The organism is Acetobacter oeni, assembly GCF_011516825.1.
Classification (GTDB): domain Bacteria; phylum Pseudomonadota; class Alphaproteobacteria; order Acetobacterales; family Acetobacteraceae; genus Acetobacter; species Acetobacter oeni.
This window is the reverse complement of record NZ_WOTA01000025.1, coordinates 1-51,609: the sequence shown is the minus strand read 5'-3', so window position 1 is coordinate 51,609 and position 51,609 is coordinate 1. Positions and strand designations below refer to the sequence as shown.

General features: G+C 58.2%; 44 protein-coding genes and 1 pseudogene. 21 read left to right on the top strand and 24 right to left on the bottom strand.

Annotation, left to right across the window (positions count from 1 at the left end; translation table 11 throughout):
* Positions 1 to 96, top strand: a pseudogene (locus GOB90_RS14545) (IS5/IS1182 family transposase); the annotation flags it as partial.
* A 284-nt stretch (positions 97 to 380) separates the two neighbouring features.
* On the opposite strand, the gene GOB90_RS14540 reads toward GOB90_RS14545, so the two are convergent.
* On the bottom strand, positions 381 to 596 hold the full coding sequence (locus tag GOB90_RS14540; protein WP_146890201.1) for a hypothetical protein: 216 nt from the start codon (positions 594 to 596) through the stop codon (positions 381 to 383).
* A 689-nt stretch (positions 597 to 1,285) separates the two neighbouring features.
* Between GOB90_RS14540 and GOB90_RS14535 the strand changes: the two genes are divergently transcribed.
* The gene (locus GOB90_RS14535; protein ID WP_146890204.1) at positions 1,286 to 2,362 is read left to right on the top strand and encodes an MIP/aquaporin family protein; all 1,077 of its coding nucleotides are present in this window, start codon (positions 1,286 to 1,288) and stop codon (positions 2,360 to 2,362) included.
* 88 nt (positions 2,363 to 2,450) lie between these two features.
* Here the strand turns inward: GOB90_RS14535 and GOB90_RS14530 are convergent, their stop codons facing one another.
* Complete coding sequence (locus GOB90_RS14530; RefSeq protein ID WP_146890207.1) at positions 2,451 to 3,932, bottom strand: sugar porter family MFS transporter; 1,482 nt, start codon at positions 3,930 to 3,932, stop codon at positions 2,451 to 2,453.
* Between the two features lie 527 nt (positions 3,933 to 4,459).
* Between GOB90_RS14530 and GOB90_RS14525 the strand changes: the two genes are divergently transcribed.
* A complete protein-coding gene (locus tag GOB90_RS14525; protein ID WP_222594626.1) occupies positions 4,460 to 5,038 on the top strand; it encodes a DUF4357 domain-containing protein in 579 nt (192 codons plus the stop codon).
* A 32-nt stretch (positions 5,039 to 5,070) separates the two neighbouring features.
* Here the strand turns inward: GOB90_RS14525 and GOB90_RS14520 are convergent, their stop codons facing one another.
* Both GOB90_RS14520 and GOB90_RS14515 read right to left on the bottom strand, forming a co-directional pair.
* Positions 5,071 to 6,933, bottom strand: a complete 1,863-nt coding sequence (locus tag GOB90_RS14520; protein ID WP_146890320.1) for an FUSC family protein — start codon at positions 6,931 to 6,933, stop codon at positions 5,071 to 5,073.
* A gap of 134 nt (positions 6,934 to 7,067) precedes the next feature.
* Positions 7,068 to 8,513 carry a xanthine dehydrogenase family protein molybdopterin-binding subunit gene (locus GOB90_RS14515; protein ID WP_146890213.1) on the bottom strand — a complete coding sequence of 482 codons (1,446 nt, stop codon included), beginning with the start codon at positions 8,511 to 8,513 and terminating at the stop codon, positions 7,068 to 7,070.
* A gap of 371 nt (positions 8,514 to 8,884) precedes the next feature.
* Between GOB90_RS14515 and GOB90_RS14510 the strand changes: the two genes are divergently transcribed.
* Together GOB90_RS14510 and GOB90_RS14505 are read left to right on the top strand one after the other, a co-directional pair.
* Positions 8,885 to 10,162 carry an anthranilate synthase component I family protein gene (locus GOB90_RS14510; RefSeq protein WP_261765987.1) on the top strand — a complete coding sequence of 426 codons (1,278 nt, stop codon included), beginning with the start codon at positions 8,885 to 8,887 and terminating at the stop codon, positions 10,160 to 10,162.
* A 34-nt stretch (positions 10,163 to 10,196) separates the two neighbouring features.
* On the top strand, positions 10,197 to 11,003 hold the full coding sequence (locus tag GOB90_RS14505; RefSeq protein WP_261765988.1) for an aminotransferase class IV: 807 nt from the start codon (positions 10,197 to 10,199) through the stop codon (positions 11,001 to 11,003).
* 43 nt (positions 11,004 to 11,046) lie between these two features.
* Here the strand turns inward: GOB90_RS14505 and GOB90_RS14500 are convergent, their stop codons facing one another.
* The 3 genes from GOB90_RS14500 to GOB90_RS14490 all read right to left on the bottom strand — a co-directional run bounded on the left by GOB90_RS14500 (position 11,047) and on the right by GOB90_RS14490 (position 13,523).
* Positions 11,047 to 11,916 (bottom strand): TonB-dependent siderophore receptor, encoded by an 870-nt coding sequence (locus GOB90_RS14500; protein WP_146890221.1) that lies wholly within the window; start codon positions 11,914 to 11,916, stop codon positions 11,047 to 11,049.
* A 119-nt stretch (positions 11,917 to 12,035) separates the two neighbouring features.
* Positions 12,036 to 12,542, bottom strand: coding sequence for an RNA polymerase sigma factor (locus GOB90_RS14495; RefSeq protein ID WP_146890226.1), 507 nt, complete (start codon positions 12,540 to 12,542; stop codon positions 12,036 to 12,038).
* A gap of 75 nt (positions 12,543 to 12,617) precedes the next feature.
* Positions 12,618 to 13,523: a LysR family transcriptional regulator gene (locus GOB90_RS14490; protein WP_146890229.1), complete on the bottom strand. Its 906-nt coding sequence runs from the start codon at positions 13,521 to 13,523 to the stop codon at positions 12,618 to 12,620.
* 267 nt (positions 13,524 to 13,790) lie between these two features.
* On the opposite strand from GOB90_RS14490, the gene GOB90_RS14485 reads away from it, so the two are divergent.
* Positions 13,791 to 14,393 (top strand): NAD(P)H-dependent oxidoreductase, encoded by a 603-nt coding sequence (locus GOB90_RS14485; protein ID WP_146890232.1) that lies wholly within the window; start codon positions 13,791 to 13,793, stop codon positions 14,391 to 14,393.
* Positions 14,394 to 14,587: 194 nt separating this feature from the next.
* Here GOB90_RS14485 and GOB90_RS19275 read toward each other — a convergent pair whose 3' ends face one another.
* The 3 genes from GOB90_RS19275 to GOB90_RS14470 all read right to left on the bottom strand — a co-directional run bounded on the left by GOB90_RS19275 (position 14,588) and on the right by GOB90_RS14470 (position 17,267).
* A complete protein-coding gene (locus GOB90_RS19275) occupies positions 14,588 to 15,031 on the bottom strand; it encodes an MGMT family protein (RefSeq protein WP_242012056.1) in 444 nt (147 codons plus the stop codon).
* Between the two features lie 103 nt (positions 15,032 to 15,134).
* Positions 15,135 to 16,190 carry an NAD(P)-dependent alcohol dehydrogenase gene (locus tag GOB90_RS14475; protein ID WP_146890235.1) on the bottom strand — a complete coding sequence of 352 codons (1,056 nt, stop codon included), beginning with the start codon at positions 16,188 to 16,190 and terminating at the stop codon, positions 15,135 to 15,137.
* Positions 16,191 to 16,211: 21 nt separating this feature from the next.
* Positions 16,212 to 17,267, bottom strand: a complete 1,056-nt coding sequence (locus GOB90_RS14470; RefSeq protein WP_146890239.1) for an aldo/keto reductase — start codon at positions 17,265 to 17,267, stop codon at positions 16,212 to 16,214.
* Positions 17,268 to 17,583: 316 nt separating this feature from the next.
* Between GOB90_RS14470 and GOB90_RS14465 the strand changes: the two genes are divergently transcribed.
* Complete coding sequence (locus GOB90_RS14465; RefSeq protein WP_146890242.1) at positions 17,584 to 18,492, top strand: AraC family transcriptional regulator; 909 nt, start codon at positions 17,584 to 17,586, stop codon at positions 18,490 to 18,492.
* A gap of 87 nt (positions 18,493 to 18,579) precedes the next feature.
* Here GOB90_RS14465 and GOB90_RS14460 read toward each other — a convergent pair whose 3' ends face one another.
* The gene (locus tag GOB90_RS14460; protein ID WP_146890245.1) at positions 18,580 to 20,094 is read right to left on the bottom strand and encodes a diguanylate cyclase domain-containing protein; all 1,515 of its coding nucleotides are present in this window, start codon (positions 20,092 to 20,094) and stop codon (positions 18,580 to 18,582) included.
* Positions 20,095 to 20,270: 176 nt separating this feature from the next.
* Between GOB90_RS14460 and dinB the strand changes: the two genes are divergently transcribed.
* From dinB to GOB90_RS14445, 3 genes are read left to right on the top strand one after another with little or no spacing between them, the layout of a single operon-like run.
* Positions 20,271 to 21,371 (top strand): DNA polymerase IV, encoded by a 1,101-nt coding sequence (dinB, locus tag GOB90_RS14455; protein WP_146890248.1) that lies wholly within the window; start codon positions 20,271 to 20,273, stop codon positions 21,369 to 21,371.
* A gap of 57 nt (positions 21,372 to 21,428) precedes the next feature.
* A complete protein-coding gene (locus tag GOB90_RS14450; protein WP_146890251.1) occupies positions 21,429 to 21,953 on the top strand; it encodes a GNAT family N-acetyltransferase in 525 nt (174 codons plus the stop codon).
* Positions 21,954 to 21,994: 41 nt separating this feature from the next.
* Positions 21,995 to 22,660 carry a hypothetical protein gene (locus GOB90_RS14445; RefSeq protein ID WP_146890254.1) on the top strand — a complete coding sequence of 222 codons (666 nt, stop codon included), beginning with the start codon at positions 21,995 to 21,997 and terminating at the stop codon, positions 22,658 to 22,660.
* Positions 22,661 to 22,667: 7 nt separating this feature from the next.
* Here GOB90_RS14445 and GOB90_RS14440 read toward each other — a convergent pair whose 3' ends face one another.
* From GOB90_RS14440 to GOB90_RS14405, 8 genes are all read right to left on the bottom strand, one after another.
* Positions 22,668 to 24,623: a helix-hairpin-helix domain-containing protein gene (locus tag GOB90_RS14440; RefSeq protein WP_146890258.1), complete on the bottom strand. Its 1,956-nt coding sequence runs from the start codon at positions 24,621 to 24,623 to the stop codon at positions 22,668 to 22,670.
* A gap of 1 nt (position 24,624) precedes the next feature.
* Entirely contained in the window at positions 24,625 to 25,398 is a 774-nt protein-coding gene (locus GOB90_RS14435; RefSeq protein WP_146890261.1) for a PP2C family serine/threonine-protein phosphatase, read from the bottom strand.
* 5 nt (positions 25,399 to 25,403) lie between these two features.
* Positions 25,404 to 26,075 (bottom strand): vWA domain-containing protein, encoded by a 672-nt coding sequence (locus GOB90_RS14430; protein ID WP_146890264.1) that lies wholly within the window; start codon positions 26,073 to 26,075, stop codon positions 25,404 to 25,406.
* Between the two features lie 176 nt (positions 26,076 to 26,251).
* The gene (locus GOB90_RS14425) at positions 26,252 to 27,928 is read right to left on the bottom strand and encodes a M20/M25/M40 family metallo-hydrolase (protein ID WP_146890267.1); all 1,677 of its coding nucleotides are present in this window, start codon (positions 27,926 to 27,928) and stop codon (positions 26,252 to 26,254) included.
* 392 nt (positions 27,929 to 28,320) lie between these two features.
* Positions 28,321 to 30,633, bottom strand: coding sequence for a hypothetical protein (locus GOB90_RS14420; RefSeq protein WP_146890270.1), 2,313 nt, complete (start codon positions 30,631 to 30,633; stop codon positions 28,321 to 28,323).
* A gap of 143 nt (positions 30,634 to 30,776) precedes the next feature.
* Positions 30,777 to 32,744 (bottom strand): hypothetical protein, encoded by a 1,968-nt coding sequence (locus GOB90_RS14415; protein ID WP_146890273.1) that lies wholly within the window; start codon positions 32,742 to 32,744, stop codon positions 30,777 to 30,779.
* Between the two features lie 160 nt (positions 32,745 to 32,904).
* Positions 32,905 to 33,543: a glutathione S-transferase gene (locus tag GOB90_RS14410; protein WP_222594627.1), complete on the bottom strand. Its 639-nt coding sequence runs from the start codon at positions 33,541 to 33,543 to the stop codon at positions 32,905 to 32,907.
* Positions 33,544 to 33,563: 20 nt separating this feature from the next.
* Positions 33,564 to 34,487 carry a LysR family transcriptional regulator gene (locus GOB90_RS14405; RefSeq protein ID WP_146890333.1) on the bottom strand — a complete coding sequence of 308 codons (924 nt, stop codon included), beginning with the start codon at positions 34,485 to 34,487 and terminating at the stop codon, positions 33,564 to 33,566.
* Positions 34,488 to 34,663: 176 nt separating this feature from the next.
* Here GOB90_RS14405 and GOB90_RS14400 point away from each other — a divergent pair, with 176 nt between their 5' ends.
* The 4 genes from GOB90_RS14400 (at position 34,664) to GOB90_RS14385 (ending at position 41,355) form a co-directional block, all read left to right on the top strand.
* Positions 34,664 to 36,163, top strand: a complete 1,500-nt coding sequence (locus GOB90_RS14400) for an FAD-linked oxidase C-terminal domain-containing protein (protein WP_456304220.1) — start codon at positions 34,664 to 34,666, stop codon at positions 36,161 to 36,163.
* Positions 36,164 to 36,176: 13 nt separating this feature from the next.
* Positions 36,177 to 37,397: an FAD-binding protein gene (locus GOB90_RS14395; RefSeq protein WP_146890277.1), complete on the top strand. Its 1,221-nt coding sequence runs from the start codon at positions 36,177 to 36,179 to the stop codon at positions 37,395 to 37,397.
* A 173-nt stretch (positions 37,398 to 37,570) separates the two neighbouring features.
* Positions 37,571 to 38,875, top strand: coding sequence for a glycolate oxidase subunit GlcF (gene glcF / locus GOB90_RS14390; protein ID WP_146890280.1), 1,305 nt, complete (start codon positions 37,571 to 37,573; stop codon positions 38,873 to 38,875).
* Between the two features lie 776 nt (positions 38,876 to 39,651).
* Complete coding sequence (locus tag GOB90_RS14385; RefSeq protein WP_173572114.1) at positions 39,652 to 41,355, top strand: retron Ec67 family RNA-directed DNA polymerase/endonuclease; 1,704 nt, start codon at positions 39,652 to 39,654, stop codon at positions 41,353 to 41,355.
* Positions 41,356 to 41,764: 409 nt separating this feature from the next.
* Here GOB90_RS14385 and GOB90_RS14380 read toward each other — a convergent pair whose 3' ends face one another.
* Positions 41,765 to 41,983: a hypothetical protein gene (locus GOB90_RS14380; RefSeq protein WP_146890286.1), complete on the bottom strand. Its 219-nt coding sequence runs from the start codon at positions 41,981 to 41,983 to the stop codon at positions 41,765 to 41,767.
* A gap of 101 nt (positions 41,984 to 42,084) precedes the next feature.
* The gene (locus tag GOB90_RS14375) at positions 42,085 to 42,384 is read right to left on the bottom strand and encodes a hypothetical protein (RefSeq protein ID WP_173572113.1); all 300 of its coding nucleotides are present in this window, start codon (positions 42,382 to 42,384) and stop codon (positions 42,085 to 42,087) included.
* Between the two features lie 1,202 nt (positions 42,385 to 43,586).
* Between GOB90_RS14375 and GOB90_RS14370 the strand changes: the two genes are divergently transcribed.
* Both GOB90_RS14370 and GOB90_RS14365 read left to right on the top strand, forming a co-directional pair.
* Positions 43,587 to 44,381, top strand: coding sequence for a hypothetical protein (locus GOB90_RS14370; RefSeq protein ID WP_146890292.1), 795 nt, complete (start codon positions 43,587 to 43,589; stop codon positions 44,379 to 44,381).
* 60 nt (positions 44,382 to 44,441) lie between these two features.
* Complete coding sequence (locus GOB90_RS14365; RefSeq protein WP_146890295.1) at positions 44,442 to 44,771, top strand: SMR family transporter; 330 nt, start codon at positions 44,442 to 44,444, stop codon at positions 44,769 to 44,771.
* 476 nt (positions 44,772 to 45,247) lie between these two features.
* On the opposite strand, the gene GOB90_RS14360 is transcribed toward GOB90_RS14365, so the two are convergent.
* The 3 genes from GOB90_RS14360 to GOB90_RS14350 form a co-directional block, all read right to left on the bottom strand.
* Positions 45,248 to 45,598 (bottom strand): RidA family protein, encoded by a 351-nt coding sequence (locus GOB90_RS14360; RefSeq protein ID WP_146890298.1) that lies wholly within the window; start codon positions 45,596 to 45,598, stop codon positions 45,248 to 45,250.
* A 95-nt stretch (positions 45,599 to 45,693) separates the two neighbouring features.
* A complete protein-coding gene (locus GOB90_RS14355) occupies positions 45,694 to 46,299 on the bottom strand; it encodes a nucleotidyltransferase family protein (RefSeq protein ID WP_173572112.1) in 606 nt (201 codons plus the stop codon).
* Between the two features lie 26 nt (positions 46,300 to 46,325).
* Positions 46,326 to 47,474 (bottom strand): XdhC family protein, encoded by a 1,149-nt coding sequence (locus GOB90_RS14350; RefSeq protein ID WP_146890304.1) that lies wholly within the window; start codon positions 47,472 to 47,474, stop codon positions 46,326 to 46,328.
* Between the two features lie 152 nt (positions 47,475 to 47,626).
* Between GOB90_RS14350 and GOB90_RS14345 the strand changes: the two genes are divergently transcribed.
* From GOB90_RS14345 to GOB90_RS14325, 5 genes are all read left to right on the top strand, one after another.
* On the top strand, positions 47,627 to 48,037 hold the full coding sequence (locus GOB90_RS14345) for a host attachment protein (RefSeq protein ID WP_146890307.1): 411 nt from the start codon (positions 47,627 to 47,629) through the stop codon (positions 48,035 to 48,037).
* Positions 48,038 to 48,091: 54 nt separating this feature from the next.
* On the top strand, positions 48,092 to 48,760 hold the full coding sequence (locus GOB90_RS14340) for an MBL fold metallo-hydrolase (protein WP_146890310.1): 669 nt from the start codon (positions 48,092 to 48,094) through the stop codon (positions 48,758 to 48,760).
* 139 nt (positions 48,761 to 48,899) lie between these two features.
* On the top strand, positions 48,900 to 49,370 hold the full coding sequence (locus GOB90_RS14335) for a DUF192 domain-containing protein (RefSeq protein ID WP_242012058.1): 471 nt from the start codon (positions 48,900 to 48,902) through the stop codon (positions 49,368 to 49,370).
* 127 nt (positions 49,371 to 49,497) lie between these two features.
* Positions 49,498 to 50,469, top strand: a complete 972-nt coding sequence (locus GOB90_RS14330; protein WP_146890314.1) for an NAD-dependent epimerase/dehydratase family protein — start codon at positions 49,498 to 49,500, stop codon at positions 50,467 to 50,469.
* Between the two features lie 284 nt (positions 50,470 to 50,753).
* Positions 50,754 to 51,449 (top strand): CHAP domain-containing protein, encoded by a 696-nt coding sequence (locus tag GOB90_RS14325; RefSeq protein ID WP_146890317.1) that lies wholly within the window; start codon positions 50,754 to 50,756, stop codon positions 51,447 to 51,449.
* The last annotated feature ends 160 nt before the right edge of the window (positions 51,450 to 51,609 follow it).

Genomic DNA, 51,609 nt, shown 5'->3' with positions numbered 1-51,609 from the left:
AAGGATGTCGAGACAACAATCTCGTCATCCTGCGCATGGTTGATGATTGCCCATATCCGCAGAGTTCTGCGAAAAATCAATCAAACCGCTTTCTGATTCAGGCTCTCAGGCATAGTTTACTGCGCGGAGCAGCCCGGCAAAATGGCCCGCCGACTTTAATCCGTCAGCCGCAGAGCGACACGCCGGGAAAGTGACCTGCAAGCGCATCTTTAATAAAAAGCGGCGGATATCCGTGATGGCGCGTCAGATAATGACAGAACCACGGAAGGACAGCACTGAATGCCGCTGATCGCTACAAACCGTGTCGTGTTCAGCCGACCAGAAGCGCCCCGAACAGCCGAACATTCTGAAACGCAAACATGACCGGCACGCCTCCGCTTTCAGCGGTCAGCACTCTTCCCGCCCGTCGTCGCCAGCGCCCGTCGAAACTGCGCCACAGCCTGGCGCCGAAGCTCGTCCGCTTCAGCAAGAACCCGGTTATGAAGCGACCGGACACTGTCATGAGCCGCATAAAAACGATGCCCCTTCTGACCGCGATCAACGATCAGAGTACCAAGAAAAACACCGTCAATATCAAGAGTCTGAGATGCAAACATCGTATCTTGCCTTACCTGCTCCGCAATCACGGAGACTGGCCGGCAGAATAAATGCCGACCGGATTAGGAGTGAAAAACAGGCGTCGTACAGTCCGCGAAAGCGAACCTACATCGCGCAAAGCTCCACATTCGTTCTGCCCTGAAAATCATTGAACCCTGTTCAGAAAAAGGCGCCGCACCCGTGTCGGAACGACGCGGATAGAGCCACATCCCGTCGCCCCCGTCAATCATTCAACGGTTACAAATGTATGACAAAAATATGTACGAGACTTGACAGTTAGTTATTGCTGATCCGAACTGAAAACCAACCTGAAAATTTAAAAGAATACTGATTATATATGAAACCGAAACGACAACGGCTCATATAAAACACCATACGAAAAAACGGCTTTCACTTCCCGGACCGCCCCCGACTGTCGCTCAAAGAGAACATATAATCCCCCTAAGACGCAATTATTGCACAGACAGACATCGTGAATACTCCGGCACGGAGCCCGGCAGGCATAAGCAGCCCGCCCGCTCAGACCACGTCCGGAAATCCCGCCCACGTCATACCAGCCCATACTCGCGGGTTCGTGATGAGTATCCCCGCGCATCGTCCCTACATTTATAAAATAATCCGCGATCCCGTCCGAATGGACACCATATATTCCTGATCGCAGATGCACAGTGAATACATGAGCAGGACAATGTCAGAGCAGAAAAATACGCCGCAACCCGGGGTAAAGCAGGGACATGTTCATGTCCCGCACCTCCATCTCCCACATTTTCACCTTCCACACGTCAAGATCCCGCATATCCACTGGCCGCATTTCCACGTCCACTTTCACGACCGACCCCTCTCCGGCGAGCCGCACCCCGACCGCCCCCTGCACTGGCGCCTCTACTGGTGCGAGGCCCTCGCCACCGCCGTCCTGATGATCGCCGGCCTCACCTGCGTCATTCTCCTCACCGCCCCCGGAACATATTTCGCTGGTCTTCTGGCGCCGCACCCGGTCATCCAGACCGCCCTCTGCGGCCTCTGCTTCGGCCTCGCCGGAACAGTCGCGGCCATGACCCCGTTCGGAAAAGTCAGCGGCGCCCACCTCAATCCATCCGTCACCCTGGCCTTCATGCTGTCGAAAAAAATCGTCTGGATCGACGCACTCGGCTACATCATCGCCCAGATCATCGGTGCCACACTCGGAACCGCTGCCGTCTATGCCGTCGGAGCCATCTTCGCCCCCTGGCACCTGTTCTCAACAGAGGTGAACTACGGTGCCACCATTCCCTATACCCACATCTCCATCTGGTACGCGCTGGCTTCCGAAACCCTCGTGACCGGTCTCCTCATCGTCACACTCTACTGGCTCGCCGCTCACCCGCGCTATAAATGGATCACGCCCTGGATCGGCGGCGTCTTCTTCCTCATCATGAACCCCATCACCGCCTGGCTCTCCGGAAACAGCGCCAATTTTGCAAGAACATTCGGACCGGATCTCTTCGCCGGAAACTGGAGTGGCCTCTGGATCTACCTCATCGGCCCCTTCATTGGCTCATCCCTTGCGGTCTGGGCACTCCAGGCTGATGTCTTCGGCAAACTCCATCTGCTTGAAGCCCGCCTCGTCAATTTCGGCCACCACGGGCGCGTGCCCCATCTCGAAGACCCGGACTTCAAACACGCCGCCCCCGAACATTACGACGCCTACCGCACTCACCTGGAAGACCTGCACAAAAAACAGCGTACCGCGCCGGGCGATATTGCTGCGCCCGAGTCAGCCAGTTGATGCCTGCCCGCTAAAGCAATATCCCGAAAAGCGAGCAATACCGGAGACAGGGCCTTTCCCCGCAAAACGACCCGTCTCCGCTCCGCTGTCAGGCGCGTCCGGCTCCGCCGGCGTCCTGTGTGAGGTGCCGACCGGAGGAGCCCGAAGCCGGCTGTCCAAGATCCCGCAACCGGGCGCCCTCATTCAGCCGTTCCTCAATCTCCTCCAGTGAACAGCCCTTTGTTTCCGGAACAAAGAATAGCGCGATCAGGAAAAATATGGCGTTAAACACGGCCAGCATCCAGAAAATACCGTAATCGCCAAGAGCAGCCATCAGCGACAGAAAGATATTGCTGATCAGCCAGTTCGTCGACCAGTTGGCAAAGGTCGAACAGGCAATCGCCAGCCCGCGCCCCTTCAGCGGCTGAATCTCCGTGCACATCGTCCACGGAACCGGCCCCTCGCCAATGGCAAAGCCGAGAATAAACGTCACCAGCAGGGCGATCGTCGCAATACTTCCCGCCACGCCACCAATTTTCAGAAACAGAACCAGCCCGAAAAGACACAGACTGACCGTCGCAATCGACGTGCTGAGCAGCAGAAGCGGTCTGCGCCCCCAGCGGTCAATCAGCAAAATCGCCACACCGGTCGCCAGCATGTTGGCAAACCCGAGCAGCGTCGTGCACCACACCGCCGCCTCAGACGAAAAATGCAGATGCTCCAGCACATGCGGCGCGTAATACAGCAGGATATTGATCCCGGCGAGCTGCTGAAATGCCTGCAAACCGATACCAAGCAAGAAGGTTTTCCGAAAACCCGGACTCGTTTTCAGCAAGGTGAACCCGTTGCCGTCCTCGCGTTGCAGATTCTTCTCGATCCGCGCCAGCTCTTCCTGCGCCGCCGCCTGCGAGCCTCTGAGCAGCTGAAGCACATGCGAGGCCTCTTTGCGTCGCCCGCGTGACACCAGCCAGCGTGGCGAATACGGGACATTCATTGTCGCCAGAATGAAGATCAGGGTCGGAACAGCCAGAATACCAAGCATCCAGCGCCAGTGACCGCCATAAGCCAGCAGACTGTCGGAAAACATCGCCAGCAGCATCCCGCCCGTAATGACGAGCTGATACAGGGAAATCATCTTTCCCCGCTGCCGTTTTTCCGTAATCTCCGCAATATAGAGCGGGGCGGAGAACGAGGCGAACCCCACCGCCACGCCCAGAATGACACGCCCGGCGATCATCATCCCGACCGAATGCGCCACGGAACACAGCGCCGTTCCAATCAGAAACAGAAGGCCCGCATACAGCATCGCCCCACGCCGGCCGCTATGCCGCGCCACCGGAATCGCCAGAAGAGAACCGCCGGCCGCGCCCATCATGAGAGAGGACACAATCCATTCCTGCGTCCGGTCATCCGCTCCAAGATCCTGCGCAATAAATTTCAGCGCCCCGGAAATAACGCCCGTATCGAGACCAAACATCAGCCCCGCTAATCCCGCCGCCCCGGCGAACAGATAGGCCTTATGCCGGGCATGTTCGATTTTTTCCTGTTTAATACCCGCCTGTTGAGCAGACGAGTCTTCTCCGCGTGCCATTCTTCTGCTCCTGTTGCCCATATCTAACGGTTACAGGTTTTTCAGGTTTCCTCGCCGGACTTCCCCCACCCCACGACATCGCCACCCGGGCAGAAAACCTTTCCGCCCGTGCCACTCAGAATAATCACTCGTGCGCCATCAGCTTTTTCGAGAACAGCACAGGCCGCTGCCGGCACGCCGATGTAAAAGCAGCCGGCTCCTCTCACATACAACGCGAATATGACCTCGCGAAAATGTTGTCATGAGACGTTTTTTCACGGATATGGTGGCAGTATTGTTATATTTTATATATTTACCCATCCGGTTGGTTTTAATATTGGACAGACAGACCCACAACCGTCATCCCGCACGATTTATTCCTGTATTGCAGACTGCGAATTCAGAACACACACCGAAAATCTCCCGCAAAGTTCCTTCTCAGGAGCGCCTCAGATACGTAAGGCCACAATACCGAAAGTTTTTGTTCATCCCGGCGCACTATTATTATGGGAAATACCCGCTTCCCGCCCGATCCCGGAGACCGGACCGTGCCGAATTATCCCCGGACAATCCAGATCTATCTGCCGTCAGGCGATCCTCAGGGTATTCGTGTCGCGGCCATCACAACGCGTATCCTCCAGCTTATCGAAATCCCGCGCGCAAACCTCACCACTCTCGGATACCCGATATTCGAGCCGCTGATTAAAGACCGCCGGGGGGCTGAATGCGTCAATCCCGGAACGCAGCATCTTTCTGCAACTCCGGACCCGACCTCCGCTCTGTTTTTTTGTTGCGCGGACGGCGTGGATGCCCACGCCCGTTATACGGAGGAGAGGCTGGTCGTTCTCGCCGGCTCATATGGTCGATCGGAAGCCTCCGCTTCCTCCCCCGAGAACAGTCCCGGCTATTACGCCAAAAGACAGGCTCTCACCGAGCAGGGCGCCATCCGCATCGAAGATGGCCGGGCCATCTTCCCACAGGACACACTTTTCAAAAACCCGAGTCCGGCCGCCGTGTTTCTCATGGGCCGTTCTTCAAATGGCTGGACAGAGTGGAAAGATGCGCAAAACCGTACCCTCGCCGACGTCCCTGGCCGCAATCACAACAGCAGCGAAAACCCAACGTAACACGACACAGGCAGGGCCGTGCAGGGGAGGGGTCAGCCCGGCCCGCTGCCCGCAATCCCCGCCAGCGCGCCCACCAGCGCCGTGTCCCCGACACCGCGTCGCTCCAGTCCCCACAGCAGCGCCCGCGCCACCGGACGGGCCCCGGTATCGCCCGACCGTTCCCACACCCGTAAAAACACCCGAACCCGCGTCTCAAACCCCCCCGGCACCCGACCGGCCTGCACTTCCTGCCGAACCGTAATCACCAGCATCCCCAGCGTCATCGCCTCCAGATGCCGCTCCATCGCCGTCACCAGCGTCGCACGCGGTACCGCATGCGATGTCCGGACCGTGCGCACCATGCTGTCCGCATTGTCCGACAACCACCGATAGGCCGTCACCCGGCTCCGTAAATCCGCAATCGCCCGCAGCCGCTTTTCCGTCCAGGCCCGCGTCCGCCGCAAATGCGCATCCGCCCTAAACGGCAGCACCGTCCCGAAAGTGAGCCGCGTAAACAGCACCGCCGCCAGAAAAGCCGAAGCCCCGTTCAGAAACGACACCTCGTCAAACCGACCCATATTGGAAGGCCCGATCAGAACCGGCAGAAACATGTTGAACGAAAACGCATACCCCGTCGTCGCCGCATTCCGCGCCGCCAGACCGCCAATGGTCATCGGAACCAGCAGCGCCAGAACAAGACACTCCGGCGCCGTTACAGCCGGAATCACCAGAAATGCAAAAATCCCCGCAACGACCGCACACCACACCGCCCCGCGAAAAAACGCCCCCGACGCCATGATCGGCACCTCACGGGTCGCCAGCAACCCGTAAACCAGCGACACCATCGAAACAAACGTCACCCCCGCGGGCCACGCCGTCACCTCCCAGACCAGCCAGGCCCCGATAATACCCGCACAGGCCCGCAATCCGTTCTGAACCGACTCCACGGCATGACGCTGCGACCGCACCCGAAACCGGAACCGATCCCCCCGAACCGGCACAATACAGGCCCGCACATGCGCCCGTGCCGCCTGATAATCCCGCTCCGGATCAGACCCCGGAACCCGCCCGGACGCCGCCACGCCCCGCGCCCGCGCCAGCATCATCAGCAGATCCGCAATCGCCGCCCGCGCATGATCCGCAATCCGGGGCGTCTGCGGCGCCATCTCCAGCACATCAAATTCAATGCGTCCGTTCGCCGCCATCAGCTCCGCCAGTAAACGCTGGTCCGCCTCCGGATCGGCCCGCCCTTCAACCAGTCGCGTCACCCCCACCGAAACCGCCGCGCACACCGCCTCCAGGCGCCCCAGCAACCGCGCCCGCGCCTTCTCCTGCAACCCCGGCATAAACAGCATCGCCAGCGTCGCTTCGCACACAATACCCAGAATGATGTAGGTGCCCCGCGACATCGCCACGTCAAACACTTCATCCGGCTGAATGATCGCGCCCGTGGCCACAATCGTCGACGTGAAACTCGTCACCAGCAACCCGTAAGACCGGTAGCCGTCAAAGAACGTCGCAAATCCGCAGCACAGCCCGATCCACAACGCCAGCGAAACAAAAAACAGCCCGGACGCCTGCGGAAACGCCGCCACCAGCGCAATCGCCGCGCAACAGCCCGCAACCGTCCCGGCAACCCGCCACCGCGCCTTGGATAAAGACTCCCCGCGTGAGGACTGCGCCACAACCCACACCGTCAGCGGCGCCCATTGCGGACTGTCCAGTTCCATCCACATTGCAATCAGCAGGGACAGCGCCGCCGCCAGCGAAGACCGCACAGCAAAGGCCAGATCCCCGAAAGACGGCGTCAGCAACCACCGCAGGCGATCACCGCGCAGCCACGGACCCCGCGCCAGCCAGGACGCAGCCCCGGCAGAGAAAGCAGAACGCCCCGCCGAACCTTGTCCCGCGCCCATCATCCCTCCGGCTGAAAAGAAGGCGAACACTGAGCCAGACCATGAACCGCGTCCAGGCGTTTGTTGTCATGACATCATAAAAGGAAGTTATGATGGCCCCTCCGCCGGAAAAGGGGAGGGGAGCCGCCCGTCATTCAGCTCAGAGTAATGGCGGCATGCTGCAACTGCTCCAGCGAAATCCCGCTGAACATGACCGTCGTCTGACTGCCCAGATGAAGCTTCACGCCGGAGGCCGATGTCGTCGCCTGGTCGATCACAGTCCGCAGCCCCGCATCCGTCAGCCCAAATCCGGATAACTCCAGCCGGTTGCCGCTGCTCGCCATGAAATCGGTAATCACATCCTGCGCCGGAACAGCCGACACAATGTCGAACAGATTGCCTTTCCCGGCCCCGCCCGTCATCGTCATGCTGCTGACCGCACGAAACGTGTCGATGTCACCATTGCCAACCGCCGTGAAATGACCGCCCGTATTGCTGTCCGCGCTGATGAACGTCATCCCGGCCGCGCCATCATTCAGTGCCGTCTGAACACCGGAGCCACCCTGAATGACCGATCCCCGGCTGGCCGCACTCAGCGACACCGAGGCATCGGCGTCCGTATCGCCAAAGCTCAGATCAATGATTTTCGCCGCGACGATGTCGCCATACGGGCTGCCACCCGTCTGACCGGAGACAGACCCGTCCACCGTCACCAGCCCCGCGCCATAAACTGAGGAACTGTCCAGATGATCCACGACAAGATCATTCGCCGTCGTCACTTCCGACCCGTCGCCCAGCGTGCCGATCCGGCAATCCCGCTCAATCGTCAGAACCGAACTGTCGGTGACGGTCACAAAAGAACATTTAAACCGCGTCGTCACATCGCAGCCACTGACGGTATCAAAGTGGCTTTCCCCGCCCGCCGTGATCGTGTCACCGGAAAACGTGCCGGAAAACGTCGATTTGTCGCCCGCCGTGACAGTGCTGCTGCCTATGCCGGAAAGCTGCGCATACGCACCGCAAACAATACTGCTGGTGTAATCGGAAACATACGAACCGGAACTTTCCGTGACAGTATTGAATGAACCGGGCAGCGTAATATCCACAGACGCCGATGGATCCACCAGCACCGTATTGCCGCTCCCGCCAATCGCTACGGTAGCACCGACATTTCCGGTGTCCACGGTCTGGAAACCATAAGCGCCCGTCACGGTTCCACCATAACCGTCGAACACAACGGAAGACGCACCACGCCCCAATGTAATGTCGCCGGCCGAGGCCTGGCGCACCGACACCTGCCACGATCCGCCAGCTTCGGAGAGATCGAGCGAACAGACATCACGTGTATCCGGCACGCCTATATCAATGCTGCCCCCCAGGCCTCCGACAACATGCACGATCCCCAGAAAAGTCGCGGAAATCGTAGCCGCCTGCGTTGCATTCCGCAGATTGATGGTGGCATCCAGCGGAACAAACGGCCCGTCAGGATTGTCAGGATCGATTGGCGCAAACAGGTCAATATCCGGCACTGTCCCGTAAGGCAGCGTATAACTGCCGTCGATCTCAACAGGAGAGGAAACTGCATTATCTTGTTCAGTCATGTCATGCTCCGATCAGAGAGACAGGCTTCAGATCAGCGGTATCTGGCGAGCATCTGTAAAGTAGTATGTCGAAAAACAACATTAAATTGCATCCAGCAAAGCCGATTCCCGGCGGCAGTGCGGGAGGATGCCGTGACAGCACGACCACCGTCCCCGAATGTCAGGAATGCCTTCCCGTACAGGGAGACGTGGATAAACGGCCCCGGTTCCCCAGGCGGTCTCCGAAAGGAGCCGGAAAATCCGCTGGTTTTGAAAGTTCCTTCAGAATGGCGCAGACAGACCGTGCCGCCGCGTAGCGTCCGCTCCGACATCCCGCAACAGGAGACACCTCCCTGACCACCACCGAACTCCCGTGGCGCTCACCCGAAGCCGTGCTGCCTCTCATGGAAGCCCACCCCTGGGCCGCATATCTCGACAGCGGCGGCGAAATCGTCAGCACCCGCTCGCGCTGGTCTTTCCTCTGCCTGTCCCCGGCCGAAACACTCACTCTCAGCGGCCATACTCTCCTGCGTAACGATCATCCCGTCATCGGCGATCCCTGGCAGCACCTCCGGCAGATCGCGCAGACCGCCGTCGCCTCCGACAGCGAACCGGACCTGCCTTTCTCCGGCGGCGTGATCGGGCTCGCCTCTTATGAAAGCGGTCTGAAACAGAACGATCTTTCATCCCGGCATCCTTCCGGAACGCCATCCTTCCTGGCCGCCTCTTTCACAGATGTCCTTGCCTTCGACCGACGGGAAAAACGATGCCGCTGGATCAGCAAGGCCGGGAATCCCCCTCCGGATTTCACACCGCGATCCGGATTTCCAGTGAATCCACCGCTCTGTTTCATCCCGGACCAGGATCGGGAAGACTGGATGAAATCCGTTCGCAAAATCATTGAATTCATCGAAGCAGGCGATATCTTTCAGGCCAATCTGACCATGCGCTGGTTCGCGAAACGGCCAGCCGGATTTAATGAACGCGCCGCATACCATGCCCTGCGCGCCACCTCGCCCGCTCCATTCGGCGCCTGGCTGAAAACACCGGACGTGTCCCTGCTCAGCGCCTCGGTCGAACGCTTTATCTCGCTGTCGGCAGAAGGCCGCATCGAAACCCGCCCGATCAAGGGAACGGCTCCGGCCGGAAAAACAGAAGCGGATAAAAGGAGAAATACCGAAATTCTCTCCGTCGATGAAAAAGAACTGGCGGAAAACCTGATGATCACCGATTTGATGCGACATGACATAGGCCGCGTCTCCCGTCTCGGCTCCGTCGCCGTGCCGCAGCTTTCAAAAGTGGAACAGTTCACACATCTTCTTCACCTGGTCTCGGAAGTCGAAGGCCGCCTTCGCCCCGGACTGGATGCCATCGATCTGCTCAAAGCCACGCTGCCGCCCGGCTCCGTGACCGGCGCTCCCAAGAAACGCGCCATGGAAGTCATCGACCAGCTCGAAACCTCTGCCCGGGGCGCCTACTGCGGCAGCCTTTTTCGCATCAGTCATGACGGCGCCATGGACAGTTCCGTCATCATCCGCAGCCTCGTCAGGGAGAATCAGGACCGTCTCTCGATCGGCGCGGGCGGCGGCATCACCTGGCTCTCAGATCCCGCGCGGGAATACGATGAAATGGTGCTGAAAGCCACGCCACTCCTGAAGGCGTTCTCCTGAAATGCCTCTCTGCAGACCCGGAAAGATCAGCCCAGTGACAGATCCCGTCTGGCTCGACGGCACAATCCTCCCGCTCGAAAAAGCCCGTATCGCCCCCGATGATCGCGGTCTCCTGCTCGGTGACGGTTTGTTTGAAACCATGCGTGTGGCGTCAGGAAAAGTCTGCCATCCGGATCGTCATCTGGCACGACTGGCGGAAGGGTGCCGGACCCTCATGCTTCCGCCTCCCGACCTCTCCCTTCTGCAACAGGCAATGACCGATCTGCTTGAGGCCTCAGCCCTGACAAATGGCTCACTCCGCCTCACCATCACACGCGGCTGCGGCCCGCGCGGTGTCCTTCCCACATCGCCTGTCCGACCGACAATCCTCATCCGGACAGCGCCCGCCGCCCAAAAGCCGTCCACTCCCGTCAGGCTCGGCACAAGCCGCTATCGAAAGGACGAAAAATCCCCTCTGAGCAGCGTCAAATCCCTGGCCTGTCTCCCATTCATCATGGCCCGCATGGAAGCCGCCGCCTCCGGGCTGGACGACGCCCTTCTGCTCGCCACCACAGGCGCCGTCGCCGAGAGCACAACGGCCAATATCCTGTTTCTGATGCACGACACTTTCTTAACTCCGCCATTGCAGGACGGCCCGCTCCCCGGGATCGCGCGGTCGCGTCTCTGCGAAAGCGGCCTGCTTCGGGAAACCTCGGTCAGACCGGAAGATATCTCTTCAATGACAGCCGCCTGGCTGGTCAACGCTCTGTCCCTGACCCCGGTCATCAGCATCGACAGCCATTCACTGTCCTTTTCTCCACACGCAGACACCCGCCTGCGTCAGTTCCTTTTCCCGGTCTGATACCTGCCGGCATAAGGTTTTCTCGAATGATCATAACCAGGTATTACCAGCGATAACTCAGATTACCGTAAACACGCCGCCCCTGTCCGATATAACACTGTGTCGTTGCGCAGGACGTAATGTAATATTTGTTGGTCAGATTGGAAATCGTAACCTGACCGACCAGACCCTTCAGAAAGGCTGTGGCTTCTCCGAAGTCATAACGCATGCCTGTATCGAACAGGATGAAAGCCGGGACCTTGAAGGAGTTTGCCGTATTCGCATACGTCCAGCCCACGTAACGAACGCCAAAATTGAACTCAAGCCCCCTGACCATCCCTCTCGGCAACGCATAATTGACGAACAGCGACGTCATGTTCCGGGGAACGGCATTGACATATTTTCCCTGCAACGAAGTCGCGGTGCCTGCTCTCATGTGATAACCGACGGAATCTGATGTCGGATCGTAATAATACGGGATCGCCGTGTCGTTGCTGCTGCTGTAACGCGCATCGTCATATGTATAAGACGCGATAAAACGAAGATCCTTTGTCACGTTGGCCTGCGCCGAGACCTCAAACCCTTTCGAGGTCACTTTGCCGCTTTGTATAGAGAAATCCGGATTATCGGGGTCCTGGGTCAGAACATTCGTCTGGTCGATATGAAACGCCGAAGCCGTAAACAGCGCGTCAAAACCACGCGGTTTATATTTCAGACCCGCTTCGTACTGCGTGCCTTTTGTCGGCTTGAAAGTATTCCCGTGAGCATCGGTTCCGGTCTGGGGCTGAAATGATGTCGCATAGCTGAAATTCGCCTTCGATTCCTCATAACGGAATGTCTGCTGAAACGTCAGGTGAGAATTGAACCAGTGTGAAAACAGATACTCGAAAAGGCCGCCTGTCTCCTTATGATTGTTCCAGCCGGGTTCACCCACGAAAAGATGACGGGTCTGTGTTCACGCTTGTTTCTGTTCCGCGCCTGCTCTCCGGAAAATGACGCCGGCGGAAGAAGCTTTTCCACACCAGCAGGCAACCGGACACTCTTTTTTCCGCGTCAGCGTCTGTCCCTCACATGGGAAAGAATTTCCAGAGCGCGCTGAATATGACGATTCACAATCGTGGGCGACCGGCCATAACGTCGCGCAATCTCCGTCTGGGAAAGCCCGTAAAACCGGTTCAGACAGAATATCGTCCGCGTCGGTTCGGGAAGATCGGCAATCATGTCCTTAACCCGTTTCAGCTCTTCCCGATCGCTGAGCTGCTGATCGGGTGACAGCCCGGCATCCTCTGTCCACAAAATATCACGAATCCCGGCATGGAGCATTTCACGTCTCTTCGCCTGCCTTGCATGATCGATCGCAAGATTGGATGCCAGACGAAAAAGACAGGCGCGCGGATTGGCGATCTCCGACGCCTCATCAATCTTCTGAACTTTCTCGAACAGAAGCTGCGCAATATCCTCAGCTGTCTCCCGGGTGCCGACAATACGCTGAACCAGCCGCATGATCGACAGGCGTTCCTGCGTGATAAGCGTAGTCAGAGCGGTGATCGAACTGGTCACAGGTCAGAGCCATCCTTTCAGACACCGCTGCGCTGCCATTTTTGCGATCCGTTCGCAACTCCAGCCCCCGGCCCCCTAAAACCGAAACGCCTCGCCCAGCGACAGCCCGGACACAATCTCCCACGCCCGCACCATCAGCGCCGTCGCAACCGTCTGCTTCACCCGCACGAGCCCGACCCCCGGAGCAGGGGAGGGATCGAGCCGCCGCACCTGCAACGGTCCGCCCTCCGGCGCCCCCGCCGGTAACGCTGCCACCGGCAGAATGGTCGCCAGCCGACCCGACAGCACTTCCGAATGAAGCAGCTCCAGCGCATTCGTCTCCAGCATCACCGAAGGCGACACCCCGGCCTCCCGGAAACACGCATCCACCATCTGCCTGCTCCGCATCGGGCGACTCAGCAGACACAGCGGAACAGACGCCGCCGCCGCCCAGTCGCACGCCCCGCGCCCCGGCAGCACTATCCCGCCCGCCGCCGCGAGAACATGCTGCTCGGCATACATCTCCCGCGTCTCGAACGCCCCGTCTACCGGCACCTGATCGAGATACATCAGCCCAAGCTGAATCCGATGCTCCCGCAGCTCCCGCAGAATGTCACTGCTCGAAAAAACCGTGACCTCAACATGCAATGCCGGAACCGCAGCCCGTAAACTCTCCAGCAACAGCGGCACGACCTGAATCGCCGGCGGCATCACGCCAAGCGAAATCGACCCGCCCGCCACATCCTGCGCAAACGCCGCCTCCTGCCGCAGACTGTCCAGATCCGCCACCGTCTGCCGCGCCCAGGCCAGAACCCGCTCCCCCTCAGGCGTCAGCCCGAACATCCGCCGGTTCCGACGCACGATCGTCACCCCAAGCTCATGCTCAAGCTGCCGGATCGCCGCCGAAAGCGCCGGCTGCGACACGCCGCAATGCTCCGCCGCTCTGGAAAAATGCCGATACTGATCGAGCGCGATCAGATAAGTCAGTTGCCGTAAAAACACCGGTTTTCCTAAAAACGTCCGAATACGCCTGCATTGCCGCAACGCCCCGCCACATCAGGCCGCCCCGGACACAGACATGTACCCGCGAAGACAGGGGAGGGAACATCAGTGTAACACACCCGACACAGTTCAGAAGACAGACGAAACCGGAACAATCTCTCCCGCATGCCCGGTCCCGCCACACTACCCGCACGGCAGGTCTGGCCATTCTGCTCAAACGACGTAACACTGCGCGAAACGCTCCCCCGAAACATCACGAGGACAACCATGAAAAACCTTTTCCTCCTCAACGGCGGCAAAGCCTTCGCCCACTCCCACGGCCGCCTGAACGCAACCCTGCACGATGCCGCCGCCGACCAGCTTGCCGCCGCCGGCTACGCCATCCGCAAAACCACCATCGATGCCGGCTACACCCCGGAAACCGAAGTCGAAAACTATCTCTGGGCCGACGCCCTGATCTACCAGTTCCCCGCCTGGTGGATGGGCACGCCCTGGATCGTCAAGAGATACCTCGATGAAGTCCTCACCGCCGGCCACGGAAAACTTTACGCCAGCGACGGCCGCAGCCGCGCCCACCCGGAACGCAAATACGGCTCCGGCGGGCTGCTTGATGGCAAACGCTACATGATCTCCGCCACCTGGAACGCCCCCGGGGAAGCCTTCACCGACCCCGCCCAACTCTTCGAAGGCAAAGGCCAGGACGCCGTTTTCTTTCCCTTCCACAAAGCTCACGAATTTCTCGCCATGACCCGCCTGCCAACCTTTCAGGCCACAGACGTCGTCAAATCCCCCGATATCGATCATACCCTGGCGCAGTACGCAGCCCACCTGACACAGATTTTCGGAAAAGCTGAAACGAAAGAGCCCTGAGTCGTGTCCATGATCGCATGAGTCTGAAAGAAGTCCGCCGCAGGTTAACTCCGCATCGCTTTACCAGCCCTGTTCTTTTTAACTGTTGCTGTTTTTCTCAGGGCTTTGCCCTGAAACCCACCAAAGGCCACGGCCTTTGGAAACCGGTTTGTTTACCGGCAGACCGACAGCCCGGAAACCACGTTTTTCCCCGATTACATCAGCGAAGCAGGCCAGCGCCACCGGCTCAGATCAATGCGCCCCCGATCATCGAAGATCACACCTTCCTGCTCCAGCAGGGTCCGCTGAACAGCATCACTCCCGTTTCTCGATACCGCGTAAGACACCTCGCCCTTCGCATTGACCACGCGATGCCATGGAATTTTTACAGCGGGATCGAGGTGCCGGAGAACATGGCCGACAAGCCGCGACCGTCCGGGCAGCCCGGCCATGCCGGCAATCTGCACGTATGTGGCCACCCACCCGGCAGGAATACAGGCCACGGCGGCACAGATCGCCCCGGTAACGTCGGCACCCGGACGAGAAGATTTCGGCGGACGGATAGCAGCTTCCCCTGATGTCAGAGCTTCTTTTACAGTCAGGGAACATCCCCGACCTGCAATCAGACAAGGAAATGGCTCTGCCCTGAAACCCCGCAAAAATCAAAGACCTTTGCAAACCGTTTTACAGGAAACACACCAGGGTGCAGGAAGCCGCGCTCCCTGTCAGGTCCGGGCAGAGCCCGCTACTCTCATCCCGGCCTCACGCGCCGGCAGGCATGGACGCCATATCGATCACAAACCGATACTTTACATCTGACCGCAGCATCCGCTCATACGCCACCTCGATCTCTTCCATCCGGATCATCTCGATATCCGACGTGATCCCGTGCTCACCGCAGAAATCCAGCATCTCCTGCGTCTCCGGAATCCCCCCGATAAGCGACCCCGCGAAATTCCGCCGCTTCATCAGCAGACTGAACACCGAAACCGGCAACGGCGTCTCCGGTGCACCAACCTGCACCAGCGTCCCGTCCAGCTTCAGAAGATCCAGATACGCATTGATGTCATGATCAGCCGCGACCGCATCAAGGATAAAATCAAACCGCCCGCGCTCCTTCGCCATCGCCGCCGGATCTTTCGACAGCACAACCTCATGCGCCCCCAGCCTGATCCCGTCCGCAACCTTGCTCTGCGAGGTCGTGAACAGCACCACCTCCGCCCCGAGCGCCTTCGCAAACTTCACGCCCATATGACCAAGCCCGCCCAGACCGACAATGCCAACCCGCTGCCCCGGCCCGACCTTCCAGTGCCGCAGCGGCGACCACGTCGTAATCCCCGCGCACAGCAACGGCGCCGCAGCCGCCGGATCGAGCGTCTCCGGAATCTTCAGAACAAAGCCCTGATCGACAACAATCGCCCGCGAATACCCGCCAAACGTAATCCCTCGCCCCTGCCGGTCCTCGCCATTATACGTGCCGACAAATCCGACCTCGCAATACTGCTCAAGGCCTTTTTTGCAGCTCGCACACTCTCGACAGGAATCCACCAGACACCCGACCCCGACCAGCTCGCCCTTGCGAAACCGCGTCACCGAAGCCCCGACCTCCGCAACCCGACCAACAATTTCATGCCCCGGAATACAGGGATAAATCGTGTTCTGCCACTCGTTGCGCGCCTGATGCAGATCGGAATGACAGACACCACAATAAAGAATTTCGATCCGGACATCCTCCGGCCCCGTGTCCCGACGCTCAAACGCAAACGGCTTCAGAGACACATCCGCCGCCATCGCGGCATAACCAGTACATGAAAACATAATAATACCTCTAAATCTTTCTCAGACAGTCTTCTTCGGCTCATCCACAATGCCGCCCGCACGATAGTCCGATTGCCGCTCAATCATCCACCCCGGATATTCCGGTGACAACGCGCTGACCTTATCCAGCACAGCCAGTTCCTCATCGCTCAGAGTCACGGACGTCGCCGCGATATTATCAGAAAGCTGCTCCGGATTCCGCGCCCCGACGATCACACTGGTCACAACTTTCTGATGCAGCAGCCAGGCCAGCGCCACCTGCGCCACACTGCATCCATGCGCTTCCGCAACCGGTCGCATCGCATCGATCACATCAAACGCCCGGTCACGATTCACCGGAGGAAAGTCGAAACTGGCCCGCCGCCCGTCACCGGAAACCGATGTCCCGTCCCGACGATACTTTCCCGACAGCAACCCGCCCGCAAGCGGACTCCACACCATCAGACCGACCCGCTCTGACAGCAGCATCGGCACAATCTCCCGCTCCACATCCCGCCCCGCAATCGTATAATACGCCTGCAAGGATCGCAGCGGCGCCAGGTTCTTCCGCTCCGCAATCCCGAGCGCCTTCGCAATCTGCCACGCTGCCCAGTTCGACACGCCCACATATCGCACGTCACCACTGCGAACGAGCGTGTCCAGAGCCTCCATCGTCTCCTCAACCGGCGTCAGAGGATCAACCCCGTGAATCTGATACAGGTCGATGTGATCAAGCTGTAGCCGCTTCAGACTGGCCCGCGCCTGCGCCAGAATATGCGCCCGCGACGCCCCCCGCGCATTCGGCCCGTCCCCCATCGGCCCCAGAACCTTCGTCGCCACAACAACGTCGTCGCGCGCAACGCCCAGATTCCGTAAAGCCTGCCCGGTGATCTCCTCCGACAGCCCGCCGGAATACACATTCGCCGTGTCGATAAAATTGACGCCGGAATCAAGCGCTGTACGAACCAGATCGTCCGCCGCCTGCTGCTGCAACGCCCCCATTTTCGTCCAGATGCCAGCACCGCCGCCAAACGTCATCGTGCCCAGACACAGCTCCGAAACCAGCAGCCCCGTCTGACCCAGAAGATTATATTTCATGGTCGTTTCCTCCCTCGGAAATCGCCGTATCCCACGCAGGTTCCTGAACAATCCTGTCAGCACGCGGTACGGCGCATCAGTCCCGCCCGCCAATCCTGCCGTTATAGTCCCGAACCCGATAGCAGAATCCAATCCCGTTCTTGCCCGATTCAATCACACACCCGACAGAAGAGACACAGCCGCCTTTACAGGACCATGCCTCCGTGATTGTCCTGAGCCCCCGAACCCGTCCGTCAGACAGCCGTGACTTCCATCCGCCCCGACGGCCCCCGAACCCGTCACATCATACGCCACCGCAGCACAGAAAGTCCGACCGATGCGTCCCCACCTCGCCATGCTCCGCGACACCATTCTCCGCCACGCCACGGAGCCCCACACCCGAACCAGACTTCCCGGCCTGACCCTGTTCCGCTCCGAATGTCAGACCCTGCCTGCCGACTGCATCTGCAGGCCCCGCCTCTGCATCGTCGTCCAGGGAAGCAAACAGGTCATCATAGGCAGCCATACCTTCACCTACGATGCTGAAAAATACCTGATTGCCACGGTCGATCTTCCCGTCACCGGCTGCGTCACCCAGGCCACCGCCGACGCCCCCTACCTCTCCCTGAGCCTCGACCTCGATCCCGCCGAGATCGCCACATTCCTCCTCACCATCACACCATCCGATGCCCGCACAGGCGCCGGCGTCGCCGTCAGCACACTGACCGAAGATCTTCTCTGCCCCGCCACCCGCCTCACGGCCCTGCTCGATACCCCGGACGATATCCCCGTTCTCGCCCCGCTGATCAAAAAGGAAATCGCCTGGCGTCTTCTTCAGGGCGAACAGGGCGCTCTGCTGCGACAGATCGCCCTCGCCGACAGCTATCTTTCACAGATCAGCCGCGCCATCGCCTGGATACGCGACCACTACGCCGAAGCCTTCGACATCGATACCGTCGCGAAAACCGCAGGCATGAGCACGCCCTCGTTCTATCGTCACTTCCGCGCGGTCACCATGATGAGCCCGCTGCAATACCGCACCCGCATCCGCCTCCAGGAAGCCAGAAAACGCCTGCTCACAGACGGAGAAGACGCCGCCGAAGCCGGTTTCGCCGTCGGCTACGAAAGCCCCTCCCAGTTCAGCCGCGATTACCGACGCCTTTTCGGAACACCCCCGGCCCGTGACGTCGCAAGACTGCGCTCCGCCACAGGACAGGAGCACAGCCCGCTGTCGGAAACTGTATGACTGAAATCCTCTCCCGCCACTCCGGCATCATCCGTCCCGCCCTCCAACATTCCACTCCCGGCCCGGAACAGCCAGGACCTGTCACACTCAGGCATCAACCACCGGAGCCGCCGCAACATTCGCCTGCCTGATGAGCCCCGCATGCGGCAGAATATCCGACATGCCCCCATGCGAGAACAGACGGTAACCGTTACGCCCGGCCCGCTTTGCCGCATAAAGCGCAATATCCGCCTGACGCATGATCTCACCCGTCCCCCGAAGGGCGTCTTCCGGGCCGAACAGCGTCACGCCAATACTGGCAGTCACCCGATATTCCGTCTCCGCCAGCCGGTAAGGCTGCAAAAGCAGATCCCTGATGAACGCCCCGCACAGGTAATCAATAGTCCGGGGCGAAAATTTTCCCGGAATGATAACCGCGAATTCATCACCCCCAAATCGCGCGGGCGCCGTATCGTGCGCCTGAAGAAAATCAAGCATCCGCCGGCTGAATTCCTTCAGAAATTCATCCCCGACATGATGGCCGAGATTGTCATTGATCTGCTTGAAATAATCGACATCGATCAGAAATAACGCGCCGCAGGATCTTCTCTCCAGGGCAAGCGCCAGCCGGCTCTGAAAACAGCTCCGGTTAATCAGAGATGTCAGGGAATCATGCGTCGCAAGATATTCGAGATTGCGCTTCATAAGTGAAAGACGTCTCGTATAACGACGATTTTCTCCAATAGTGCTGTTCACCATAAGCACGGTCAGAACAAGCGAGAAAAGATACGATTGCAGCATCATCTCGCGTATCAGAGGATGCCCCGGCTCCAGACCGGCCACCGGGCCGATACCATGCGCCGTCAGCGCCGCCGCACAGAGTGAAACACAGAACATCGCGATACTCATCGAAGCGCCATGAGCATGAAACGCCAGAAAGACGAGAGCCGGATACATGCAGAGCAGAAAAGCCCATTGCGGAGACGAAAAGGCAAAAACCGTCAGAGCAATCGACGACGCCCCCACAGTCAGCGGCTCGGCCAGCACGCCGGAATTCGGGAGCCCCTTCTTCCAGCCGCGCACCAGCGTCAGAACCACGGGCGTCGCAATCAGAAGTCCAAGCGTGTCACAGAGAACCCACTGCAACCATTCCGCGAAGGCTCTGACCGGGATACCCAGCCAGATACTTTCAATCGCCGTGCCAATCCCGGCTTCGAGCGCCGAGACAAGCAGCGCAATCACCGTAAACGTCAGAAACCGCCTCAGCCGCGCCAGGTCCGTTATCCCGCCACAAAATCTCCGGGTGAAAAACGCGGCGACTGTGGCCTGAAACAGATTGAACGCACAGGCCAGCACAGCCTCAGACGGCGAAAGCGCGCTGAAACGATTGATGAAGAGATTGAACAGGAAACAGACGGCAAGCACGCCCGTCGCCAGCCGCGCGCGCAGGGTAAGCAGAGCGACCAGCAGAATGGCGTTGGGCGGCCAGATCGCACTGTAGCCCACGGAGTCCGTGCAAAGAAACCTCGTCGCAGCCGCCATCATCATGAAAACCAGAGTCAGCAATGCCGCGGTTCTGAGCCCGCGTGCCGGTTCGGCGCGTCTGCGAGGTTGCCAGCGCAAGTGATGTCCTCATTGCCCGAAGGATGCGATGCACGGGAAGAATTTCAGAGAACAGAACCCGGTCCGGCTTAATATTGCGTGAACGTATCGGCCGACGGGACCGGCCGCATCTCCGCAGAGCAGATAAATCACCGGACGATCTTGTTTTGTTCTCATTTCGCGAGCAGGATCGCTCCATGTCGGACCTTTCCCCGCCAGACCCCGTGCGCCGCATCCTGCATATCGACATGGATGCCTTCTACGCCTCCATCGAGCAGCGCGATGACCCGTCGCTGCGCGGAAAACCCGTCGCCGTGGGGCGAGGCGAGGCCCGGGGCGTGGTCGCCGCCGCCAGCTACGAGGCCCGACGCTACGGCGTGCGCTCCGCCATGCCCTCGACAATGGCAAAACGGCGCTGCCCCGAACTGATCTTTGTCAAACCGCGCTTCGAAATCTACCGTGCCGTGTCAGCTCAGATCCACGACGTCTTCGCCCGTTACACCCCCCTTATCCAGCCCCTGTCCCTCGATGAAGCCTATCTCGACGTCACCGACCACCTGGGCGCATACGGCTCCGCAACCGAAATCGCGCAGGCAATCCGGGCCGACATCCGCGCCGAAACCGGACTGACAGCTTCAGCCGGCGTCTCCTACAACCGCTTCCTGGCCAAACTCGCCTCCGAACAGAAAAAACCGGACGGCCTGTTCGTCATCACACCCCGGCAGGGACCAGCCTTTGCCGCCAGCCTTCCCGTCGAATGTTTCCACGGCATCGGCCCGGCAACAGCCAGAAAAATGCACGCCCTCGGAATCCGCACAGGCGCCGATCTCCGCGCCTGCGCGGACGGAATGCTGAAAGCCCGTTTCGGCAGCTCGGCCAGCTTCTACGCCGGCATCTCGCGCGGAATCGATCACCGCCCCGTCAATCCCGACCGCCAGCGGAAATCAATCGGAACGGAAACAACCTTCGATCGCGATATCGCCTCTCAGGACGAAATGTTCGCGGCGCTGGAACGTATCGCGCAAAAGCTCTGGGCGTCCTGCGACAAAAGACACCTCACAGGGCGCACCGTCACCGTCAAAGTGAAATATACCGATTTCCGCATCGTCACCCGCGCCCGCTCCCTGTCCGATCCGGTCAGTAGCGAAAAAGACCTGCTCACATCAGCCGGAACAGCCCTCGAAACACTCTTCCCGCTCTCCCGTCCGGTCCGGCTGCTGGGAGTCACACTGTCCGCCCTGCTCGCGCAGGATCAGGCCACCGAACGCACACAGCTTGCCCTGTTCGACACCTGCTGAAACCCTTCATCGAGCCCTTCCTTCACGCCAGCCCCCTGCCCATGCTACCCCCGCCCGATGACCAGCGACGACATCTTCATCAGCCCCGTAAAATGCGCCGACGCACCCGAGCTCATCCGCGCCAATCAGGCCAGCCGCGACTACCACGCCCCCTGGGCCGAACCGTTCACCGATGAAGCCGGTTTCGACACCTGGTACGGCCAGATCCTCACCGGCCCCGGCCTCGGCTTCGTCGCCAGACACGCGCAGACCCGCGAGATCGTCGGCCTGTTCACCCTGAGCCAGATCGTCTGGGGCGTCTTCAGAAGCGCGTATCTCGGGTATTACGGTATGAAATCCCATGCCGGTCGCGGCTTCATGACCGCCAGCCTGAAACAGGTCATCGCCCACACTTTCAGCGACATCGGCCTGCACCGGCTGGAAGCCAACATCCAGCCCGGCAATACAGCCTCCATCGCCCTGGCCCGCCGCGCCGGTTTCAGAAGGGAAGGCCTTTCCCCGTGCTACCTTAAAATAGCCGGGCAGTGGCGGGATCATGAACGCTGGGCTATCCTCGCCACCGACAGCCCGATCAGCACATGAACTCCGGGCACCACGCAAGAGGTCGCCGGAGCGCCCACGTTATGAGAAGCAGATCAGGTCATTCGCCGGGCGGACTGGCTGCCATCCTCGTCATTCTGTGCGCCGGCAGTCACGCGGCTCACGCCCGGCTCCCCGACACGAACGAATTTTACGCCATCCGAACCGGCTCCTGTGGCTGCTCGGATTATCAGGTCATGCGGGAAGTCATCACCACCCCTCCCGGACCGGCGCGTGACGAACTGACCGACACCCGCGTCTCACAGAATCTGTGCTTCCGCATCCCCCCCGACACTCACTGGCAAAAGATTTCCGGCGAAGGCCTGATCGTGCTTATGCGTCTGGTGCCGCCCCAGGAAGGCCTGGCGCCGCTCTACTTCAAAGCCGCCGATATCATCCCGCCCAAACCGGAAACAGCGCCCGCCGGCACACTACCCGCCATAGCCGAACCGGACGCATATCCTTCTCCTGAATCGTCCTCCCCGGCGCCGGCGCTTCCCGGGGAAACACCGCAATCCCCCGATACCTCGGAAACCGCAGCGCCATCCCTTCCGGAATGGACCGGCTACGCGCTCGCCGCCATCGTCGCCCTGGCACTCCTGCTGGCCGCCCCCCGCCTGCATCTCATCGCCGAACTCATCCGCGTACGGCCCGCCTTCGCCCTGATCGCTTTCACCCTGACCGCCGCCGCCGCCATCTGGCTGCACTGAGGCCCGGTCAGACCAGCCGTCGCGCCTTCGCCTCGCTCCTCGCCGCCTGAAGACAGTTTCCCGCGATCCGGATATTCTGCATAGCGTCCTCGCGGTTCTCCACAATCACCGCCTTCGCGATTTTGAATTCGGCCAGCTCCATTTCAAACGCAGACTGAATGGCCCGCTGTCGCCGCGTATAATCCTTCGCGATGGCTGAAATCTGATCCGGTGGCACATGGGAAACTTCAAAAACAAACCGTCTTTCGCAGGACTCGCGCCAGGTCAGAAGACGCTTCTGCGTCACCACTTCGAGCCCCGGATTCTGATTCAGCTTTTGAGACGTAATGTCCGCTGCGGTCCTGAAACCTGCTCCCGTTATCGGCGGCTTTTCATCCTGAGCTATTCCCGGAATCGTCGCGACCTCAAGCCGCTGGTTCGACAGAAAGCGCCGCAAACCTGTCTCCCGCGCCTGCTTCACACATTCCCGAAGCAACGCCTCCTCTTCCTCCGACACTTCAAGCCATTTCTGATGCAGATTCGTTAAATTCTCTGAATAATTATTAAACTCTCCGGCATCCGTTGCATTGAGGCCCGCAAGAAACTGCGCATAGTCCTTTTTGCATTTGCGCAGAACCGCCATCGCATCCCGATCAGCCCGGGAGCCGGTCCGGTAATACGCCAGGCAGGCCAGCAGAAAAATCGCGCCGTCCGTCAGCAGACCCGCATCGAACACCATATGCGTAACAGCCAGCGCCAGCCCGAATACGACAATCGTCGCATACCGGCTCAGTTGCCTGACCTTCCCCGCTTCCACACCACCAGGCGAAGGCGTCGGCAAAGGGGGCAGGGCAGGGGGGATCGGAGGCGCTCCCGCAGGCAGGATCGTCCTGAAATGCTCCCACAGAACCGTCATTTTCTGCTCGGCGGGACGCGGCTCCTCCCCGATCTGCAAACCGGCAGGCACCCGGCGCTTCCGCACCACTTCACGCCGGGGCGCCTCACCGAACAAAGGCTGTCGCAGAGACTTCTCAATCTCGCACCAGGGACAGCCTGGCGCCTGCATCCAGTACCGATGCAACGGACTCACACTACAGGACGTCAGATCGAGATTCATCTGCGCCAGCACCCGCGTCCATTCCAGAGCCGCAGGCCGGCGGCCGGTCCCTTCCCGCGAAAACGCACGCTCGAACAGAGTCAGCAAGGCGGGCGGAACCGCACCCGGAGGCAGCGTCAGAGGCGGCCGCTCATACGGCCAGTGACGCCCGTAAACATAGGCATAATCCCGGATCGCATCCCCCGTCTGCGGCGATGCGCCCCGCCCGGCAAAAGGATGTTTGCCAAGAAACAGCAACTCAAAAATCAGAACCGCCAGCCCGAAACGATCATGATCCGGCGTGCGGATAATGCGCGAAAAATCCGCCTGACCCTGCAATTCCGGTGGCTGAAACTCCGTCACGCCAACAGGACACGTCCAGGTGTGCCCGCCTTCCGTAAACTGAAAACTGTCACAGTCGATCAGAAACGCATCACCGTCGGCATTGAAAACGATGTTGTTCGGATTCACATCCCCGATCACATGCCCGGCACTGTGAACAGCATCGAAGGCGGAAGAAGCCGATCGGGCCGCGCCGATCAGAAATCCCCAGTCCCGATCAGGAAAAGTCCGCTTCCGTAATGCCGGTCCGGTCAGCGTGAACGCCGGATGCGCGTTCACAATGCGCCGCATCAGAAACCCGTCCACCCCCCGCCCGGGCCGCCGCAGCACCTCCAGCGGCCACGCCGTCCGCTCCGTCAGCCCGGCCGTCGCCGCCCCCGTCATCGCCTCCAGCTTGGCAATCTTCTCCGGTGCCGGCGCCGATGAATAAAGCTTGGCAACCACATCCGGCCGCCCTTCCACCGTAAAAACCGCGCCCTCGCCACCCTGCGCCAGTTTCTGAGGAAGAATAACCGGCTTCCCCGCCTGATCGACCCGTGCCTGCATTTCAGACGCCGTCAGGCATCAGGCGTGTCGCAATGATCAGACTTTTGTCATCGTCCGTACGCCCGTTGACCTGTTCCGACCCCAGCCACGCCTCAAGTACACCGGCAACAGCCTCGTCCGACCCCGCCTCACGCCCTCTCAGCCACTGAAAAATCGACCGGAACGCCGGCTCATGCACCCGCTCCTCCGTAAAATCGAGCACCAGCCGTTCAATCCCGTCCGAAAACAGCGCCAGCTCATCAACCCGCCCGCGACCGCAAACCTGCAAATTCTCCATCGCATCCGGTTCGGTCACAAAAAACGTCTGGTTCGCAAACTCCCCGTGCTGGGGCCAGAACACCGGCACCAGCCCGTCACCCTCCCGCACCACAATCGCCCCGTCACCAACCTGAGCAAACCCCGAACGCTCAGGCCCGATCACACAGCCGATAAACGTGCAGGCATAATCCGCCACGCTCAGTTCATTCAGCACGGCATGATCCTCGATGGCATCCCGAATGTTCGTCATCACCTCCGACCAGAACGCCTCATCCGCTACAAAGGCCGATGCCTGCCCGATCCGCTGTTTCGCATAATCGATAAAAACCCGCGTCGCCGTCGTCGCGCCGGCCTCCGCTTCCGCAGCCGTTCCCGCGCCGTCACTCACCGTCGCCACCAGATAAGCCCGGCCATCCCGGTCCTCGCAGCACAGACAGGCCGCGGAATCCTGGCAGGGCAGGGATTTACGCAGATGGCTCGTGCCGATCACACAGGCGGCGCCCTTCCGCCACGCCATCACGATCAGACTTCCGTCCAGCCCATCGGCGCCGACAGCGGAACCGCCGCCCCGACCTGCGAATGTGCCACCCCGCTCAGAGAACTCGACAGCCAGGAAAACATCTCCCGGAAACTCAGCCCCTTCAGCGGAACAGGAGGACGCGCCGGGCTGCAAATGGCCGAAAGCGTCTGCATGTCCGCGCCCTCAACCCCGACAGCAAAAAAACTGAAACTCTTGCTCGCCGTATTGTCTCCGGCATGAATCGCCCGGGCGGCAGCGTGCCAGCTATCCGTCGGCGAGCCGTCTGTCACAAGAAACACCCAGGGACGATAATACCCGATCCCCGCCTCGCGATAATCCACCTTGCGCTGCTCCAGGGTCTGCAAGGCCAGAAGAACAGCATCGCCCAGCGGCGTATTGCCGCCCGTCGTCAGATGAGGGGCAATATAACGCTGCGCAGACACGAAATTCTGCTCCAGCCGCGCCGGACCAAACGTCACCGTCGCAATCTCAACCCGCTGCGTGGCAAGCGGATCGGACTGCAACTCCTGCTGAAACAGCTTCAGCCCTTCGTTCAGAGCCTGAATACGCGACCCCGACATCGAGGTGGAGGTGTCGAGAACAAGAACACACGGACAGCGCGGCTCCGGATTCATAACAAGATCCGGATGAAATGGAAGAATATCGTTCGTCATGCAGCCTGCCCCTGTCTGTCCCCGCAGGAAAATCTAGGCACCTTTTCCTCCGGCATCAATACAGTGCCTGAAAACAGCCAGCAACAACCACATCAGACCAAAGTATTATCGTTAAAAAAACATTAATACAGCATTCGCTCAAATTGCCGCGCACGTCCCTGAAGACCTGCCCCGCATCAGTTCCCGCGCTCCTTTGCCGTCTCCGCCCGAACAGCGGCAAATTCAGATCCCGCCTTCCACTGCGGCCAGTCATGCGAAAACGCCACCCGGCGCCCCACCGCATAAACCAGCGCCGTATCCTCCGCCGCCCCGCGCAGATCCCACGATGCACTCCATGTATCGCATGCCTGGTGGTAACACTTCATGTAATTCTGTAACCACGTCTCGCCCGCCTGACTTCCGCCCGCCACAAGATCATACGGCCCCGCCATATCCATCATCGCTACAACCGGAACCCCCGCCCGCGCGAACGGCAGATGATCCGCCCGGTAAAACGCCCCGCGCTCCGGGCGCGCTTCAGGCTGCATGACCCGCCCCTGATCCCGCGCAGCAACCGCAAGATCGTCCTGCAATGTGTCCTGACCGGCCCCGACCACAAACGCATTGTGCGCCGGCCCCGCCATCTGCAACACATCGATCGTGAAATTCGCCGCCGTCTTCGCCAGCGGCGCCAGCGGATGCGCCGCATACCAGGACGACCCCAGCAACCCGCGCTCTTCCGCCGTCCAGGCCGCGAACATCACCGTCCGATCCGGCTTCACACCCGCCCGATATGCCCGCGCAATCTCCAGAACAGCAGCAATCCCCGACCCGTCATCAATCGCCCCGGGCCGCATCACCGTTTTCCCCGCCGCATCCGTGCTCATCCCGAACGCATCCCAGTGCGCGCCATACATCACGGTCTCATCAGGATATTTCGCGCCCGTGATCTTCCCGATCACATTCCGGCTCTGCAACCGCGCCACCGCAACCGGCGCATCCACGGTCAGCCCCATGCCCTTCAGCTCAACAGGCCGGAACCCCGGATCGCGCGCCCGGACCCGCAAAACCTTCAGATCAAGCCCCGCCCGCACAAACAGACGCGCCGCCGCTTCCCCCTCAAGCCAGCCCTGCAACGCAAGCGGTTTCTGCGCCTTGTCGTCACGAGCAATGTCAAACGTCTCGCCCCCCGGCGCAATCACCGTCGACCACGGATAAGACGCTCCGGCCGTATCGTGAATAATCAGCGCCCCGACAGCCCCGCGCCGCGCCGCTTCCTCATACTTGTAAGTCCAGCGACCATAATACGTCATCGTCCGCCCGCCGAACCGCCCCGCGACAGGCTCTCCCGGCGCCGCCTCGAAATCCGGATCGTTCACAAGGAAAACAGCAATTTTCCCCCGCAGATCATAACCTTTGAAGTCATTCCAGTTCCGCTCCGGCGCATGAACCCCATACCCCGCAAACACCAGAGGCACCGCACTGAGCTGAATCCGCTCATTCGGTAAAATCGTCGAGAGATAAATATCCTTTCCGGATACAAGCCTCACGGAAGACCCGTCCATTCCCACCTCAAGAAGCGACGGTGTTCCCACCCGCGTCCGCAACAGCGGAACCGTCTGCGTCCACCCGCCATTCTCTCCGCCCGGCTCAAGACCGATCGCCTGATACTGCTCGATCAGCCACGTCACCGTCCTGTCTTCCCCCGCCGTCGCCGGCGACCGTCCCTCAAACTCCGGCGACGCCAGAACCTTTATCACCTCCGACATCCGGCCCGGATCAACCGGCGCCCACGGCTCCGCCGCCAGAACATGCATCGGAAATACGGAGACCAAAGAAGGAAGAACAGCAAGCAGCCAGCGGCGAGACATCATAACTCCATTAATTATAAACTGAACGTAACGATTTCCCGCGCACGCCCGTCGATATCTTCATCAGGACAATACCGGGATCTTTACACCACGCGCTTTCATTTGTCAGTGCGCGGGTAATACCTGACACCATTTCTTCCCGCAGCCTGCTTTTTTTCAGAATGTTTACAGAGAGCAACGTCGTTCATAACGGGTAAATTGCAGGGGAGCAGGCAGCCCGGCGATGGCGCCCCTGTCTGTCAGAACCTCATCGGACCATTCAACACGCACGACCCTCTTCGATGCGTGTGTGAGCCCGGAAAGGTCTGCACACATCAGAGGATACAGGGGCGATAATGATACGGGGCGCCGCCACCGCCATCCCTCAATGACAGTTCCGAAATCCGGACAGATGATTACAGGGCGTTCCTCTGATTATCGACCAGAGTCTCCGCAATTTCCCGGATCAGCGCCCTGTGGCGATCTTCGATCGGCAGAGCTGAAAACAGAACGATAAGCGCTTCGTCGTATTTTTTTAAGTCAAACAGGGACGCAACCAGCATGATACGAACGTCGATATTTCCCGCATCGGTGCGGTGCATCGCGCGCGCCAGCGCCAGCGCGCCCTCACGCCAGCCGGATTTCCGGTAAAGCGCCCAGAACCGATGGGAATCGTACTGTGCATGCGGATTATCGAGCACACGGCGAAGCTTTAGCAGAGGCGCCTCACCAGGGTCTTCAAACTGCATCAGAAGCGCGTCCGCCAGAATATGGTCAGCCCCGTCGCTTCCGGACACCAGGCTGCGGAAAAGCGCCCGGAAATCTCCCCGCGTCTCAAACCTGTGCAGAAGATCATAATATAGTACGTAGTTGTAAATTTCCGCCTGACGCCGGGACGCACGAAGTGCCTGGCGTAAGCTCGCCGCTGTCACCTGAGAAAGATCCCTGAACAGCTCAGGAAGACGCGGCTCATTCACGCCTGCGAAATAGCGTTCCGGCGAGCCCCAGGTAAACCGGGCCGGAACAATCGTAATGCTGCCCCGCGCCGCGATCAGTTCGGCATGATACCTGTCATCCGGCTGGCGCGGGTCGGAGACAATCAGGCCACGTGCCGGAAGATCAGCGCTTTCGATCGGACCACCGGCATCACCCCGTCCTGCACCTTCCCTGCAAAAACGCGGCGCAAAAGCCACAGTCAGCTCCGCACCCAGAGCATACGCGTATCTGAAGGCGGCATAGCCACCGACATGATGCCCGGTGGTCACAACGCGTCGTCCGTCAGTCCGCTCCGCAATCGCAGAAACAGCGCGCTCCATCTCATCCGGAGGAAACCAGGAAGGAGACAGGATACCAATCACCGACAGCCCGCTCCGGTGACAGATCCGGCTCCCTTCGAACTCATCCGGCATTCGGCCCTCAGTGCCATCGAAGACGATGACCACCGTTTCCGAGTCCGTCATCTGTGAGACGACGCTTACCTGCGCGCCATCAAAGATAAGATCATCACCCAGCAGAGCGACAAGCAGTTCGCGGCTGTTTACTCTTCGCGCAAAATGGCCGATTTCCTCTCGCCACGGCGTGACATCCCGCTCCCGGCACAAAGCGATGAGATCTGCGATCCCCGCTTCAGGCCTGCCGAGCGCCTCCATTTCACCAGCAAAATTCAGCCGTCCCAGACCATTCTCCGGCTCGCGGTCGCGGAGCGCGCGGCGCAGAAGTATCTCGCCCTCCACGAAGCCACGAATCCGATAAATCCGCAGAACGCGCTCCAGCGACGAGACATGGATGTGATGCAGGCCGGACGGCGTTTCCCGTTGCACCAGTTCGAGACCCGCTTCAGGCTCTCCGTCCAGGAACAGCATGACGCCTTTCAGAAGCCGTGCCTCCTGCGTGGCCTCATCCGCGCAGAGGCCGGCAAGTTCATGGAAACGGGCAGTCCCGCCGCGCTCCAGCCGGGATGCTACACAGTGAAATTTCGTCTCATGATAGCTTCTGCTGGTCCGGCGCGAAACGCGGAACAGCTGCCGGAACCTTTCAGCCGTGCCGGTTCGCGGGTCAGTCGCCAGTTCCATCAGCTGGCGGCTTTCTTTACCGGAGCTGCTGATCAGCTGACCCAGCGTGGCATGCCAGGTAAATGGCGCGACAATGCGTGTCACACCGGGAAGTGCCGTCAGCCGATCGCCATGCTCCCGGTCCTCCCTCTCGTGCGGATCGAGAAAGATAAAGCATTTACCGTGAAGATCCCCGGCGGTAATCGCCACCCCTCCCTGCAATGCCGGGTCGTAAAGCGAAGTCCAGCGACAGTCGAATGTCCCGACATCCGCCGGGTTGTTCGACCACTGGGGCGAAAAAGCCAGCGCCAGACCGGCGCCAAGCAGATTCGAGAATTTCAGCGCGGCATAACCGCCCATGCTGCTGCCATAGGTGACGACACGCTTGCCGCGTAAACGTGGGCGGATGGCCTCCGCCACAGCACTCATCTCATCCGGCGGAAACCAGTTCGGTGCCCGGCTGACAATACCGATCGCCGAATAGCCGAGCTTCGCAAAGAAAGTGTCCGCCCAGAAACGATCTTCCGGTGCGTCCGCAGACGGCGTCTCAGCCCGGTTGTTAAAAGTGACAAAGACAGTGTCAGTCCCGAAATCCCGCATGGCAGCGAAAAGATGAATACCACTGAACAGTACGACTGCCTTACTGTTACCGCTGCCCGTGGTTCCGGTCCCGCTCACAGTTTAGCTTCCATATTCTTCTGAACGCCTCAATATTCAAAATACATATTTATAATTTATAAACAAAATTCTTACAGAGATATCGAATCAAGGGGCCTCTCCGTCACCGAACACTCAGAACAGAGATACCGCTCCTTCTCCGCTCACCATTCTTTTCCTTCAGAACGATATCTCCACCTGCCGGCATGACAGGCATATTCATTCGTATCATCCATCATCATCTGCCCGTTCGCGCACGGCGCCCCTTTCGCAGGCGTCCCATACGGAATAATCAGCGCCCTCGCATTCAGAACACCCTTCACGGAAACTGACCCTTTCAGTTCGGCATTCGCTTCCACAGTCAGAGGTTTTGTGAAATCGGCGGGTGTCGTAAAATAAAGAGATTTTTGCTCTTTATTATAAAGCAGACCGCCCGCCGCGTCCCCGCCCGTATTCGTAAATTCTATTTTTGCACCGGGTAATAAAACAGTGCCGTTTTCCGCAACAATAAGACCATAGTTCGGATCATAACCGTTATTCCCGGCCCCTATCCCGATACCATGATAATATCCCTTCGGATTAAATACCACCTGACCGCCCGATGCGCCCGATGCCGGGTCCCACGGAACATTCGCAGACGGAGAAATATTCTGCCCGCCATTAGAGTCGTGATACTGAATATGAATTGACTGCGAAGCATAGTTGGAACTCTCAGGACGCTCCGTCATCTTCTGGTCGCGAACCTGAGTAACCGAAACATACCCCGTATAATTGCCCTGCGGCCTCGTATCGAAACCAAAATTCGCAAGTTCACTGAACGAACCAGGCAAAGTTCCAAGATCGGATGGCTGAAATAACGCCGTAACAAGCCCGCCCGGCCCAAGCGCCGTATAAGCAGCCGCATTATTGTCGAGATTGGTCGAAAGAAACCCCTGAGGCAGTTTTCCCCCACCAGACAGAAGAATTCCGAACGAGTCCTTCGTCAATGCCGAACGGCTGTTAAAATCAAGCGCCAGCCCCTGAAGAGTTCCGGAATAATCATCCTGTTTCTCATTCCAGAAATCCCACTCATTGGCACACTGATTGACCTGATTGCCAAAGCTTCCGTTCGGATTGTTGATATCCCCATGTGATCCGCCCGGTGAGTCAAGCTGACAAAGCTGATATTCAGGGAACGCTTTCGTATAAAGACCAAAGAAAACAGCCGGACTGTTTACATGCGTAAAGAAATGATCAAGCGAAGGCGCCGAATTATCCAGTGTCTCCGATCCGGGCGTATGCGGCGCGGAACCCAGCCCGTAATAGACCTGCCCCAGCATTCCCCACCCATTATCAAGCGTTATACTGTCCACTGTCCCGTCAGTATTCGTGTGCCAGCCCGCAATCGTGCCAAAATAAGTATTGATCGGCCGGGTAAATTTCCCGTCACTCCCCGAACTGGTCAGATAAGGCATAAGCCAGCTGTTCTGCCAGAGCCGCTTTTTCTGCGCCGCAACCTCATTGCTTGATACATTCATGCCTTTGACAAGAAATTTTGCCCAGTAAGCAGGAAGAGCCGGTGTAAACGATGCGCCCGTCCGGCTGAATGTGACCGCATGAGTGTTGCCCTGCGGATCCCTGATCGTCGATGAAGCAATAAAGCGGGGAGGCGCCGAACCCGTGCGCTCCTCCCGGGCCACGGCATCCAGTTCCGGATAGTTTACAATGCCGGACCATCCCCCCGCCGTCACACCGGACCCCTGGCCCGCCGACATCCCGTTCATATAAACAGCATCCACAACAGCCTGAAGACCACCGGCGACAGGCTGACCGAACACCCAGTGAAACGCCTTGTCGTCAGCGCGATGACCGCCAAGCATTTCCACCTGCCCCCACGGAATCCCGGACCCGATCATGTCAGCCGGAACATCCCACGCGTGAACCGGCGGATTATTCTGCAATATCGTCTTGACCGGCGAAGCATACTGCATACCCGCATAAGACGGAGTCTCAGGGAAAATACCCACATTTACCGATTCAGAAAGCGGGTTATATTGCCCCAGAGACCTGTCGGCTTTCAGAAAACTCTGCAACGGAGCCTGCGCCGCGGCGACCGCCGGGAACAGAACAGTAAGGAACAAAATCTTCTTCATTTGCCGGATCTTCCAGGGGTCAAAGTAAGCCGCAGATCATGCCACACCGTACTCCGCAAACCATTTTCCCGCAAAAAACGGAGAATTGCGCCTCATCCCGGATCTGATCCGCCTGCCAGCCAAACCGTCCCCCGAGCTATAAACGAACCTTTTTCCAGCCTTATAACTCCGGAAAACACACAGACGCCCCGCCGCCCTCATCCCCCGGCCGCCACACCGCATACCGCCGCATCGCCCGCGCAAACAAAGCCGATGAAACAAACCCTTCCAGCCACCCCCGCACACGCGGCAAATCCAGCCCCCCGAACCACGCCGCATCCACCGCCGCAAACTGCCGCACAAACGGCAAAACCGCCGCATCCGTCAGCCTGAACCGCTCCCCACACAGAAACCCGCCCGAAAGCCGCGCCTCCAGCTCCTTCAGAAACCGAACCCCCTCCGTCCGATGCTCCAGCGGATCACACCCATACCGCGTAAAATACTTGTACCGATCAAGATGAAACTTAAACACCCCGTCACACGCCCCGACCAGACCGAAATCCGCCCCCGGCAGCCACCCCTCAGGATCGTCCCGCCCCAGAGCCCACCGCATCACATCGAGACTCTCATCAATCACCACACCATCCGGTAAAACCAGAACCGGAACCGTTCCCTTCGGAGACACCGCCAGCATTGCCGCAGGCTTCTCCCGCAACAAAACCTCCCGCACCTCAACCCGAACCCCGCTCACCAGCAAAGCCAGCCGCGCCCGCATCGCATAGGGACACCGCCGGAAACTCCAGAGCACAGGCCACGCCACAGCGCCCTGTGCCCGTCCCCTCAACCCCCCGCCTCCCACTCCCGGCAAGCCTCCCGCAACGCCGCCACAAACCGCGTCACCAGCGGAACATGTCGCCCCCGCAACACCGCAATCGCCAGCGAAGCCTTTGGCGCCGGCTCCTCAATCGGATGAAACGTCACACCCCCCGCATGAATCTGCGATAAAGACTGCGGCACCACCGAAACACCAAGCCCCGCCGCAACCAGCGGAACCGTCGCCGCAATCTGCGGCGCCTGCTGCCCCATCTTCGGCGTAAACCCCGCATTCTGACACGCCGATAAAATCGCGTCGTGAAATCCCGGCCCCAGCTCTCGCGGGAAAATAATCAGCGGCTCAGCCTCCAGCATCGAAAGCCGGATCGCACCGTCCGCCGCATGCTCATGCCCGCTCGGCAACGCCGCAACCGTCGGCTCATCCAGCAGCGGATAAATCGCCAGATCCCGATCATCCGTCACCGGAGGCCGCACAATCGCAACATCAACCCGACGCTCATGCAAAGCCGCCGAAAGGGCAGGGGTGTTGCTCTCCTCAAACGAAACCACAACCTCCGGCCACGCCTCACGAAACCGCCTGATCGTGGAAGGAATGATCGGTAACAGCGAAACCGCCCCCGCCAGCCCGACCCGCAAATGCCCCCGCTCACCCCGCGCCATCCCGCTCGCTGTCGCCACAAACTCCTCCGACAACGCCAGAATCGTCCGAGCCTGCTCCAGCAAAGCCGCGCCAATGTCCGTCAGAACAACCCCCCGCGTCTGCCGCTGAAACAACGACACACCCAGATCCCCCTCAAACTGCCGGATCTGCTGACTCAGCGGCGGCTGTTCCATCCCCAGCGCCGCCGCCGCCCGCGTGAAACTCCCGCACTCCGCCACCGCCACAAAATACCGTAACCGCCGCAGATCAGCCGCCCGCTGCCATTCCATCCCATACCCCATCCACCGTGCGAGCCTGCCATGCACCACACAACTCTCGGCACCCGCCAGCCCCCAGGCTATTCTCAAAACCATACAAACAGCCGTAAAGATACCGGCACATCACCCCTCCGGACGCCGGCCCGCCAAACGGTCACCGCGTCACCAGACACGGGAAACCCAACCCTGTGACCATCAAAATGCCCCCGGCGGACCCGGCCATCATCGCTCGCCGCAACCAGCTCGCCACAGGCCTCCGCGCCATCGTCGGTAAAGAATGGGTCATCTCCGAAGAGTCCGAACGCGCCCCGTACCAGTGCGACGGCATCACCGCCTACATGGCCATGCCTCTCCTCGTCGTCCTCCCCGCCTCAGCCGACGAAATCCGCAGCATCCTCCTGTTCTGTAAAAAGCACAGCGTCAAAATCGTCCCCAGAGGCTCCGGAACCTCCCTCTCCGGCGGCGCACTCCCCGTCGAGGACGGAATCCTCCTCGGCACCGCACGCCTCTGTAATATCCTGGAAGTCGATCCCCTCGAACGCATCGCCCGCGTCCAGCCCGGCGTGCGGAACATCACCGTCAGCGAAGCCGCCAGCCCCCACGGCCTCTGCTACATGCCAGACCCCTCCAGCCAGATCATCTCCACCATCGGCGGCAACGTCGCCGAAAACGCAGGCGGCGTGCACTGCCTGAAATACGGCGTCACCGCCAACCATATCCTCGGCCTCGAAGCCGTGCTGATGAACGGGGATGTCCTCCGCCTCGGCGGCAACTACCTCGGCGCCGCAGAAGGCGGCCTCGACCTCATCGGCGTCCTCACCGGCTCCGAAGGCCTCCTCGCCGTCATCACCGAAATCACCGTCCGCCTCTCGCCCAGACCCGAAACCGCCCGCGTCCTCTCCATGAGCTTCCCCTCCGTGGACGCCGCCTGCCACTGCGTCGGCGCCATCATCGGCAGCGGCATCATCCCCGCCGGACTGGAGTTCATGGACCGCAAAGTCCTCGACGCCGTCGCCCCCCTCATCCAGGAAACCTTCGACGCAAACACCGCCGCCCTCCTCATCTGCGAACTCGACGGCAGCAAAGCCGAAGTCGATGCCCTCGTGCAGACAGTCACCGCCATCGCCCGCAAGGAAAGCGCGCTCGAAGTCCGCGCCAGCACCTCCGACGCCGAACGCGAACGCATCTGGCGCAGCCGTAAACTCGCCTTCGCCGCCATCGGCAAAATCTGCCGCGATTACTACTGCACAGACGGCACCATCCCCAGAAACCGCCTGCCCGATGTCCTCGCAAAAATGGCCGTATTTTCAGAGAAATACGGCCTCGATTACGCCAACTGCTTCCACGCCGGCGACGGCAACCTCCACCCCATCATCATGTATGACTCCCGCAAACCCGGTGACCTCGAAAAAGCCGAGGCATTCGGCGCCGACGTCCTGCGGACCTGCGTCGATGTCGGCGGCGTCCTCAGCGGCGAACACGGCATCGGCGTCGAAAAGCGTGACCTCATGACCCACCAGTTCACCGCAACCGACCTCGAACAGCAGCAAACCCTCCGCTGCGCCTTCGACCCCACCGAACTCCTCAACCCCGGCAAAATGTTCCCAACCCCCTGCCGATGCGCCGAGTTCGGCCGCATGCACGTCCATAACGGACAACTCCGCTTCCCCGATGTGCCGCGTTTCTGAAAGGACCAGAACCATGTCAGAAACCGCAGAACAGGCCACCATATCCATGCGCCCGACCCGAGGCGAAGAGGTATCGGCAATCGTAAAAGATGCCGTCCTGAACGGCCATAAACTCGCAATCCAGGGCAACGGAACCCGCGCCGGATACGGTAACCCCGTCCACGCCGACGCCACCCTCGAACTCGGTGGCCTCGACCACATCGAATTCTACGAACCCGAAGAACTCGTCATCCGCCTCGGCCCCGGCGTGACCATGCAAACCCTCCAGGCCACCATCGCAGAGCGCGGCCAGTACCTGCCCTTCGAGCCCCCGTCCTGGACCGGCCTGTACGGCACCGATCCCGCCCGCGCCACCATCGGCGGCACCATGGCCTCAGCCCTCTCCGGCCCCCGCCGCCTCTTCACCGGCGCCGCCCGCGACTACATCCTCGGCATCCAGGGCATCAACGGCCAGGGCGAGCCCTTCACCGCCGGAGGCCGCACCGTCAAAAACGTCACAGGATACGACGTCAGCAAACTCATGGTCGGCTCCTTCGGCACCATCGCCGCACTCACCTCCCTGACCCTCAAACTCTGGCCCGCTCCGCCCCGCGAACAAACCCTCCTCTTCGAAGCCACAGACGTCGAAGCCGATCTCATCCAGACCGCCGCAATCCTCCGCACCCCCGTCGCCGTCAGCGGCGCCACCCGTCTGCAAACCCCGCAGGGCTGGCAACTCGCTTTCCGGATCGAAGGGATGGAGGAAGGCGTGGCCGAACACGTCGCCGCACTCACCCGCCACATGGCCCGCCCCCCCGCCGCCACGCTCGACGACAGGGACAGCGCCGCCCTCTGGGCCTCCATCCGCGAACTCGCCCCCCTGAACGCCGCCCCTGACGACCTCATCTGGCGCATCAACCTCCCGGTCTCGCAGGCAACAGCCTTCATCGACCAGGCCACACAGGGGGCAGGGCAGGGGAGCGGCCTCTCCCGCTTCTTCACCGACTGGGGTGGTGCGGAAATCTTCTGTGCCACACAGCCGGAAACCGCGACCGCTGAAAGCGTCACCCGCCTCCGCACCATCGCGAAAACCCACGGCGGCCACGCCACCCTCATCCGCGCCCCGGAGGCTCTCCGCCGCAGCCAGGGCGCCTTCCCACGCGCTTCCGATGCCGTCGCCGCCCTGTCCGCCCGCGTCCGCGCCGCTTTCGACCCGATGGGCCTGTTCAATCCCGGCCGGATGACAGTCCTGTGAAAACGTATCATCAGGGCGCCGCCCTGAAACTCGCCAAAGGTCACAGACCTTTGGAAACCATTTTGTTTATCAAGCCGGGATCAAAGGGATCGCGTCCCTTTGCGGGGTGCGGGGCAAAGCCCCTAAAAGCACCAGCCCGCCCCCCTGAACACCAGTAAACAAAGGCCGACACCATGCTCAGCCACATCCCGCAGAAGCTCCTCGAAAACCCTGACATCGCCCTCTCCGGCGATATCATCGGCAACTGCGTCCATTGCGGCATCTGCCTCTCCCACTGCCCGACCTACACAGTCATCCACAACGAAAACGACAGCCCCCGGGGCCGTATCTTCCTTATCAGGGATATGTACGAAAAAGGCGGCGCCCCCGACGCAAAAACCGTCGAACATCTCGACCGCTGCCTGACCTGCCTCGCCTGCGAAGCCATCTGTCCCTCCGGTGTCGAATATTCAAAACTCATCGGCCACGCCAGAGAATATGTCGAGGCCAATTATACCCGCTCCCACTGGCAGCGCGCCGTCCGCTCCACCCTGGAAATGCTGCTCCCCCGGCCGGAACTCTTCCGTCTCTCCCTCTATGCCGGCAAACTCGGACGCCCCTTCCGCAGCCTCTTCTCCGGCACAATCCGCGCCATGCTCGACATGGTCCCGAAAAACCCCCTGCCTGCCAAAGGCAACATCAATAAACCCGGCCTCTACGCCACGAAGGAAACCCGCAAAAAGCGCGTCGCCCTCCTCACCGGCTGCGTCCAGAATACCCTCGATCCCGCCATCAACGATGCCACAGTCCGCCTCCTCAACCGTCACGGCGTCGATGTCGTCGTCGCACGCGGCGCCGGCTGCTGCGGCGCCCCCGCCGAACACATGGGCGACGAAGACAAAGCCCTCCCCTACGTCAAAGCCAATATCGACGCCTGGCTCCGCGAAGCCGACAGCCCCGAAGGCCTCGACGCCATCGTCATCAACGCTTCAGGCTGCGGCACCTCCGTCAAAGCCTACGGCCACGCCCTCCGCAACGACCCCGCCTGGGCCACAAAAGCCGCCCGCGTCAGCGCCCTCGCCAAAGACATCACCGAATTCATGACCACCATCGGCCTCAACAAACCAGCCATAGAAACCGGCCAGCGCGTCGTCTACCACTCCGCCTGCTCCATGCAGCACGGCCAGCGCATCACCGTGCAACCCAAAGCCCTTCTGGAAGAAGCCGGCTTCGAAGTCCTCGATGTCCCCGAAGGCTACCTCTGCTGCGGCTCCGCCGGAACCTACAACCTCCTCCAGCCCGAAATCGCCAACGAACTCAAAGCCCGCAAACTGAAAAACCTGAAATCCGTCCACGCACAAATCGCCGCCAGCGGTAACATAGGCTGCATCACCCAGCTCGCCGACGAAGCTGGAATCCCCTTCGTCCACACCGCCGAACTCCTCGACTGGGCCACCGGCGGCCCCCTCCCTCCGGCGATGACGGAGAGGGCGCATTGACCGTGTGTCTGGAAGCAAAACCTGAACGTGACTTTCCGGGCTCTGCCCGGACCCGGCAAAGGTCTCAGACCTTTGCAAACCATTTTATTATAAAAAACGAGTTATAAAAAATTGAGGCAATAATTGTTTGGCAATCATACCGCTTGCAAATATGTCCGCTCCCGCCTACATGCCGGACATCAAAGCGGCTCTGACAATTGCCCAAAAGCCGACATTGCTATGCGAACCGCAATATAGAGAGTTGGGAATTTTCACGACCGTCCGATTCAAAACGTCAAGGCATCCATTTCGGACGCAAAATTAAGACCAAACGTGATGTTCGTTTCCGCTGATAGCGCAGTAGGGTGGTGGGAAGCGACAAAGTTATAGAATTTATGGAAAAGAAGCCCGTTCTTCGCGGCAATGAATTTGAAAGTATTTCGCAATCTCTTGATTCCTTATGCAAATGATATAAAGTACAGTATGGACCGAAATTAGGTTCTGAAAGATAATTATATTTGGATGTCTTACTTGATCTATTTTAGTATCGCTTGTTGGTTAACATGTAATCGAGTGTCTCGATACGGGAAACTTGGAAAGCCAATCGATAAGATACTTGCCTAATCGATTGACGACAGTATAGATGCAGGTGGCTCGCGGACAGATTTTTTGTCGCGCTTCGCGACACGTGAAAAGAATGTGCGGGAGAATTGCTCCTGCGGTCATTTCGGCAATCCCTTAGGGCCTTCAGCTTGCGAAGGAGTGTCCGCGAGCCAACGGACATGGTCGGAGGCAATGTGAAGAGGATCGATCAGCTCCGGCTGACAAATTGTTTGGCCGACGTGGCCGAGTTGCTCGGGTTTCAGCCAAAGTTGTTCGCATGGGTGATCTACAAACAACCGTATAAGTACGCGACTTTCGAAATTCCGAAATCTCGAGGCGGCGTCAGGTTGATCAAGGCCCCGGAGGATAGGCTCAAGAACGTGCAATCTCGCCTTGCCAAACTGCTTCAGGATTGCATTAGCGACATCAACGAGAAGCGGGAACAGACAGAGAAGTTATCGCACGGCTTTCGGCGTGGGTATTCCATCATTACGAACGCTTATCAACATCGCAGCCGACGGTTCGTTCTCAACGTTGATCTCACGGATTTCTTTGGCTCCATTAATTTTGGACGTGTCCGCGGCTTCCTGATGACGAACAAGCATTTCGCGCTGCAAGAGCGAACAGCAACCGTAATCGCCCATATCGTGTGCGATGATAACAGCTTACCGCAAGGCGCTCCGACTTCGCCTGTTGTGTCGAATCTGATCGCGCACATTCTAGACGTGAGACTGGCGAAACTGGCTCGCAAGTATGGCTTGCATTACACCCGTTATGCAGATGATCTGACTTTTTCGACGAATTCTCGCAGTTTCTCGACCGAAGTTGCAACGCCCGATGCCGCTGGTCATTGGGTAGCCGGTAAAGCCTTGGAAAAGGTTATCACGCGTGCGGGCTTCTCCCTCAATACGAGCAAGACGAGGATGCAACTGCAGCAGTCTCGGCAGGATGTTACCGGCATCATCGTCAATAAGAAAGTTAACATCCGATCAGAATACTACCGTGAGGCACGAGCCAAATGCCATCACCTTTTCTGCACTGGCACGTACCTGACAAAGAAAGTCGTGCGCAAAGAGGACGGAACAAGTGCAGTTGAAAGCGTGATAGGGACCCTCGATCAACTTGAGGGAATTTTGAGTTTTATCGATAGCGTAAAGCGCTTCAAAATGACATTTGATCGCGAGTATAAGCTCACAGGGCCAGAACGATTATATCGCAATTTCCTTTATTATCGTCATTTTTATGCGCCACCTTTGCCCATGATCTTGTGTGAAGGTAAGACGGACAACATCTATCTACGTTGCGCCATTCAGAAGTTTGCTTCGGATTATGGGCAGCTAGCTCAAGAAGAGGGCGATGCGATCAAGCTACGGGTGCGATTATTCAACTACTCGGATCATACCAAGCGCCTGATGAGCTTGGGCGGCGGCACCGGTCAGATCAAAGACCTGCTTTCGAATTACTGCAAAATCATGAAGCCCTTTTTATCGATGGGCGAGCGCAATCCCGTCATTGTGCTGATCGACAATGACTCAGGCGCAAAATCAATATTTAGCTGGATCAGTTCAACCACCGGGAGGCGATGCGATGGCAAGGAGTCATTCTACTATCTCGGTGAAAACCTCTATCTGGTTCCAACGCCTCGGACGGACGAAGATGGCGACACTATGATCGAAGACTTTCTTCCATTGAAATGGCGAGAAGAGAAACTGGGTGGGAAAACACTAAATTTGGGAAGCAATATCAATCGTGATAAAGAGTACGGGAAAGCACTGTTCGCTGAGTACGTCATCAAAAAGAACCGTAAGGACGTCGATTTCGTCCAGATGAAGCTCGTCCTAGATCGGATCGTCGCAGTTATTAATGACTATGCTGCAATGATGGCCACAAGTACATAGCGCAAGTCGGTCAGTAAATTATGCGCTAGCCATGCATATTTTGAAGTCTTTGATTCCGTCGCGCATCTTGTGTGTTCTCTTGTCGTAGCAGCTACGACGGATCGGGAAAAAGCGGAGGGTTTGCCACTGAGAGTGCAAAGTTGTCCTTTGAGCGTCCGTAATAGGGGCGATAGCTATCATGAACGTGAGCGCAGCGAATGGATGCTGTCGATTACTCCTTCCTAATAACCAACATTCCGCCCCCCCCCGCTAGACAGCCTATCGGCTCAGCAGAAACAAAGCAGACAGGCTGTAGTCACCCATATGGCTGACACCCATGTGGGTATGACGGTTGTCCGAAAGCCGACATTGCTATGCGAATCGCTATAGAACGAGTTTGGGACGTAGCGGTCGTTCGCAGAGTGATACTCTACGGTCGGCTTTCGGGAGAAATGGACGTTCGGAGGCTTCTGAATTTCGGCCCAGGGACGAGCAAGCGTGGCCGATTCTGCAGCATGTCGCGATCTTGCCCGTCGGTCACACCGGGATCGACGATAGTGTCTTCGATGTTCGGCACCAGCCCGGCGAATTGCTCCAAGCCGTAATTAATCCCGAAGTGACCGACGGGCAGGATGCGGATACTGGTCACGCCTCGGTGCCTCACACCGTGCTGCCGTGGCCTACCCTCTCTGCATCGCCGATGTTTGCTGGTTTGCCAGGCGATGCACGGCGCGGTGGTGAAGCCGAGGCCTACTTGTCGGGCATCTCGCTGATCTTGAAGTCGGTCTTGTTGTGAGCGATCCGCATTTCGAGCTCAATCGCATCACCATGCTCCATGGTCGTCTTACCGGTCGTGGTGACGAGCTTGCCGCTCCGAACCTCGTGACCTGCCTTGAGCAGGTCGCTCACTTCGTAGATCGTTTTCCACCCGATATTCTGGTATGTCCACGTTTTGTCCGGCTTCTGTTGACAGTGGTACACCGTGAACTGAGACTTCAAGTGATTCAGCTCCCCTTTCGGGCGAACTGCCGTGATGCGATACTTTTCCATTACCTACCCTGTCGTTTGGTTGTCCGATCACGGGCGACGTTGATTTAACATAGGAACTGTTCCGCATCGATGCCAGTATGTGTGTGTGCCACGCACACCCGAGAGCCGCGCGGGTGCCCGCTGGCGCCCACCCCTCGCCCGGTGAGCCCGGCGACGTCAGGGAAACATCAAGGGTGACTAGCAGCCGGCCCAATCAAGCGGGAAATAAACCGTTCTGCCGGAAATGCCAAGAATGTCTCAGCAGCAGCCATTCCTGGAGGTTCCATCCCACAGAAGAAAGAAGGGCGGCTTGCAGGATAAGCGCAACGAGCCTGGAACGGCTACAATTGGCGCCCCCCTGCCGAACCGCTAAATAAATTGGGAACGCCGGGTTTTGGCAGGAACGGTCATACACGCGCGCGCCGGGGAATGGCTTGAGTTGGTCGGTAACAGTCACTTCGACTTGATGCCGATAATATCTGCTATCAGCGTGGCGCATTCCCGAATGCAGACCGCAGGAAGTCCCGCTAAACAGCCTGTTTGCTCAACGAATGGCAGCAGACAGGCTGTAGTCGCCGTCATGTCGGGCATACGTGCCGATGAACAGCTTTCCGCACTGGGGACATAAGCAACATGCTGTCTCTTAGTCGAGCGGGCCCGTTAGCATTCAATGTGTATCGATGATGGGCTGAACAGACGCGGCCCTTTTACGATATGCGAAGACATGCGACCTTTCAGACCTTTACGAATTTCGGATACAAAAGCTTCCAACGTGGGGACATAGACGTAGTCTTTTTCAAAACGGGTAGGAGACACAACATAAGTCCCGTCTTCGTGTCGATGCGGCGTAACAATTTCGCCCTTCTGCCGCCCGCGTGAGACTTTCGCGAAAACCTTCATTTTCTATCTGTCCTAGAACAAAACTTTCGGCATGTAGATCACCGAGTGAAGGCAGTTACAAGTGTAACACGGCAGAAAAGATGTCTGGGCGCTTCAAACCGGACATTCAGCTTTCCCCCAAAGAGGACATAATTACAAACGAAATAATTCCTCTTACTTTCATGGTTAAAAATCGGCTGACACCAGCGAACAATACGGTTTCACTAAAGAAAAATCTTTTGCCAGAACACACAGTCATAGCAGAAGCCACAAAAACAACTTGCCCCGGACCCCAATAAACTCAAGAAACACACCATACAAATACAACACGAAATCAAATCACAATGAACCTGACCCGCTCCATAACCCTCGCCGGACTGGCCCTCTCCCTCATCGCCTGCTCCGGCACACCCCCGCTCTCCTACGCCGTCCTCCGTACCGGCAACATCCCCGAACCCACCTTCGAGCGCCTGGAAACCGTCACCAACCAGAGAAACACCCAACTCCACCGCGCCGAAACCAGCCCCGCCAGAACAGGCGGCACATTCCTCGAACCACGATATGTCTACATCATCACACCACCTTTCACGCCGCAAACAACCGACCTCCGCATCGCTCCCTTCACGGCCTACGCAGGCAACTCGAAAACCACCGAAGTCGCCGGCAATCTTCAGGCTACCCTCGTTTCCCGCCTGAAATCACAGGGGCTTTTCCATTCCGTCGAACTGTTCAACCCGAACACGCAGACCGCGCCGGAAACGGTCGTCATGACAGGCGCCGTCAATCAGGCCGACAGCAACGATGTCGCGCTCAGCGGCAACGCTCACACCCAGACCGAAATCGTATTGTACCAGAACAACGCGGTAAAAGGCGCCATCGTCCTGAACCTGTCCCAGCTCAGCGGCTACACCATGGTCCCGTCCGCCGCCGTCATGATCGGCATGGCCCTCGCCAGCGTCACACAGGGTAGCAGAGCCGCCTGGACAGCCGATAAAGTCGCCCATATCATGAAGAAAGTTCAGAAAGGCGAACTGGAAGGCATCGACACCAGCAGCGGAGAAGCGACCGCGCTCAAATTCACCGCCCCCGCGCCAGTCGTCCAGCCAGTCCCCGCAATCCCGGCCAGCTCAGCACCATAAAGCCGCTCCGACCACAAAACCCACTCGCATTAACATCGATTTTTCAATAAAGACCCTGCCGTGAACAGACTCTTCCTCGCAGTCGCCATCCTGTCCGAAGTCATCGCCACATCCTGCATGAAAGCCTCGGACGGTTACACAAAGCTCGTCCCGTCCGCCATCAGCATCCTCTGCTACGTCGTCTCGTTTTACTTCCTCTCCCAGGCCCTCAAAACCATCCCGACCGGCATCGCTTACGCCATCTGGTCCGGCGTCGGCATCGTCCTGATCTCCCTTATCGCCTGGCTCTTCCAGGGCCAGAAGCTGGACACCCCGGGCATCGCCGGCATGACCCTCATCATCGCTGGCTGTCTCATCATGAATCTCTTTTCAAAGACTTCAGCCCACTAAAGAGACACACGGCAGGGCAGGGGACCACACTCGACCCCCGAAAATCAATCCGGAATCAAAATAAAAAAGTCCGTAACTCTCTGGAATCCGACCCCCGCTCAGTCCGTTCCCACAACAAAAAACAGAAAAATTCCCAACCCCGCCAAGGCAGGGACGGTTTTACTCAGCGATCGCAGCCAGAACGGCCCGACCCGATAAACCCCGCAGCCATGAGCCAGACCGCATCAGTACACAGCCCGCAACCACCACCCGAACAAAGGCCCCGGAAACAATCCGTGATACCCCTCCCGTTTCACCCCGACCCGTCTGGAAAACAGAACGCCGGATTCCACCCGAATGACCGGGCAAAATCGCAGGCTCTGCCCGCGCCCGGCAGAAAGCGCGGCTTCCCGGTCCCGGATAAACCGACGCCCAGGGCTCCGCACCCTCCGACGGGCGCGACAGGGCAGAGCCCCGCAACAACAGATAAGCCGACCTTACTTCGTCGTGATCAGCATGATCTCAACCAGAACCCGCGGATCAGCCAGCGTCGCCTGCACACACGCGCGGGCCGGCGCCATGCCTTCCGGCAGCCACTTGCTCCACACGCGGTTCAGCGCTTCACGATCCGCAATGTCCTTCACCCAGATCTGAGCCTGAAGAATGCGCGTGTTATCCGTGCCATGCTCTTCAAGGATCGCGTCGATCTGAATCAGAATGTCCTTCGTCTGCCCTTCGGCATCCAGCGACAGATCTTTCGCCACCACGCCCTGGGTGAAGACAAAACCGTGATACTCAACAGCCTTCGACAGAATGGCGTTCGGTTCCGTCCGTAGAATTTTACTCATGGAATTCTCCTGATCCTGTATGCAGGCCCGTTCATACCGTAACTGCCGGAATGTCTGGCGCGCGGCAAAGAGAAGTAGAGCCCCCGGCGCCGGATTCAAAGTCCGGAAAACACATCCAGAGCCTCCGGCGTGTCGAAATCGACAAAAATCGACGCATCCGCCCTGACTGAAGCTCTCCTTATATCAGGCGACCGAAGCAGTTTTCGCGCTCCCTCATCGCCATTCAGAGCCATAAGAGCCTCGAACCACCGCGCATCCCACAACACCGGATTGCCGGATCGGCCATCGCATTCCGGCACCACAACATCAGCCCCCGTCGCCTTGTGGCACCCGATCAGAGCGTCAATCACCGGCCCGGCGACAAGCGGCATATCGCCCAGACAGATCACCGCCCCCCCGGCGCCCATGTCGCGGGCATAAGCTATCCCGGCCCGGAGCGACGCCGAAATCCCGTCACCCGCATCGGCCGCCTCCCGGATCGCAAACCGCACCCCGTCCGCCCGGCCCGCGATCGCACGCGAGGCAGCCAGCGCAACCAGCCCCTTCGCATCCGGAACCACAATGCAGATCCGTTCCACATCGCTCGAAGCAACCTGCATGATCGTCCGGCCAATCATGCTCCGCCCCGCCGCGTCCCGCGCAAGCAGCTTATGCCGGTCGCCGGTCCGCAAAGACCGCCCCGCCGCGAGAATGACAGCCACAATCCCGCGCCCTGAGTCGCCCCCGGTTATGAAAATTCTCCTTCAGACCCGGCCACGCACGATTCATCCGTCAACGCGGACGTTCTCGCCGGAGACCACCAGTCCTCCCGAACCGCCAGCGGAGCCCCGCGCCGGACCGCAATAATATCAGCCAGAATGGAGACAGCTATTTCCTGTGCGCCAACCGCGCCGACCGGCAGCCCCACCGGCCCCCGGATTTTTTTAAGGAGCTGTTCCTCCACGCCCTCACCCTGCAACCGTCTGAGCCGTGCTGCATGTGTCCGGCGAGACCCCAGAGCGCCGATATAAAACGCAGGACTCCGAACCGCGACACCAAGAGCCGGATCATCCAGTTTGGCATCGTGCGTCAGCGTCACAATCGCCGTCCGCGTGTCGATTTGCAGTTCAGCCAGCGCTTCGTCCGGCCACTCGACCATAAGCTCCGCGTCACGAAAACGCTCCGGCGTTGCCAGTCCTCCCCGCGGATCGATGACAATCGTCTCAAACCCCATGGCCGCGCCCATCGCTGTCAGCGTCTGGGCAATATGCACCGCGCCAATAACAATAAGCCGGACAGGAGGGCATATTCCCTGCCAGAACCAGATCTGCCCGGTTCCGTCCTCCAGCCTGAAGCACCTGTCACTCTCAGGACCACCCGCTCCGCTCACAATCTCCGGCGGTACACGATCGGATTCCGGCACCATCAGTCCGTCGGCAACAACCGCATGACCGGCACCATCCAGAGTTCTCAGAAGAGCCAGCGCCCTCCGCTCATCCATTCCCCGAACAACCCGGTCCAGAAGATCGGCACTAAAGGTCCCGGCAGGAGAGGACAAACTGTGAACTGCTTCCACAAAGATGGCCAGACTGCCCCCGCAGGCCAGCTGAACACCCCACCTGTTCGCCTCCGCTCCGCCATAGTTCAGCAGGGCAGGGGGAGCGCCATCAATAATATCCCGTCCGGCATGAATGACATCAGCCTCAACGCACCCGCCACTCACCGATCCTTCAACCCGCCCGTCCGATCCGATGACCATTGTACTGCCGGGCGGCCGCGGAGAACTGCCAGATGTGCCTACGACCGTGGCGATAGCTACACCCTGACCTTTAGCAATCCATTGCCGGGCATAGTGAAAGGACTCTGCAAGCAGCCTGGCGGTCGATTTCTCTGGCATGACGCTGACTGTATCAGATCGGACAGAGTGAACCAGCGCCCTTCTCGCATTGGGGGGTTGCCGAAGAGGGCCATAAGGCTCATTTCTTCCGGCTAAGAAGACTCGTGCCCGGATGAGTTTATCGGGGCATGTACCGAAGAAAGGACATACCTATGCCAAACAGCTTTGATGGCGAAACAGCCTACGTCGTCGCCGATGGCGGGAAAGCAAAGTTTTTCAAGCATAAGGATGGAAAGTTCGAGGAAATAGCGTCCTTCGATTCTGAGAAGCATGAAGGCACGCCCGGTATGACCCCGTCAGGCTCATCCCGTGATGAACAGAAAAAAGATGCGTTCGCACGTGTCGTTGCCGACCGTATGAACGAGATTACAGACAGAAGCTCAGATCTGGATGGTTTCGTGCTCGCAGCGCCCGGTGAGTTTCTTCATGATCTTCGGCAGCATCTTTCCAAACCTGCTCAGCAGAAGCTGATCAAGACACTGGTAAAGGATCTGACCAATATCCCGGCAAAGGAACTCCCGTCTCACTTTGATATCCCTGAAACGGGCTGGAAAACGGCCTGATCGGTAAAGATCACAGGCCTGTTTTCTTTTGCATGCAAAGAGTGACCTTATAAAATGAGTAGCGCTGGCCGCTTCGAGATAGAAAGGGTGCCTGTCACTCCTTTCCATCAGAACTGTTCGCTCGTCTGGTCGCCGGAAACCAGACACGCGTTCATTGTCGATCCCGGCGGTGACACAGATAAATTGCTGGCCCGGGTAGAAGCGGTCGGTCTGGTCATCGATGCAATTCTGCTGACACATGGCCATCTTGATCACGTGGGGGGTGCCGCGCATCTGTACGCGGCCCTCGAAGCCCGCCAGGGAAAAGGTTCAGTCAGACTGATCGGCCCGTCCAGAGAAGATGAATTTCTCCTGCATTCAGTGGAAGCTCAGGCTGCTCATTTCGGGATGACTGATCTGGGCAGCGTTCAGCCGGAACAGTATACGAGCGACGGTGAAACTTTGACTGTCCTCAATCGTACCTATCAGGTAAGGCATATTCCCGGTCATACTCCCGGACACGTCGTGTTTTTTGATGACCACGACAAAGTGCTCTTTGCAGGCGATACCCTTTTCAGAGGCGCCGTCGGAAGAACCGATTTCCCTTACGGAGACGGAAAGCAGCTGATCGATTCTATCCGCAGGAAAATCATTCCTATGGGAGACGACGTTATGGTGTTGCCCGGCCACGGAGCGCCGACCACAATCGGTGAAGAGCGCAAACATAACCCCTTTCTTCAGTGATTGCTCAAACTTTAAAAATCATGACGCAACGAGCACTTAACAATTAATGATAATGCCGTTCTGTCTCGTGATCGCAAGGAAATCAGCCGTCGTGCATGCGTTCTCTTATTACCGGGCAATTCTGATTTTGTGCCCGATATTGGTTTTATGCACCACATATTGTGGACACACAGCAGTGGCGGCTGACTACGCATCGCCGCCTGCGAAAGCACAATCGCAACTGGCGCGCGAGGCATTGAGCATCCACTCCCGGAACGGCATACACCGGTTTTCCGTCGAGATTGCTAAGACTCCACGTGAGCAGGAAGTGGGGGAGATGTTCCGGCCAGACATTCCACCCGATGGTGGTATGCTGTTTGTGTGGCCTGCTGCGCAGCAGAGCGATATGTGGATGGAAAATACGCTCTGTTCCCTGGATATCGTTTTCATTGGAGAAGATCACCGCATTCAGTCCGTTATAGAAAATACAGTTCCGGAAAGTCTCGCGCGTCTGAGTAGTCATGCTCCTGTTGTCGCAACACTTGAATTACAGGGAGGTATAACCGCGAAGCTTGGCATCTCTGTCGGAGATGTCGTAAATGCGCCCATATTTGATAAGAAAAAATTGTGATTATTCTCGGAAATCGCGAATGTGTATCTCGTGTGATGCGCGTAATGTAGTCACATTTGTTTTGGGAAATATGTAGAAAATTGCCCCGCTTGGTATCCCATAATGGTGGCAATGACGGGGAGTCGGAGTGAGTATTTTAGTAACAGGCGCTGCGGGTTTTATTGGAGCGAGAGTCTGTCAGGCGCTGCTGGAGCAAGGTGAGTGTGTTATTGGAATCGATAATCTAAATAATTATTATAATACTGAATTAAAAAAAGAACGTCTTTCTATTCTTTTATCAAATAAATTATTTTCTTTTAATGAAATTGATTTAACATCAGTTGACCTGAGTAGTTTCTTTGATAAGAAGCAATTGAATGATATTAATTTTGTAATTCATTTTGCTGCTCAGGCTGGTGTTCGGCACTCAATGAGTGTTCCGATGGATTTCGTTGACACTAATATAAAAGGTCATATCGCGATACTTGAATTTTCCAGGAAGTTGGCAAATATAAAGCACTTTATTTATGCTTCTTCGTCTTCTGTATACGGACGAAATACAGCATTGCCTTTTCGCGAGAGTGATAGAGTCGATCATCCTGGTTCGGTTTATGCTGCGTCAAAGCGTGCGGCTGAACTGATATCTGATTGCTACCAGCATTTATATGGTTTGCCGCAGACGGGTCTGAGATTTTTCACTGTGTATGGCCCATGGGGACGGCCAGACATGGCCTATTTTAAGTTCGCGCAGGCTATTATGCGCGGTGAGACTTTGACATTATATAATGGAAAACACCTGTCTCGTGATTTCACTTACATAGATGATGTGGTGGATGCTGTCTTGAAAGTTGTTTCTTTTTCTCCTCCCGTTGATTGCGCCAGAATTTTGAATGTTGGTAATAACTCTCCGGAATCAGTATTGTATTTGGTAAATCTCTTAGAAAAATTTCTTAAAAAACCGGCCTTTATTTCTGTGGTATCTCGCCCTGCGGCAGATGTTGAAACGACATGGGCATCTGTTGATGCAATTAAAGAAATTGTGGGGTGGGAGCCTAAAACGTCGTTTGATGATGGTATTGAAAAATTTTCAACTTGGTTTATCAGGAGTGATTATTTATAATTTATTATCATAAACATTAAATTTAAACTCAATAATGCGATTTTTTAAGTTTGTTTGAGATCAAATATAATTAATATTTGAAGAATTTCAAAATCTTAAGAGAGATATTTTGATGTGCTTAAAGGAGCATGTTTTGGGAATTTATTCCTAAAAATTCGATATAAAACGAACCTTGCCGAATAACTGGTTGAGTGATGCGAACTCCTGTCGTTCTCGGCTTGTCAGGCTGGCTTTGTGCTTGCTACCCACATTTGGTAATTTAAATTGATGTGGGGCGGGAAATTATGTGGCTGGGTCAGTTCGGATTTAGGCGTTTAAGTGCGACTGTCCTTACAACTGTTTCTCTTGCCAGTTTCCTCCTTCCTTCTCACGGGTACGCTCATCGTGTTTCCCGTAATGCAGGTCATTATAGGCATTATGCATCAGCTTATGATCATGTGATTCAGTGTGTAGCGTTTGCGAAGTCTGAATCAGAAGTTGCTTTGTCGGGGAATGCGCGGGACTGGTGGTATAATGCTTCTGGCCGCTATGCGAGAGGTCAGGTGCCTGAACCCGGGAGTGTTTTAAACTTTCGGCCGATTCGTAAAATGCCTCTTGGGCATGTGGCTGTTGTCACAGGTACGGTGAATGATCGGGTTATTACTATTGATCAGTCTCACTGGGGGCAGAGTGGCATTAGTCGCAATATCCGTGTAGTCGATGTATCGCCGGGAAATGATTGGTCGGCGGTTCGTGTCGAACTAAACCGGCAATCCGGCACATTTGGGTCTATTTACCCAACATATGGATTTATTTATTCGCGGCCAGATAGTCGTTCCAATGTGATGGTTGCTGAAGCTTCGGAAAATTCGTCTGAAATTTCTGATCAGTATGCAGAAGCCCCGGTAACTGCGGGCGGGGTAGAGGATCATTATCTGTCCAGGGAATTTGTGCCTCACCGTCGACATTTGATTTCTCGTGTAAAACGTCATGTCAATTAAGGGTATTATTTAATTGTATCTATCTGGAGCAGCTTCGTTTAATTAAATACACTCAGAGTATCACGTTATTGTTGGTCTTGTGAGTGATCTGGACGAGCAGTCTGCGCGTTCTGAGGTTGAGGCGACTTCCTGAGGCGGAGCAGCAGGTAACGCTTCAGGT

Coding starts and splice junctions, on each gene's coding strand:
- GOB90_RS14450 (WP_146890251.1), top strand. CDS start 21,429: ATGACCAGCGACGACATCTTCATCAGCCCCGTAAAATGCGCCGACGCA.
- GOB90_RS14395 (WP_146890277.1), top strand. CDS start 36,177: ATGTCAGAAACCGCAGAACAGGCCACCATATCCATGCGCCCGACCCGA.
- GOB90_RS14515 (WP_146890213.1), bottom strand. CDS start 8,513: ATGACTGAACAAGATAATGCAGTTTCCTCTCCTGTTGAGATCGACGGC.
- GOB90_RS14535 (WP_146890204.1), top strand. CDS start 1,286: ATGTCAGAGCAGAAAAATACGCCGCAACCCGGGGTAAAGCAGGGACAT.
- GOB90_RS14340 (WP_146890310.1), top strand. CDS start 48,092: ATGAGTAGCGCTGGCCGCTTCGAGATAGAAAGGGTGCCTGTCACTCCT.
- GOB90_RS14375 (WP_173572113.1), bottom strand. CDS start 42,384: ATGGAAAAGTATCGCATCACGGCAGTTCGCCCGAAAGGGGAGCTGAAT.
- GOB90_RS14345 (WP_146890307.1), top strand. CDS start 47,627: ATGCCAAACAGCTTTGATGGCGAAACAGCCTACGTCGTCGCCGATGGC.
- GOB90_RS14470 (WP_146890239.1), bottom strand. CDS start 17,267: ATGAAATATAATCTTCTGGGTCAGACGGGGCTGCTGGTTTCGGAGCTG.
- GOB90_RS14370 (WP_146890292.1), top strand. CDS start 43,587: ATGAACCTGACCCGCTCCATAACCCTCGCCGGACTGGCCCTCTCCCTC.
- GOB90_RS14530 (WP_146890207.1), bottom strand. CDS start 3,932: ATGGCACGCGGAGAAGACTCGTCTGCTCAACAGGCGGGTATTAAACAG.
- GOB90_RS14350 (WP_146890304.1), bottom strand. CDS start 47,474: ATGCCAGAGAAATCGACCGCCAGGCTGCTTGCAGAGTCCTTTCACTAT.
- GOB90_RS14540 (WP_146890201.1), bottom strand. CDS start 596: ATGTTTGCATCTCAGACTCTTGATATTGACGGTGTTTTTCTTGGTACT.
- GOB90_RS14435 (WP_146890261.1), bottom strand. CDS start 25,398: ATGGCGTGGCGGAAGGGCGCCGCCTGTGTGATCGGCACGAGCCATCTG.
- GOB90_RS14405 (WP_146890333.1), bottom strand. CDS start 34,487: ATGGAATGGCAGCGGGCGGCTGATCTGCGGCGGTTACGGTATTTTGTG.
- GOB90_RS14425 (WP_146890267.1), bottom strand. CDS start 27,928: ATGATGTCTCGCCGCTGGCTGCTTGCTGTTCTTCCTTCTTTGGTCTCC.
- GOB90_RS14415 (WP_146890273.1), bottom strand. CDS start 32,744: ATGAAGAAGATTTTGTTCCTTACTGTTCTGTTCCCGGCGGTCGCCGCG.
- GOB90_RS14430 (WP_146890264.1), bottom strand. CDS start 26,075: ATGACGAACGATATTCTTCCATTTCATCCGGATCTTGTTATGAATCCG.
- GOB90_RS14475 (WP_146890235.1), bottom strand. CDS start 16,190: ATGTTTTCATGTACTGGTTATGCCGCGATGGCGGCGGATGTGTCTCTG.
- GOB90_RS14360 (WP_146890298.1), bottom strand. CDS start 45,598: ATGAGTAAAATTCTACGGACGGAACCGAACGCCATTCTGTCGAAGGCT.
- dinB (WP_146890248.1), top strand. CDS start 20,271: ATGTCGGACCTTTCCCCGCCAGACCCCGTGCGCCGCATCCTGCATATC.
- GOB90_RS14465 (WP_146890242.1), top strand. CDS start 17,584: ATGCGTCCCCACCTCGCCATGCTCCGCGACACCATTCTCCGCCACGCC.
- GOB90_RS14325 (WP_146890317.1), top strand. CDS start 50,754: ATGTGGCTGGGTCAGTTCGGATTTAGGCGTTTAAGTGCGACTGTCCTT.
- GOB90_RS14520 (WP_146890320.1), bottom strand. CDS start 6,933: ATGGGCGCGGGACAAGGTTCGGCGGGGCGTTCTGCTTTCTCTGCCGGG.
- GOB90_RS14445 (WP_146890254.1), top strand. CDS start 21,995: ATGAGAAGCAGATCAGGTCATTCGCCGGGCGGACTGGCTGCCATCCTC.
- GOB90_RS14440 (WP_146890258.1), bottom strand. CDS start 24,623: ATGCAGGCACGGGTCGATCAGGCGGGGAAGCCGGTTATTCTTCCTCAG.
- GOB90_RS14485 (WP_146890232.1), top strand. CDS start 13,791: ATGAAAAACCTTTTCCTCCTCAACGGCGGCAAAGCCTTCGCCCACTCC.
- glcF (WP_146890280.1), top strand. CDS start 37,571: ATGCTCAGCCACATCCCGCAGAAGCTCCTCGAAAACCCTGACATCGCC.